Origin of the sequence: Vibrio olivae, assembly GCF_042428525.1 — a bacterium.
GTDB classification, from domain to species: domain Bacteria; phylum Pseudomonadota; class Gammaproteobacteria; order Enterobacterales; family Vibrionaceae; genus Vibrio; species Vibrio olivae.
The window spans coordinates 86,535-144,205 of sequence record NZ_JBHMEP010000006.1; the positions used below are offsets into that span (position 1 = coordinate 86,535).

Consider the following 57,671-nt stretch of genomic DNA (forward strand, 5'->3'; position numbering starts at 1 on the left):
CACAGATTATTTATGGCGAATTTGCTGCATAAATAGTGATTGTGCTTCACTCCATTTATGGCATCATGCCTATTCGATCTACCCTATGTTTCTCACTCTTTTGATGCATGTTGCTTGGAGGCTGTACTGCATGAATACCGCATTGTTGGGCGTTTTTATCCCAACCTTCTTTTTTGTGTCTATTACACCGGGAATGTGCATGACGCTGGCATTAAGTCTTGGTATGAGCATCGGCTACAAGCGTACATTGTGGATGATGATCGGCGAATTAATTGGCGTTGGAGCGGTCGCTATCGCGTCGGTCATCGGTATCGCTGCTGTGATGCTCAAATACCCTTGGATATTTATCGCCTTTAAAATCATCGGAGCCAGTTACCTGCTTTATCTTGGCATTCAGTTATGGCGTTCCCGAGGGAAATTGGCAATAAGTGATGGTGTCGAACAAGTAAGTACAGGCAGTGACTGGGACCTAGTTGTACAAGGTTTTGTCACTGCGATCGCCAATCCTAAAGGTTGGGCGTTTATGATCTCACTGCTTCCGCCTTTTATTGACCAAAGCCAGCCGCTGACTCCCCAACTTACGCTGTTAGTGGGTATTATTTTAGTCTCTGAATTTGTCTGCATGACGCTATACGCAACAGGTGGAAAAGGACTCAAGCGTGCATTAGGCCACGCGAAAAATGTTCGATTAATGAACCGAGTCGCGGGGACGTTAATGGTGGGTGTCGCAATTTGGCTTTTCATGAGCTAAACCCCGCTAAGACATGTTGTTTAAAAGCCAAGGTTCCACCTTGGCTTTTTTATATCTAATCCTTTGTTTTCATTCAATTAGCCAGCTTAGTATTAGGCGGTTGTTCTTGAGGGCAAATCGACATCCGATCAATATTAAATCACACAACAATAATTAGAACACATATCAAATAACGACATTTAAACAGACCAAATATTAACCAAAAATACATTAAACCTTGCAAAATTGATAAAAACATTGTTAATATCCTAAAAAATAAATTTAGAACCCTAACTATTACTGCCCAATTTTCAGGATTAACGTGCTTTCCTACTTCTAAAAAGCATAGAGAACTAAACATAAAGACATTGTTATGGAAGAAGATGTATTAAACAAATACAGTATCGAAACCACTGATTATCAGGTGGGTCAAGATAACGTTCAAAAATGGGGATTTGATGTCCACAACCCTGTTTTTGGTATTAGTGCTGGACTTATTTTGCTCTTTTTAGGCTCCCTCCTTTTTATTGATCCCAGTGTTGCTAAAGAGGCATTAAATTCCGTTAAGAACGGCATCATTGAAGACTTTGATGCGTTCTTTATGTGGTCAGCAAACCTTTTTGTGTTATTTACCTTTGCGGTTATGGTGTCACCACTTGGCAAGATACGCCTCGGTGGTAAAGATGCCGCGCCGGATCACTCTCGTGGCTCATGGCTCGCAATGCTGTTTGCCGCAGGTATGGGTATTGGTCTACTGTTTTGGGGCGTCGCGGAACCGACCGCTTACTTCACCGACTGGTGGGGCACGCCATTGAATGTGGAACCAATGACGCCGGAAGCACGTTCGCTTGCGATGGGCGCTACGATTTTCCACTGGGGTATTCATGGCTGGGCTATTTATGCCATCGTTGCTCTTGCACTCGCATTCTTTGCATTTAACAAAGGCTTGCCTTTATCAATTCGCTCCGTATTTTATCCCATTTTTGGTGATAGAGCTTGGGGTTGGTTAGGTCACATCATTGACATCATGGCAGTACTTGCGACCCTATTTGGTCTCGCAACCTCGCTTGGTCTTGGTGCTCAGCAAGCAACCAGTGGTATTAACTATGTGTTTGGTACTGATGGTGGTTTTGGCATGCAGATGGGAGTGATTGTTTTTGTTACTCTGATTGCGATTGGTTCAGTCATTCGTGGTATTGATGGTGGTGTCAAGCTACTGAGTAACATCAATATGGTGTTTGCGTTTTTGCTGCTGGTCTTTATCACCATTGTCTGTTTTGACGTTGCAGTTACTGCGGTACCACAAACTTTGCTCGATTACGTTGAAAACATCATCGGTCTTAGTAACCCTCACGGTCGTGAAGATGAAACTTGGATGCACGGTTGGACGGTCTTCTACTGGGCTTGGTGGATTTCATGGTCACCATTTGTCGGTATGTTTATCGCTCGTGTATCAAAAGGCCGTACCGTTCGTGAATTCTTGTTTGCTGTTGTGTTTGTACCAACCTTAATGACCATCATTTGGATGGGTATTTTTGGTGGAATCGCCCTTGACCAAGTCATCAACAATGTCGGTGAATTGGGAGCAAACGGCCTAACAGACATTTCGCTAACGCTGTTCCAAGTTTACGATCAGCTGCCATTTGGACATGTTATCTCAGTGGTTTCGATTGTTCTGATTCTGATTTTCTTTATCACATCATCAGACTCAGGTTCATTGGTTATCGATAGCATTACTGCCGGCGGTAAAGTGGATGCACCAGTGCCTCAGCGCATTTTCTGGGCATCAATTGAGGGTGCTATCGCCGCAATGATGCTGTGGATCGGCGGTACTGAAGCCTTACAAGCATTACAGTCGGGTGTGGTTGCCACAGCGCTACCTTTTAACTTCGTACTGCTGTTAATGTGTGTTAGCTTGATTAAAGGCCTGAGAACAGAACAGCATTTGTATGTGAAGTAAACATCACCACTTACCATACACAAAAGGCCAGCAAATTTGCTGGCCTTTTTTAGTTGTATAATAACTTATATAAAAGTGAATATGGTTCAAAAATATTGCAACGCATTTCGAAAACCCATAAATACAGGCTCATAGCCTAATATTTATTTCTCATATAAAGTGGTATACTAAATTTTGGTATAACACATTACGAATGATTGCGATAATGGAAGCGAACGAAAAACTTTATCAAAAAATTGCGGCGCAATATAAGCAGCAGATACAAAGTGGTCAATACGCTGTTGGTGACATGCTGCCTGCAGAGCGCGTGATCTCTGAACAGATGGACGTTAGCCGTACTGTTATTCGTGAAGCGATGATCATGCTAGAAGTCGAAGGCTTTGTTGAAGTTCGTAAAGGCTCTGGAATTCGCGTGATTAGCCAAAGTGGTAATAGCGATAAAAGTAGCGAGATCTTGAGTCCTTATGATGAATTCATAAAAACCTGTGGGCCGTTTGAACTGCTACAAGCTCGGCAGTTGTTTGAAAGCAGCATCGCTGAATTCGCCGCGATTCAAGCCACCAAAAAAGATTTGGTTGAGCTAATGAAAATCCAAGAAAACGCGAAAGACGATGATTACTCGCGAGATTCTCATTGGGATCAGCAGTTCCATATTCAGCTTGCACGTTGTACTCAAAACTCGGCCATCGTGCACATCGCAGAAATGCTGTGTAAGAACCGAGAAAATAACCCTTATTGGAAAAAGCTTCACGAGCACATTGCCGATAATCAAATCAGCAGCTGGTGCAGCGAACACGACCTTATCGTTCAAGCGTTAATCAAAGGTGACAGTAAAGCAGCCAAACATGCTGCCTGGATGCACATTGAAAATACGAAACAAATGCTATTCAACGCATCCAGCGATGACTATGACCGCTTCCTATTTGCAGACAGCCCATTGGTCGAACACCCATAATCAGAATAGTTGTTGCCACACAAAAAAAGCGCCAATCGGCGCTTTTTTATGATGAGACACATTTATAATGTGACCCCACTTTTGAATACCGCAATTTCCCTGAAATCATTGCGCTCATTACAGGTGGGTTCCCCACTGACATGAGCCGCAACCACCTCAACAAAATCACTTAATAGCTCTGGCATCGTCATCCCTTCGACCAACTTCCCTGCGTTGAAATCAATCCAATGCTTTTTGCGTTCTGCTAACTGAGAATTGGTTGCGATTTTCATGGTGGGCACTGGTCCGCCGTAAGGCGTTCCACGTCCGGTTGTAAATAAAACCATGTGGCAACCACAAGAAGCCAACGCCGAAGTGGCAATCGCATCATTACCCGGAGCACTCAACAAATTTAACCCGCGTTGGGTAATACGCTCGCCGTAGCGCAGCACATCCATCACTTTACTCTGCCCCGCTTTCTGCGTACAACCAAGCGATTTCTCTTCCAACGTTGAAATCCCCCCAGCTTTGTTGCCTGGTGATGGGTTTTCATAGATGGGTTGGTTGTGGTCGATATAGTAACGTTTAAAGTCATTGATCATGGATACCGTTTGTTCGAACTTCTCACTGCTCACACAGCGATTCATCAATAGTTGCTCAGCACCGAACATTTCCGGGACTTCCGTCAATACCGACGTTCCACCATGAGTAATCACATAATCAGAAAACGCGCCTAACATCGGGTTGGCGGTGATGCCTGAAAATCCATCTGATCCCCCACACTCCAAACCAAAATTGACTTCACTTAATAGGCCTGGTTGACGATGATCTTGCTGCATTTTACTGTGCAGTGCTTTGAGCATTTCTACCCCAAATTCAACTTCATCGTCATGATGTTGGCATATCATGAAGGAAACTCGGTCGGCATCGTAATCTGTAAGCGTGTCTTTAAAAGCGTTCACTTGGTTATTTTCACACCCAAGTCCCACCACAAGTACGGCTCCAGCATTAGGGTGACGAACTAAATTTTGCAGCAATAAACGTGTGTTGTAATGATCATCACCTAGCTGCGAACAACCATACTGATGAGTAAAAATGTGCACACCATCGATATCAGAAAGATCCACCTCCTGCTCTAACTGACGGGCCATCATCTTCGCCATCGCATTGACGCAACCGACGGTCGGAATAATCCACAGCTCATTACGGATGCCTATTTGACCATTGGCACGGCGGTAGATTTGCACTGGTTTATCCGCTAATGCGGTCTCTACCTGTTCAAATTCAGGAAGGTAGCGGTAATCATTCACATCACCAAGATTGGTTTTGATGTTCCCGTCAAACACGCGTTCGCCCTGCTTCACTGCCTGCGTCATATGACCAATTGGCGCGCCGTACTTAGTGACGATGTCACCCTCATTTAAGTCATACAGCGCCACTTTATGCGCCTGTGGTACTGCTTCGGCAAGTTCAAAATGGTACTTGCCGACAGACACCGACTGCCCAGCAGCAAGATCACCCAGCGCAACAGCGACATTGTCTTGCGGATTAATTTGGAAAATTGAGTTCATCGTAATCTCCCTCAACAACGCGCTAACGCTTCACGCATACCCAGTTGGCAAATATTACTGGCATCGGTAACCACTTTGTCTAACAAGCCCGGCACTGACGTTAACGACATGCCCCAATGGTCATTTTGCTCAAGAACGCCTCTCACCAGCGTCTCAAGTGACAACGAACCTTGGTTCACCTGTGGCCAATGCTCCGCGAAAAAATCAATCCACGGCTGATCATCAGCCAGTGGATACGCGCCTGAGTCACGCTCACCACGATAAAAGGTGATCAAAGCGGCTAACGCGAACGTCAAGTAACGCGGTAATTGCTGACGTTGCTGTTGATAACCAATCAGTTGAGGCAAAATGCGCGTTTTGAACTTGGTCATACTGTTGAGAGAAATGGACAACAGCGCATGCTTAATAAATGGGTTTTTAAAGCGGTACTCCACGTCTTTAGCAAAACTCGCCAGTTCATCTTGCGGTAGGGAGAGCGTTGGAATGATCTCTTCATAGATCACGTTTTGTAGATAATGGGCGATTTGCTCATCTTGCATCGATTCCCCCACGGTATCGATTCCAGCTTGAAACGCGACAGGTACCATTGCAGTATGCGCACCATTAAGAATCGCGACTTTACGCTCTTTATAAGGTTTGATGTCGTCAACAACTTTAATGTTCAGCGCATTGTCGCTGGTCAGCTGATCCAAACATAACGCGTTGTGTAACCACTGAGGGCCTTGAATCACGAATAAGTAAAAATTTTCAGCCGCAACCATAAAGGTGTCTTTATAGCCGACGCTCGCTTCAAGCGTTTCACTTTCCTCTTTTGGGTATCCAGTCACAATACGGTCAACCAATGTTGAACAGAAAGTGTTGGCATCTTCTAGCCACTGAACAAATTCCGGTGGCAATTGCCAATCATTGGCATAACGCAGCACAATGTCTTTCAGAGCATCGCCGTTATAATCGATCAGCTCGCACGGTAACAGCACCCATCCTTTATCAGCATCGCCATCAAACGCCACGAAGCGTTCCCACAATAAGCGCGTTAATTTAGCCGGAAAACTGCTTGGCGGCATATCGTCAAGCTTATCGCTGGTGACATAAGCGATGCCCGCTTCCGTTGTATTTGAAAACATAAAGCGCACATCGGGATTTTTGGCTAGCTCAATCACTTGATCAAACTCACCATACGCAGCAATCTCTTGATTGATTGAATAGATAATTTTTGACTGATTGACTTCTTGACCTTGTTCATTCAAACCACGAATAAATGTGGTATACAACCCTTGCTGAGTATTCAAACTCGGCGGAAAGTCACTAGCAATAGGGCGTACAATGGCCACACCTGCATTAAAATCGGTGTGTTGATTAAGGTGGTCAATTTGCCAATCAACGAATGCACGCAGAAAGTTACCTTCGCCAAATTGAATAATTTTTGTTGGATATTGTGGGCCAGTAAAAGCATCACGGGATAGTTGTTTCATGGTGATTACCTACAAACGGTGAACCACCGTAAAAAGGCGGCTCACGAATTAAGGGCTTAAGACGCAAACGCGTCGGTCATTAAAGGCTGAAGTAACGTTTTGCGTTGTGATAGCAAATATCAGAGACCATTCGGCTTAGGAGCTCAAAGTCCGCAGGTGCTTCACCTTGCTCGACCCAATGACCAAGCATTTGGCACAGAATACGGCGGAAATATTCATGACGCGTGTACGACAGGAAGCTTCGGCTATCGGTCAACATCCCCACAAAACGGCTGAGCAATCCCAATTGAGCCAATTGCGTCATTTGACGTTCCATGCCATCTTTTTGGTCGTTAAACCACCAGCCAGAGCCAAACTGAATTTTGCCCGCAACACCCCCACCTTGGAAGTTGCCACACATGGTCGCAATCACTTCGTTATCGCGCGGGTTCAAACAGTAAAGAATGGTTTTTGGCAGTTCGTCTGTTTTATCCAACGCACTCATTAAGTTGGCCAGCGGCGCTGCGACGAGTCCGTCATTGATTGAGTCAAACCCAGTATCCGGCCCCAAAATATCAAACATACGCTGGTTGTTGTTTCGTAAAGCGCCAATGTGATATTGCTGCACCCAGCCACGTTTAGCGTATTGACGACCAAGATAAACCAGTACCGCCGTTTTAAACTGCGCGGCTTCTATCGTATTGACAGGCTCGCCCGCAAGACGCTTAGCCAGAATGCGATCCAATTCCGCCTCGCTTGCCTCTGCATACTCAACCGTATCCAGTGCGTGGTCTGCAATACAGCAGCCATGATCAGCAAAATGCTGCAACCGTTGTTCGAGTGCTTGAGTCAAATCCCCAAAGCGGCTTATATCAACGTTAGAAACGTCACTGAGTTGTTCGATATACGCTTTGAAAGTATCCAAATGAATATTAAATGCCTTATCAGGACGCCAACTTGGCAACATCTTGACATCAAAATTCGCATCATCCGCCACTAAGCGATGCTCTGCTAAATTGTCGATGGGATCATCGGTCGTACCGACCATTTCCACATTCATCTTCTGCATAATCGCTCGAGCGCTGAATTCGGGAGAAGCCAGCATTTCATTGCATTGATCCCACACGCGTTCAGCGTTGGTTTCATTAAGATTGATGTCAGTGATACCAAACGGACGGCGCAATTCAAGATGCGTCCAGTGATAAATAGGGTTACCGATGGTAAAAGGCACAGTACGTGCGAAAGCGAGGAATTTCTCTTTATCACTCGCATCGCCAGTGCAAAAACGTTCTTCAACGCCATTACTGCGCATCGCGCGCCATTTGTAATGGTCTCCACGCAGCCATATGTCGGTTAAGTTAGTGAATTGGTAGTCGTCTGAGACTTGCTGAGGAGGCAAATGGCAGTGATAGTCGATGATCGGCAGATCCGCAGCAACCTCATGATAAAGACGTTTGGCAAGCTCGTTATGTAATAGGAAATCTTGGGAAAGGAAAGCACTCATATCACTTCTCTAGTTGTTATACCAATTTGAAAAATGATTACACCAAAAATTTAAGAAGTAAATATGAGCCTGCCATCAATTGTTCAATTAATGGCTATTTCATGATCTAAAATGGCCATTTAAAGCAGATTTGAACTAAAAATGTCAGTGAGTTCAAAGTTTTTTATATTGATTAAATGAATAGCAACAAATTTGATCTACCACTTAGTTTTTATGTCATACCAATTTTAGCATAAAGGGGAATAAACACTCTCCATCGTGTCTAAACGGTAAGGGATAACAATAATAGAACCTGCCCTCCACCATCAATGTGGAAGATTAACGACGGATTAATGGATAACGGCTCAACACTTCCAGGCACTTGAGCTCTCTGTGAGAAGCAACCTTGCTGGAACCAGTATTAACAAAGAGATGGATACAATGTCGACCATTAAGACAATTAACGAAGGTGTGAACAAAGTACTTTGCTACACACTGACCCTATTTATGGTGGTGATGATCGCAGCTGTCGTTTGGCAGGTCTTTACACGTTTTGTTCTTCAAGACCCTTCAAACTTTACTGATGAATTATCTCGCTATCTACTTATGTGGATAGGGATTCTCGGCGGTGCTTACACGTTTGCCATTAAGCGCCACCTCGCACTCGAACTTTTAGCCCCCAAACTCCAACGACGAGGCCAACTTATTCTCGGTATGGTCATCAACGCCATCATCGTCATCTTTTCTTCTGTCGCCTTCATTTACGGTGGGTACGTTCTCGTATCGAGCACCTTAAATCATGGTCAGATATCACCTGGGATCATTATATTTGGTCATCACTTGCTGATTGGGTATGTCTATCTTGTGGTTCCAATCGCAGGATCGTTGATCAGTTATTTCGGCTTGGTGGATATCATCACCGCCGCATTCGAACTCAAAAAAAAAGAAGTTGAAATTCCCGCAGAAGGTAGTCTGTCATGACATTAATGGATCTTTTATTTTCGCAAGACTTCTTGCTTAATGCGCCCGACGCATTTTACGACATGTTTCCAGTACTTGTGCTGTTCGGTGTTTTAGGTGTCTTGTTATTGGTTGGTGTGCCTATCGCATTCTCGATTGGTATCGCTGCAATGCTAACCGTCTTTATCGATTTCCCAATCGATAAAGCCACCATTTTAATTTCTCAAAAACTCGCCAATGGCCTCGATAACTTCGGCTTGCTGGCTCTGCCATTCTTCATTGTGGCGGGTAACTTAATGAACCGCGGAGGCTTGGCAACGCGACTTATCAACTTTGCCATGCTCTTTGGTGGCCGCCTACCCGGTTCGTTATCTCATGTTAACGTGATGGCCAACATGCTGTTTGGCTCGTTGTCGGGGTCGGCTGCGGCATCCGCCGCGGCGGTGGGCGGTATCATGAAACCGCTGCAGAAGAAACATAAATACCCAATGGACTTCTCAACTGCCGTCAACGTGGCGTCTTGTCCATCGGGCTTGCTCATTCCGCCATCAAACATTCTGATTCTGTTTGCCTTGGTCAGCAGCACATCAGTGCAATACCTCTTTATTGCAGGCTACATTCCCGGCATTTTGATGGGACTTGGCATCATGATCGGTATTTTTCTGCTTGGTAAACGCTACAACATTCCAACTGAAAAAATCGTATTTAAAGAAAAAGCCAGCAAAGTGGTTTTAGATGCGCTGCCAAGTTTAAGTCTTGTCGTTATCATCATGGGCGGTATTTTGGCGGGCGTGTTCACAGCAACCGAAGCCTCTGCAATCGCGGTGGTCTATGCCCTACTTCTTGGCGTGCTGTACCGTGAACTTAAGATGAAAGACATGTTCCCCGTGCTGATTGAAAGCGTGGTAACAACATCAATTGTACTGCTGATGGTGGCAACGTCTTCAGCCATGTCTTGGGCCATGGCCAACGCCGACATTCCAACTTTCATTTCTGATTTCGTGATGGAAACGTCCACCAACCCAATCATGGTCATTCTACTTATGAATGTGATTCTGTTGGTAGTGGGTACCTTTATGGACATGACGCCTGCGGTACTCATTTTTACTCCGATTTTCCTACCGATTGCCACCCAGCTCGGTATTGACCCGGTTCACTTTGGCATCATCTTAGTGTTCAACCTCTGCATCGGTATTTGTACACCACCAGTCGGTACTGCCCTATTCGTTGGTTGTAGTGTATCAGATACCAAACTTGGCCAAGTAGTACCGAAACTACTGCCTCTGTTTGTGATCATGGTGTTGACCTTATTACTGGTCACCCTGTTCCCTGCACTTTCTTTATGGCTACCTGGATTGGCTGGCTATAAATATTAAAACCCTACAAAGGACATGATAATGAAAAAAATGAACAAACTGCTGTTAGCATGCGCTGTCTCTACCATGGCAGCGGGCAACGTATACGCTGCCACGTTGAAACTGGCACACGCACTGCCTACTGAGCATCCCGTTCACGCATCTCTAGACTGGTTTGCGAACCAAGTAAAAGCGAAAGCCAAGTTGCGCGTTAAAGTGTATCCAAACGGTACACTGGGTAACGAAACTAACTTGCTGCAAATGGTTCAAAACGGCACCATCGCGTTTACCAAAGTTAGTGCGGCGCCTCTGACTGCATTCGCACCAGACTACAAACTGTTGTCATTACCATACCTATACAAAGATCGTGACCAATACAACGAAGTACTCGAAGGTCCTATCGGTCAAGAAATCCTTGAGTCTTCTCATGACTCTGGTTTCGTCGGTCTTGCATTTTTGGATGCCGGTGCACGTAGTTTCTACACCGACAAAGCAATCAAAACCCCTGCAGATTTGAAAGGGTTGAAGATCCGTGTTCAAAACTCTGCTCTTGCCATCGACACCATCAAAGCGCTTGGCGCAACTCCAGTGCCACTGCCTTACGGTGAGCTCTACTCAGCATTGCAACAAGGCGTGGTTGATGGCGCGGAAAACAACATCCCGTCTTACTTCTCATCTCGTCACTACGAAGTGAAGAAAGTCTACTCTTACGATAAGCACACCATGGTACCGGATGTACTGGTTGTATCTGCTAGCGTTTGGGATTCTCTCACCGACGAGCAACGCAGCATCATCCGTGACGTTGCGAAAGAAACCGTGAAACAACAAGAAACCAACTGGAAAAACTACGTTGATAAGTCAATCAAAGAACTGAAAGGCTACAACGTCAGCTTCGTGGACAGTGACATCGCGCAGTTCCAAGAAGCCGTGAAACCCGTGTACGAAAAATTCCGTAAAGAAAATCCTGATCTCGTTCCTATGCTTGATCAAATTCAAGGAATGTAACCCTTGAGCGATGAGAAGTGCCGAACACAGGCGCTTCTCATCTTATTGTGACTGAAACTCTCTAGCCTTCGGATGTATACATGAGACTGAATCTCTCGACTCTTGAAAGCGCAAATGCGCACATCAAGCCTTCAGCGCAAAGCCTAAATGCCGATGTTGGTATTGTTCACTTGGGTTTTGGCGCATTTCATCGTGCTCATCAAGCTTTGATCACCGATACCGTTATGCGTGAGCATGGCGGCGATTGGAAAATCGTTGGAGTGAGTTGGGGACGCAGTGGTGTAGAAACGCAACTAGCGCCGCAAGATAACCTATATTCCGTCGGTGTGGGTTATAACGATGACTTATCAATTCAAGTGATTGGTGCCATCAAAGAAATTCTTACGGTTAAGCAAACCCGTGAAATTCTCGACTATATGTGCAGCGAGAAGGTGAAAATCGTCAGTTTAACCGTCACAGAAAAAGGCTACTGCCACCAGCCATCAACGGGCGATCTTGACTTAGCTCATCCATTAATTCAGCACGACTTGACCCACCTCGATGCGCCTCAATCGGCGATTGGTTTTATCGTTTCTGCGCTAAACCAACGTAAACAGCAAGGCATCGCGCCGTTCACTCCGATGAGTTGTGACAACCTGCCTGAAAACGGTCAGGTACTCGAGAAAGTGGTGCTTCAATTTGCCAAAGCGTTTGATGATGACCTCCATCAGTGGATCAAAGCCAACGTGACTTTCCCATGCACCATGGTCGATCGCATCGTGCCGCGTACAACAGACGCTGATGTCGCAAGAATTGAGCAGACACTGGGCGTGACCGATCAGGGCTGTGTGATGACCGAACCCTTCCTGCAATGGGTCATCGAAGATAAATTCGTTAATGGTCGCCCCCAGTGGGAAGCGACCTCGATAGACAATATTCAAATCACCCACAACGTGGTGCCGTTTGAGGAAATGAAATTACGTCTGCTCAATGGCACACACTCGGCGATGGCTTACCTTGGCTATTTAGCGGGGTATCAAACCGTTGCCGACACGATTCATGATTCTGACTTCCATACCTTTATTCGCTATTTAATGGATGTCGAAATTACGCCTTCGATTCGTATCAAAGAAGTGGATCTTAACCACTACAAAGATCAGCTTATCGAGCGCTACCAAAACCGCGGCTTACAGCATCGGACTTGGCAAATTGCCATGGATGGGTCACAAAAGATTCCTCAGCGTATGCTGCAAACCCTCGCTTTTGCCATTGAGCAGCAGTATTCAACACCTGGTATCTATCTCACTTTAGCGGCATGGATTCGTTACACCAGTGGTCAAGACGAGCAAGGACAAGCCATTGATGTGCAAGATCCACTGGCAGAGCAATTTGCTGACATTTGGCACAGCGCTGGCAGCAATTACGCCCAGGTTGTTGAGCAGTTTTTAGCAATGGATAACGTTTTCCCAGCACAACTTGCCGCAAAGCCTGAAGTCAAACAGCAGCTCACAGAAGCACTTGAACACATAATAAAACACGGAGCAAAAGCCAGCATTGAGCAATTGCTTCGCAGTAACCACCCCGCGTCACCCAGTGATTCATTGGCTGACGATTAAGTAGGACTCCGTACAAATGAAAATGACATTTCGCTGGTATGGCGAGGGCAATGACCAAGTTACCCTCGGTCACATCAAACAAATTCCAGGCGTTGAAGGGATCGTATGGTCACTTCACGACATGCCTGCAGGCGAGCTTTGGAGCGAAGAGCGCATTCTCAAAGAGAAACAAACCATCGAAGCGGCGGGCTTTAATATCGATGTGGTTGAAAGTGTCAATGTGCACGAAGACATAAAGCTCGGCTTACCAAGCCGCGACAAGTACATCGAAAACTACAAAGAAACCCTGCGTCGCCTTGCGAAAGTCGGCGTGAAAGTGGTGTGTTATAACTTTATGCCGGTTTTTGACTGGACACGCACGAGTCTCTACAAAGAAACCGAAGACGGGTCGAATGCGCTATTTTTTGAGAAAAGCAAAATCGAAAACATTGACCCTACCGAGCTTATCGAAACACTGTCTAAAAACGTAGATGTCACCATGCCAGGCTGGGAGCCCGAACGTTTAGACAAACTCAAAGAGACGTTTAAGCAGTATGAAGGTTTTACCGCTGAGCGCTTGTGGGAAAACTTGCAATATTTCCTAGATCAAGTCATTCCCGTGTGCGAAGAATGCAACATTAAAATGGGCATCCACCCTGATGACCCGGCGTTTCCTATTTTTGGTCTGCCACGCATTATCATCAACAAAGAAAACATCGGTCGCTTTTTAAATCTGAATACTAGCCCAGCCAATGGCTTGAGCCTGTGCACTGGGTCACTAGGTTCTGCCAACAATGACATTCCAAGCATTATTGATGAGTACCACGACCGTATCCACTTTATGCACATTCGTAACGTTAAACGTTATGACAATGGTGATTTTATCGAAACGTCACACCGTGCATGTGACGGTTCGGTCGATACGGTGAATGTGATTAAAACACTCCACAAACATAACTATCAAGGCTATGTACGACCTGACCACGGCCGTCATATCTGGGGTGAAGAAAAATGGGCGCGTCCAGGTTATGGCTTGTATGACCGCGCTCTGGGCATCATGTACATACTGGGGGTGTGGGATAATCTAAACCATCAGTAATATCGAGCATCACACGTAAGCGAGCCCATAACTTAACCATTCGTCACTCGCCTGCGTTAGGGACGGTGTGTTCCCAAGGATGGGGAATCTCACTCAAAAAAATGGTAACTCTGAGAGTTACCATTTTTTCATTAAGCGCCCGACCAAATTAGGATGATACGACCAACAGTGATCAAACATCGACATTAACTGTGGATTACCGTATTTCGACAAACTGATCGCGTGAAAACGATTACTGGCCCTTTTCAACGCACTCACGGCCTGTTCCATTTCCTCTGATTGCTTAGGTGCAATAAAGTCCGAAAGGACGACTAAATCGGCATTGCGATAGCGATCGCTGTGCATTACGTCAATCGCACGCTTGAGTGCCGGCTCAAGTTCTGTCCCGCCATGAAATCGATACGAGAGAAAATCACTGGCTTCACGCAAGCCGTCTTGGCGTGTTAGCTCATAGGTAATCTGCTCGGTTGAAAACAGCATCACGTAGCAGTCTCGGTCGCCGGCCAATGCGATTTGCATTAACGCATAAGCCATTGCTTTCGCGCACTGCTCTGGGAAGCCACTCATTGAACCTGACGCGTCAACGCATAAAATGAACGGCCCTTTTTCAATATCGGCTTGCTTATGCTCAGGCTCGTAGGATTTCACTTTACGCAGTGTCCGAGACTTGCCTTGCATGCGATAGTTCATTAAACGTTTGTCTACAAGGTGTTTGTAAAACACCACTTCCAGCTCAGGATAAGCTAAAAACATGGTCTCGTTCGGCAGAAGCTTATTAAGATCATCGTTCTCATGCACACCCACAATATCGTCAGTGGCGTGGTCCGACTTTTCTTCCACCATTTGCAACGCTTCATTCGGTGCTCGGTTGAGGTCAGGGTCATTCACATCACTTGCCATTCGCCCTAACTGCTCAGCAATCTCCTGCACCGTTTTGTGCTTTTGCAAAAAACTGGCGTGTTTTTTCATCACCGCAACATCGCCTTTGCTCAGCTTGGCTGACGCCATATCCCACAACCGACCAACACTGGTTTCATCGCCATTTTCGGTGACTTTGTCCATGGTTTTCATGGTTTCCATGCGTTGATAGAGGTCGCGTAGCACTTTCTCTTTGTTTGACTCAAGTTCATTAAGCTGTGCTTGGCGGATCGCTTCAGATAAGCTTTGATACCACTGGTCACAAAAATAATGAGGAAACATTGGGTTATTCACCCCTTTATTTCGCTCCAGTAAGCGGCGAGCCTGCATGTAAAACGCTGAATGCCACTCAAGCTGTTTGATGATGTCGGGAATTTGTTTGAAGAAGGTCGCTTCATCCCAGTAAATCACCTGTTGATACAGCCCTAATTCATGCTGAAAGCGTTCTGTCTCACACACTCGAGTTATGCGGTTTTTGACATTGCCACGCCATTTCGCCAAGTGATTCTTAACCGATGCTCGCATCCCGCGATTTTCAGCCATCATCATCACTTGCGACCGCGCCATTAAGTCATTAACCGCAGAGTCAATGATCCCTGAATCCGCAATCATCAAAGCCAGATTTAAACCATCCGCACCAAGCATAAACCTTCCTCAGGAGAAAAATTGCGTCAAATTCTTGAAACGAAACAAGGCGCGTTCCGATTCAGTTTTGACAGAATCTAATGTGGTTTGGAGTGTCTGTAAACTGGACTCCATGGCCAACGGCATATCTGCATCAATGAAGTTGTGGGGTAATGCCGCGTGGAATTGATGACGCACATGACGAATCTGATGCTCAGCCTCGCTAAGTTGATCAGTGGCCTGCTGCGCTTTGTCTAACCATTTTTGGTACAAATCAGTGTCCAGCCCTTGATGCGTGACCAAAGCCAGCAGTACGGCGCGATTAGCAATATCTTTCACCACGAGGCGACCTGACGAATCGGTATCAAAATGCAAACGACACATGCTGGTATTTTGGTTCACGTAACCATAAGCGTCACCGTGGCCTTCACGAATCACTCGTTCAAGCTCATTTTTTGCCACATATATCCAGCGGCTATCTCCTTTTTCCGATTCAGACACAGACATATTACTTTGCAGCAGCACCAATTTCAGCAAACCGCTTGCGGTGCCCACTTGATAACTTTTCGCCGCAGACAAATCATAGTGAGTCACTTGCTTTTTCAATATTCCATTGCTGGTCTCGGTGGAGAGCGTCATGGCATAGTGTTCATCAAGCGCAAATTGCACCTCCTCCATCTCTTCACGGCAGAGGATAATTTGGCGCTCCACATCTTGCTGGTCAAATGCTCGCTCGAGTGCAAAGCGGCGAATCACGTCTCTTACCACATCGCGCGATTCAGGGCTATTCCATAAACAGTCTTGAAGCAGTAATAAATCCAGCGGATTGATTTCATCACGGCCATTGAAGAAAGCACTCGCTTTTAACAGTTTGACCGCTTTTTTCCATCGGCGGTCAGAGACATACATATCCACATGACCCGCTTGCTTTTCGGCCTCTTCCAACATGGTTTTGAGTTCGAACAGCTTCTCAAACACGTTGTCACCAAGACGCAGCGTGTCTAGCTGCTGTTGCCAGCTGCGATACTCTTGGTCGGTGATCGCCAATCCTTCAGGGATTTTCGCCTCTTCATTGGTTCCGACCGTTAGCATGGATTTAAAGTTTTGCTTATTCTGAATTCGATTCACGAAAACACGTACCAGCATGCGGTCATACAATGCCTCTAAGCCGCTGTCCTCATCCGGTAATTCGTTTGACGCCGATACCAACAGACGCATCGGAACACGTTCTATCTCACTGCCATTTTTGAAGGTTTTTTCGTTAACCACAGTGAGCAGCGTATTGAGAATCGCGGGTCCCGCTTTCCAGATTTCATCTAAAAAGACCACTTGCGCGGTCGGTAAGTAGCCATCCGTTAGGCGTACATAGCGACCATTATCTTTGAGCTCTTGAATACTTAATGGCCCAAAAACCTCTTCTGGCGTTGAGAATCGCGTCATTAAGTATTCAAAATAGGACGAGTTATCAAACGCTTGAATCAAGCGCTTTGCGATAAGACTTTTAGCGATACCGGGCGGGCCAAGCAAAAACACGCTCTCGCCAGCCAACGCAGCAAGCAAACACAGTTTAATGGTGTCTTCACGTTCATAAACCCCGTCAGCTAAAGCTCGAGCCAGCTTATTGATGCGTTCAGAGAGTAACGCTTTTTGCGAATGGGAGGCGGGGTTTGGATTCATCATGAATGCGCTCCTAAGAAGGCGATAGCGTATTTAAAACCGTTTATACAGTTGTTATTATTTTGTTACAAGTGATTTTCTATCAGAAAACACCACCTGCCAGAAGGTGTAGTTTAACACGGCGTACAGCAATCTATGTTTTCACAAATGAAATCATACATTTCTATTACGGTTAACCGAGTTATTCATAAACTCACTTATGATGCTTTCCATTACCTGAGTAAATCGCTAAGGTAGAGAGAGAACACGTCAGTTATCGAATATTAATGAATATATTAAGCTCTAAAACCATTCACAGTTGGAAACGGATCTCGTTAGTCGAAGAACACGTTGAACTTCCAAATGGTCAAAATATCACGCATACCACTATCGTTCATCCCGGCGCTGCAGTGATTCTGCCTATTACTCAAAGCGGCGACATTCTTCTCATCAATCAATATCGTCCATCACTCAAAAAATGGTTACTTGAATTGCCCGCAGGAACGATTGAGGAAAACGAAACGCCCGAAGTTTGTGCCCAGCGTGAACTCGAGGAAGAAACCGGGTATCAGGCTGGCCGATTTACTTCATTGGGACAGGTCACCCCACTTGCCGGCTTTTGTGATGAAATCCAACATCTGTTTGTCGCCAACGATTTAGCACTGCGTAACCAGCGTCAGTGTGATGACGATGAGGTGATCGAAGTGCTCACACTCAGTGTTGAAGAGCTCGAACAAAAAATCATTGATGGTGAGATCAGTGACACGAAAACCATTGCCTGTTTAGGTAAAGCGCGCTTGTGCGGTTATATCTGACACAGTCATCGATAATACTTATCTAACCATTACATCGTCTTAGGCGTCCTCGTGTTCCGCGCCAGTTAGCCAGAACACTCAAAAGTGGCATTCGTGCCACGCAAATAACATTATTAATACTAAAAACATTATTAATACTAAAAACAATTGCACCAGCAAAGTCAGCAATCACAACCCGAGGAGAACTACATGGATTTTCGTTCTGATACCGTAACCCAACCCACTCAAGCAATGCGTGACGCAATGGCTAATGCCATTGTTGGAGACGATGTCTACGGTGATGACCCGACCGTCAACGAACTTGAGCAATGGGCAGCGGAAAGACACGGCTTTGAAGCCGCGCTATTTACCTCTTCGGGTACCCAAGCCAATTTGCTTGGCCTGATGGCACATTGTGAGCGTGGTGATGAATACCTGTGCGGCCAACAGGCACACAACTATATGTTTGAAGCCGGTGGCGCGGCGGTATTAGGTTCAATCCAACCTCAACCTATTGAAAATAACCCTGACGGTACGCTTGATTTTGATAAGCTAGCGGCGGCGATCAAGCCCAATGATTTTCACTTTGCTCGCACCAAATTGTTGAGCTTAGAAAACACCATTAATGGCAAAGTGCTGCCCCTTCACTATATGGCGCAAGCGCGTGAATTTACCAATCAACACGGGCTGTCTTTACACCTCGATGGTGCGCGCGTTTACAATGCGGCGATAGCACTTAATGTCGATATTCGGGAGATAGCCCAATACTTTGATTCGATGACGGTCTGCTTATCGAAAGGGCTTGCGGCGCCAATTGGTTCTTTGCTACTTGGCTCGGCCGATTATATTCAAAAAGCACGTCGTCTCAGAAAGATGGTCGGCGGTGCGATGCGCCAGGCAGGGATTTTGGCGGCCGCAGGGAAGCTTGCCCTTACGGAACAAGTCATGGCGTTAGAAGCGGATCGCCGCAACGCCAAGCGTCTCGCAGAAGGCCTTGCTGAATTGCCAGGGTTCAACGTCAATCCGGACTTTGTCCAAACCAACATCGTCTTCGTCAAATTAGCAGAGAATATCGATGTTCACTTTATTGCAAAAGCACTGAGTGACGCTGATATCACCATTTCGCCAAGTAACCCACTGCGTTTAGTCACGCATAAAGACATCTCAAATGATGACATTGAGCTGTTTCTTACCAAAATAGCGACTCTGATTTAACCTTTTGGTTGCTATTGAATTAAAACTTGATCTCACCACATTGAGCTTCCCCTAAGGGGAAGCTTTATGCTCTTGCGACTTAGTTGATACGCGTCAGGAGCCAACATGCGTTATTTCTTCACTTTACTGCTGTGTGTACTTGCTTTGCCGACGTTTGCTCAGGGCAACCCCGAGCAAGGAAAAATTAAGTCGCCAAGTTGTGTTTTCTGCCACGGTAAAAACGGCCACGCCGTCGATGCCCAATACCCCAATTTAGCAGGGCAAAATGCCGAGTATCTTTATCGAGCAATGAAGGCTTACCAACAAGGTCAGCGTGAATCACAATTTGCCAAAATGATGCAAACGCAACTCAGTAAATTAAGCGATCAAGACCTTAAAGATGTGGCTGCCTTTTACGCTAATCAGTCGGCCAGTGATTGACAAGCATCAGCCGGTCGGCGCTGCGCATAATGGGTACTAATCTGACTAAAAGTGGCTTGTGTATAGTCTTGCGCATCACCCGACTTATTTAAGTTATACACGCCAGCTTTAAAGTACATATACTCCCCACCTCTATCGTACCCACTATCCGTCATATCGATTGTTTGCTCTCGTGGCGCTTTGCCTTCTCTTAGCAATTGAAACGTCAATAGATTGCCTTCCACGATGATCTTATAACTAAACGTTTCATTCAGCGCGATACCATCTTTTGGCTCCGGCGCATGATCTTTTCGACTTCCAACTACATCAAACCAACGCGTGTGACCACGAGTATTTTCGTGAGCTAGATACAGCGAACCTCGTTGGTGATTGGGTAGTTTACGATAATGGACTCGAATCGGCTCACTGTGGGTTGCATGAATTTGCCCAATGACCACTCGTCCAACTTGCTTGCGTTTTCCGGTGGTCGTGACATGGTTCACCGCTAACGTCGCCTCTAACCGACCATCCACGCCCCCAGCTTGCTGTATGTCCTCTTTGGGGGCCGATGAGAAAACCCAATTATTCAGTGTCACACCCTGTGTTTTGATGTGTTTATTGCCACAGCGTAACATGCTGCGCAGTTCTGAGCGTGTGTAGGTTGTGTTTGGCGTTCTCGCCCCGCTTACTGGCGAGCGAAATATCAAACTTCCATCAGGCTGTTTGACAAAATAAGGCGGATACTCAAACCCTTTAGCCAAGTCATACTCTTTAATCATATCCGCTTTACCGGAACGATCATCATCCACCGGCAAGGTAATCGCCCACTGATTGAGCGAAATGTCACCTGCATGGGCGAAAGCCACATTGAGCAGTAGCCCAGTTGCAAAGTATTTGAGTTTGACATGAACGTGTTTCTTCATAGAAATTGGTGACCTAGCCAGCGAAAACACCAATATCGCACACTCAAAAGCCAAGGAATGCTAGTTCGCACAAAAATCTGAATCCGCTTGACGATTTTGTCACGAAGCCGTGACATGGGTTAATTTTTTGTTCCACTCAAACGCTCAACCTCATTGGCCTTGCCCCAACTAAACCATACTTAAGGATGAGAATTGTCGTCTTCAAAATCCATGCAGCCCTCACTTGTTCACCCTCTTCAATCTCATTACCACTCTCAATCGGTCATACCTTGGTTGATATTCCACCTAGGTTGAGAAAAGAACTAAATTGGCAGCAAAACCCTTAAACGCACATTGAGCTTCTTTATTATCGATAGAAGCTTGTTGACCGCGAGAGGCTTTATTATGTGCATCCATTTTTAGCTCCCTGTGTAAATTTCAATCGCGCTCCGTACGAATTCTTCGACCATTTCGTTATTCCATCGACTCATTACAACTTTCAAGGAAACCATCATGAGTAGCATTATTATCGGTTCTAGCAACACCAACGGCAGTGGTTCTGCAGCCAACTTAACGCCAGACAATGGGCAACTCATTACCTTAGAGCCCAGTGAATACAACAATGACTATTACTGGGAATACTATTACAGCGATGACCTCGTTTACGCGGATCTTTATGGCACACAGCGCGGAGAAACGCTCTATGTAGAAAATCTCGCTGAATGGAATACCGAGGGGGTCAAAGAGATTTCGATTGAATCAGGCACTGACTACGACACCTATAACTACCTTGATGACATTATCATCGATGGGTTCGTTGACGTGAATATTCGCTTAGATGACCATACCGACATTGGCGCTGATCATCTCTACGTTGATATTGACTCGGCCAAGCGCGCGACCATCGATACCAGAGAGTTAGTCTTTCACCATGAGGATGGCACCGTCAGTGATATGAACAACTACATTTCGATTTCAGTGACCAGCAATAGTGCCAGTTGGAGTAACCTATTTTCGATCAAGACTGGAGCGGGCGAAGATACTGTCGATCTCTATGAACGCAGTTCCGACAGTGGCTCACAATGGACAGAGTTTGATATCGAACTAGGCGATGGTACTGATCACTTCTACTTTGATATTTCGGCCGCAGCGAGCAGTCGCCAAACGCGAGATGTCGATGGCGGTGAAGGTACTGATTACCTGTATCTATATCGAAATATGGAAGATGTTGATTTTACCAATTTCGAGGTTGTCGCTGCCTACTACCCGACGCGAAACTATGACATTACCCTTGATGAATCGTTACTCGCCAATAATCATGGTGCCGATGAGGGACTCATCGTCGCAAACTTAGACGTTAGCTTTAGCGACGATTATGACGATCTTCAAGTGTCAGAACTGACAGAGCAACAAGCGTTGTATATTACCAATACCATGGAGGACTTCTATCTAAGCCGCGTTGATGTTGAAGATTTTCAGGCAGTGACGCTCACTTACGGAGATGATACCTACACCATGTTTACCAACGAAACCGAACTCGCTTGGTTTAATTAAATCGTTTGTCATCCAACCCTCTGAAGCCGCTTTAAAAGCGGCTTTGAATAAAGCCAGCTTTGGTTGTAACCACTGTCTCAGCACTCGAAACATAGCAGAAGTATGATTGTCATTGGGCTCTGTTTCGAATTTTGCGTAAGATGGCGATAACAAACCCCCATTCCTACATCAGGAGCACTCAATGTTAGTTACCTTTCGTTGCCACAGTTATTCTAGCGTTACCATGTTTGGTGATATTGCACTTCAATTAATTAAGATGATGGGGCATAGCGAAACGGTCCCCGGCTCTCTTGCCGCAAAAGACGTCCCTGACGCGTTAGATTCATTGATGGCCTCACTTGCGAAACAAGCGGTCCAAGAGTCCTCATCCAATAACGATGAGAACAGCGATGACGACGAGCAGACTGAGCCCAATGTTGGGCTTAACCACCGTGCTTATCCACTCATTGAGCTGCTTAAATCCGCGATAAAGAATGATGATGATGTGATGTGGGAAGAATAAGTCACATGTAGTGCCACTCGGCGTGATGCTACTGTGCCTTCAGTATTCAACACCGAAAAACTAAAAAGGCAGCGAGCCTAGGTTGCACGCTGCCTTTTCATTATTCACCCGCTGAAAGAAAGGGTATGAAAATTAATTCTGGTGGTTTTAATATATAAACTCTTACTCAATAATCGCCATCACTTAACTCAGTGTCTGCTCTGCGACACGCTCATTCTCTGCCTGAGCTTCTTGTTCAGCATCTTCTTTGTTAAATCCATCATGCAAACGGAAATAACGTTTGTAGATGACCCCACTAATGACCATGATAATCGCGGGTAAGCCAATCATCATGAACTCTAATCCCATAATCGTACTCGCTGACTGTTCAACGTTTGGTTCATAACCAATAACCGATAAGCCAATACCCACAATGAAACCACCTGCCGCGCCAGCAAATTTAACCAGCATCGTTTGCACTGAGAAAATAACACTTTCACTGCGACGTCCTGTTTTGTATTCACCGTAGTCAACAACGTCAGCCAACATAACGGTTTGCAAAGCGTTAGCAATACCAACACCAAACTTCGTTGCTGCACCAGCCATTCCAATCATCACGGCGTTTGCCGGGGCGATATAGCCCATAACAAACAGCAACACACAAGATAAGATAGGGAAACCACAAGCGATTGGCCATAAGTATTTCCGTGGTAATGCGGTGGCAATACGAGGGAATAAAAAGACGCCAGCGACTTCGGCCGCACCGGCCACCATCATATAAACCGGGAAGAGATCCGCATCGCCCAACGCGTAAGAAAAGTAATAAATCGCAAAGCCGCCAACTAATAAATTGGCAATTTGGAAAGCCAGTACAGTCCCGATCAACGCTTTTAGCTGGTCATTTTTACCAATAATCGTCAGTACATCTTTGAAATTGAATTTCTCCGCAGATTGAGTATTTGCGGGGGCCACTTTTTCTTTCACATTACGAGCGATTAGAAACGCGCTCATGACGAACAATACTGCAATCAAAATCGCGACATTGAAAAAGCCATCCCCCTGATTCCCATCGCCCAACTCGCCGACAATATGCAGACCATAGGTACCCGTAACGAACCAGGCTAGGCTAGCGAATAAACGTGGCCAAACAACCAGTTTCTCACGCTCTTGGCGAGAACTCGACAATGCAGGAATCATAGACCAATAAGGTATATCCATAATGGTATACGTTAAGCCCCAAAGGATATAAGCCGCTGCAGCGTAGATGTATAACGCCGTACCTTCGAACATATGTGTACTAAACAGACCTATCAGCACGACAGCGTTCAATAGCGTGCCAATGACAATCCAAGGACGAAATTTACCAAATTTTGAACGGGTATTATCAACGATCACCCCCATCATCGGGTCTGTTACCGCATCGATAATACGAGCCGCTAAAAAGATAGTACCAACGAAAGCAGCAGATAACCCCGCAACGTCAGTAAAATAGAACATTAAGAAAATATAAATCGGTGCACACGCAAAATCTTTACCAAGCGCACCGACCCCGTAGGACAGTTTGGTTTGTAGAGTAATTTTTTCAGACATAACAGTTCCTTAGTGTTGTACGTCATGGATTCCCCTAACTCGAATTCATAACGTCAACGTCTTTTATTTTATATTTCGCTGTCAATGTACTCATACGCTTTATAGCTTACTGTGATCCACAACCACTTTATGGAAACGTTTACAGGGCAATAATAAAAATGAGAGATAAAACACCCTTTCTGCTAACTTTCGATACAAACAAACACAAAATAAACTTTAATATCAATCAGTTAAGAAAATAAACTCGATAATAAACCCGGAATTCTCATCTAAGAAACAACGAAAAAAACCGCGCAAACCTGTAGTTTGCACGGTAAGGGAAACGCCAGGAAAATAGCGTTTATGAGAGAAGTAAGTTGCCGCTAGTCGATTCGTTCAAGTTTTAGCAATATTGCCGTTTCGGGATCGAGAATAGGCATTGTCAATCCAACCTCTTCACACCAAGCACCAGAGAGTTCACATCCAGATTCCGTCCATGGGGGTTGGTAGTTGACGATATCATCATAATTTCCAGGTTTATCTAACATTGTGATGCGATATACCGCTTTGGGGTCTAAACCTGGTAGGCGTAGATGACCACTTAACGCACAAGTTGGCATCGCAAGCTGAGCGACCATCACAACCGCTTGTGACTGATCGCTTGAAACAACACTGTGTATTTGGTGCGCTTTATCATCAGTCGGGACATGCCATGTACGCCCGCTGTGGAGTAACGGACGTAACATTTTGTGTAGTTTAATGTAGCGCTCAAATCCCTGTTTTTCGGTAAGCTCTTCTTTAACAGGATCGAGTTCAATCCCCATATGACCAAACAGAGCAGTAAGCCCACGAAATTCAATGCTATGTTGGCGCCGCGTACTATGACAATGACTGGCTCCAATGTGGCTCCCGATAACTTCAGGCGGAAAAAAGTAGCTCATACCCCGTTGGATAGTTTGACGCTCAAGCGCATCATTATTATCAGAAGCCCAGAACCTATGTGTGCGTTTAAGAACCTCAAAATCAATACGCCCGCCACCAGCTGCACAAGATTCTATCTCTACTTCAGGGTGTTTTTTACGGACTTTATCGACAAGTTGATAGTAACGTCGAATTTGATGATGCCCAGCAGCCTGTCCCAAATGCCCTGGCTGGACGACTTCGCGATTCATATCCCACTTAATATAGGCAATGCGGTAAGTCGATAGAAAGTAATCTAATCTCTCAAATAAGAAGTTAAACGCGTCATCATTTTGTAAGTTAATGACGTATTGATTGCGTCCTGTCGGTTGTTCGTAATCGTTTACAGCCAACAGCCAGTCAGGATGGGCTCGAAACAAATCGGAGTCCTTATTGATCATTTCAGGCTCAAACCATAAACCAAACTCCATTCCTAAGTTATTCACGTGTTCGACTATCGGTTGTAGCCCTTTCGGGTACTTGGTTTCACATAGAAACCAATCCCCTAACCCGGCCTTGTCACCATTGCGCCCTCTAAACCATCCATCATCAATGATGAATCGTTCAACCCCCATTTCGGCAGACTGAGTGGCCATCGACATGATGTAGTCAGGATCATGATCAAAATAAATCCCTTCCCATGTATTTAAGTGAATTGGGCGCGGTTTATCTTTAAACTCTCTAGGTAAAATGGTTTCGCGAACATGACAATGGAAGTGATGGCTCATGCCATTCAAGCCGCTGTCACTGTAACTTGCATACAACCAAGGTGTGGTAATACTTTCGCCTTGATTGAGCGCAATTTCACCAGGAAAATAAATCACTTCAGCTTGCGTGTAGCGGCGACCATCAGCTTTAACATCGACACGCAATCGATGATTACCACTCCAAGCAAAATGAAAACCCCAGACATCCCCCTGCATTTCATCAAAATGAGCCGTCCCTGCGACCAGAGCAGGATAGTGCTCATGTGAAGTACGTCCACGACGGTTCTCTTGCTGATAACCACCATGCAGTAGAGGCTGGCGGACGGTTTGAAACTCATGAACCCAGCGCCCGTAGTAAGTGAGCAGCTCATTCGCGCGAGCAGGTAATGGTAAGGTATTCGCTAGACGGTTAACTTGGTAAACATCGCTTTTGTTGTTCGTCAGGGTATGTCGCGTTTTTAGCACATCATTCGAATCAAGCAGAAGCTCGGTTTTCAGCACAAGCCCCGCTATCTTGTCTTCGCTTTCAATGACGACACCGGCTTTTTGATGTTCAATGTTAGAAATAAAGAACACCGGAGCCCAGTCTTGCCCCCCGCGATGACCTTCTACCCCAGGGTTACTGAATATACCTCGCCCTAGCTCTGGGCTTAACGTCATCGATATATCAGTGTCTAGTCGGCCATACGGCACAGGACGATGTAAAGCCATACGATGGCTTTTCAGATCACCAGACACCTTCTTTCCCCAATGGAGAATTTCTGCATATTCTCCAAGCTCGACAATCAATTGTGTTTGCTGACCAACTAGCTCAATCAATGTTTTATCTGTCATCCTGCCTTACCTTGAAACTGGAAATTAAGATGCATCATAAACAAAAAAATAAAAGAATCTGTGAGCCAAACCAAATCATGATAACGTTTACAATTAAATATTAGAGATGCCGTTGTTACTCAAGTCAATCACTTTTCTTCTCTGCTACGTAAGACTCAGATAAAGAAATCTAAGTTTTCGTTTCATTCTGTCGATATCGAAAAACATAGGTCAACCATAAATAAAACACTGATTTTAAATGCTTTTAAAGTGAAATTAGCGCTACCCAAAAACAATAAAACCGTGAATAACGCTACCGAACACTCAGATACTAGCGACATCACTTGAAGTCCCAAATCGACGGTCGTATTCTTGCCTCTTCGGGTTTTTAATGACGTGTCTCACTTGGGTCCTAACTCAAAATCCCAGTTCGACAATACTGCAATATCCCGCTCGCAATAGGTCGGCGAACCATTTGCCGTATAGTCATCTTTGTCCCACATGCCCAGTTGCATTCAATTGGGCTGTCTTTTCTTTTGTTGCCTAACTAATAAATCTATACATTTCAAAAGCTAATAAACTTTTCCGTTCGTACAAATCCATACCTCCATATTTATGAGATGAAAATCACACAATATAGTAATAAATCGCTTATTACTAAAAAAATGCCAACCTCATCATGAAAACGTTTCCAGTGTTTATTTACACTGCCCACCGAGTTAGGACTCAAATAAAAATAAATCCATAAATGGAATGGAGACACTTCATGAAACAAAAGACGCTTGTTAGAGCTCTAGGGTTAACCCTCGCCCTTGCTCCGCTTGCTAGTATAGCGGCAGTGGAGAACTTAACTTACTTTGGCTATGCCAAATGGGGCAACATATACACCGATAACGACGAACACAATGATGGGAAAGGCGAACGCAATGATGTCATTCGAGCAACCCAAGGTTACGGAAATTACCGTTTAGGTAACGAGATGAACTGGTGGGAAGCGGGAATAAAAGCCGATGTATGGCAACAAGGTGACGCCTACTTTGATACGACGATTTATCTCGGTAGTGGCCAGAGTTGGGGCGATATTGGTACCGTACAAATGTGGGCAGCTGGTCATGGGTTGCTTGACACTCAGAACGGCGCGATAGTTTGGGCCGGAGAGCGATTTTACCGTCGCCATGAAGTCCATATGATCGACATAAAATACTGGGACACCTCAAGTACCGGACTCGGTATTGAGAACTGGGATCTCGGCTTTGCGAAAGGTCACTTAGCGTGGATGTCCCCTGATTCGAGTGCAGACGGGCGGACTCTCCACAACATTGATGCGCGTCTAAGTGATATCGAGCTCAGCGAAAGCGCAGATCTGACCGTTGGTCTTAATTACATCTTTACCCAAAACTCAAGCTACGACGACAGTAATATCACCACCTCTGGTGCAATGCTTTCCGCTCTTTATCGTCAAGCTTGGGAGTATGGTTCAAACACTTTTGCTTTCCAATATGGTACTGACGCACTTGCGGGTGGTTTAATGAGTGCAGAAGGCGGCTCCAACCGTAAATACAGCACGGGCGTTGAACACGATGGTTACAGCTGGCGTATCTTCAACTCTGGTGACCTCAATGTGAATGAAGACTTCCAAGTGATGTATTCCATTGCCTACCAGGATAAGAATTTGGACAACCAAGAAGGCGAGAAATGGTTTAGCGTCGGCGCACGCCCTCAGTATAGTTGGACTGAATATATGGCGACGGCACTTGAAGTCGGTTATGAATCGGTAGAAGCACAAAATGATGTTGGAACCAACGACATGTATAAAGTGACAGTGGCCCAAATGTTCCAAGCTGGTAAAGGCGTTTGGGCTCGGCCATCAATCCGTTTATTCGCCACTTATTCGGAAAAAACGGATGAATGGAACCGCGGAGGAGAGGTCTATGGTTCAGCGCAAAGCATCAGTAAGAAAAACGTCGACGAGATCACTTTTGGCTTTAACGTTGAAACGTGGTGGTAATTAAACCCAAAGACCATTTTTAAACCCGATGGGGTGGGCAATACGCTCACCCCGAAAAGGACAATGCAGATGAAACTAAAATCATTCGCGACTTTGTTTATGGCTCTATCCTTGAGCGCTTGCAGCGGATTACCGGAGCAATCTCTTCAGACACGCTTAGATAAAGCGGAATGTTGTTCGAGCTTAAGCGATTTACCCTTCACCGCACTATCCGTTCCATTCCATCAACAAGTACTCATGGATGCGAGGTTACCAACATTAGACAACACGGCATTATTCTCTGCCGATGCAGATTCCTCCACGCCACTACCAGTAATGAGTTATCAAGTAACGTCTAATTCGCCATTCTCGATGTTGGTTCGCTCCTATATCGACAACAACGCTCTGTTTGCAGTGAATGTGCTGGTTTATAACCAAGAATGGCAGCTTGTATCTAACTATTCTGCTCAACATTTTTCTTATCATACGGCTGGAATGCGTGGTCTCGAGCGTGTTGAAAAAATGATCACTATTAACCCTCAACTCAACGGTGCCAAATACATCTTAATATCAGCGGATTCAGCCCTCGTCGACACAGAACTGTCTCGTAAACATCCACAAGAGATCTATGCTCAATCACAGCATGTTATTGGCAATAAACAACTCCCGCTTACAGCGCAGTTTGAACCCGTTGGTGTCATTGATGTGACGGCCAGTGCCGCTGATAACAACGCAATATTGACTTTGTTGTCGGAGCTAAGCCCTACAACACAAGAGACATCAGTCACCAAACCAACATCATCCGCCTCTCCTGAAGCCCTGCACACTTGGTCACTCTATCAATCGCAAATCGATGCGGCATTAACCAATCATGATGTTAAACAAGCAGCAGCCATTGCAAGCGAAGCGGCTGAGCAGGGCTTTACTCAAGCAAAAGATTATTTGGTGCAACAGCTGGCGAACTGACCGATTACGAAAAAAGCGGCTTGGCTTTAGTCTCAAGCACCGACTTTACGCAAAATTAGGCACAAAATTTAAATAGGAACACCATGAAGGCATTTTCAGACATTCTCCAAAGACGCGACTGGGAAAATCCACAATCAGTGAATATCCATTGTCTTAAGGCTCACAGCCCTCTTTCTAGCTTCCGCGATATTGACCATGCCCGTGACGGTATTCACGCCCAACGTCATTACTTGAACGGACAATGGAAGTTTAAGTTGTTTGACGCACCAGAACGGGTTGACGCAGACTTCATCAATACCCAATTCGACGATAGCCAATGGGATGACATCACCGTTCCCTCTAATTGGCAGCTAGAAGGTTACGACAAACCCATTTACGCTAATGTAAAATACCCCTTTGAAGTAAACCCACCGTTTGTTCCCAGCGAAAATCCTACCGGTTGCTATCGAACATCCATCTCACTCTCACAAGAGGATTTGGCCAATACACAACGCATCATTTTTGACGGTGTTAATTCCGCGTTCCACCTGTGGTGTAACGGTTGTTGGGTAGGCTACAGCCAAGATAGCCGTTTACCTTCTGAATTCGATCTTACCCCTTACTTAGTGGCTGGGAATAATTCTCTGGCGGTTATGGTGGTTCGTTGGTGTGATGGCAGCTATCTAGAAGACCAAGACATGTGGTGGCTCAGCGGTATTTTTCGTGATGTAACATTGCTCTCCAAACCTCAACATTGTATTGAAGACGTGTTCATCACACCGGACCTAGATGCTTGCTACCGCGATGGATCGTTAGCGATTGTTACCCACATCTCGGCCCCTGAAACTTACCAAGTGCAAGTACAGCTTTTTCATGGTGAACACTCAGTGACCGAGCCATCTATCGCGCGCCCCAACAATCGACGAATTGATGAACGTGGTAGCTGGAATGATGTCGTGTTTCAAACACTAAACATCCGTGAACCCCATAAGTGGAGCGCCGAAACACCGCACCTTTACCGACTCGTCGTCTCTTTACTTGATGAAAACGGCCTTCATCTAGAAAGCGAAGCCTATCAAGTCGGTTTTCGTAAGATCGAAATGATAGACGGTCAGTTGAAGCTCAATGGGAAGCCGTTGCTTATTCGGGGTGTGAACCGTCATGAGCATCATCCAGAACTGGGCCATGTAATGACAGAAGAAGGAATGCTGCGTGACATTTGTTTGATGAAACAATACAACTTTAACGCGGTTCGCACCTCGCACTACCCAAATCATCCTCGCTGGTATGAGTTATGTGATCAATACGGCTTATACGTATGTGATGAAGCAAACATCGAAACGCATGGTATGCAGCCGATGAACCGTCTATCAAGTGATCCCCAATGGGCACACGCTTACATGAGCCGTTATACGCAAATGGTTATGCGCGATAAAAACCATCCCTCGATTATTATCTGGTCTCTGGGTAATGAATCTGGGCATGGCAGCACGCATAACGCCATGTACGCTTGGTCAAAAGATTACGACCCATCACGCCCGGTACAATATGAAGGCGGCGGTGCTAATACCACAGCAACCGACATCATCGCCCCGATGTACGCACGAGTAGACACGGTCATTGAAGACGAAGCCGTCCCCAAATGGCCAATCAAAAAATGGGTGTCACTCCCTAATGAAACCCGTCCATTAATCTTATGTGAATACGCACATGCAATGGGAAATAGCCTTGGTAGTTTCAATGATTATTGGGAAGCTTTTCGCGAGTACCCTCGATTACAAGGTGGTTTTATTTGGGACTGGGTTGATCAAGGTTTAAGTCAATGGGACGAAAACGGACAACACTATTGGGCGTATGGTGGTGACTTTGGTGACCAAATTAATGATCGCCAGTTCTGTATCAACGGTTTGATTTTTCCCGATCGCTCCGTACACCCAACATTGGAAGAAGTAAAATACAGCCAGCGGATGATTACCGTCTGCCTTCAAGAACAAAACAAGGACAGATGCACACTTCGCGTCACCAATGAACATCTTTTCCGGGCAACAGACAACGAGCAATTGAAGTGGTCTTTGCTCGAAGACGGGAACACTATCCTATCAGGCTCCATTCCATTAAATGTGGAAGCAGACAGCCAGTCTCTGGTCGATATTGAACTTAATTTCTCAGCAAAAAGCGAAGCACTGTATTATCTCAATACTGACATTACATTGATGACTGCGACGCCTTGGGCACCAGAGGGTCACAATATTGCCTCTGAGCAGATAAAGCTGAGAAACGATGCTGGTCTGGTCATCCCCAAATTGATAACCCAACCCGCCCCAATCTCAAAAAAACAAGGCGACTCAATTGTGGTCTCAAGCCTAGATGACAAACATCAATGGTGTTGGGATCGTCAAACTGGATTAATGACAAACTGGCGTATTGACGGTATCGCACAAATACTGGCATCCCCTCAGGATAACTTTTTCCGAGCCCCTCTCGATAATGACATCGGCGTCAGTGAAATAGATAACATTGATCCAAATGCTTGGGTCTGCCGGTGGGATATCGCAGGTATTGGTCAGTGGGAGCGTCAATGTGTAGACTGCCACTACGAAACACTGACCCATGAAGTGAACGTAGTCTCTACTTTTGCTTACCACTTCAATAACCAAATACAAGCCATTACGACTTGGACCTACACACTGCGTAATACCGGACAAACCGTGCTGTCTGTGAACGTAAAGTTGGCAGACGGTTTACCCCCAATGCCACGTATCGGTCTCGAAGTGCAATTACCGTTGAATGAAGAAGACAAACTGATCCAATGGCACGGCTTAGGTCCATTTGAAAATTACCCAGACCGATTATCCGCAGCACGCGTTGGCATACACTCACAACCATTAGAGCAAATGTATACTCCGTATATATTTCCGACAGATAATGGATTACGTTGTGAGACACGATGGTTAAAAGTTAATTCCTTGATGATATCTGGCGACTTCCAATTTAGCGTTAGTCAGTATTCACAACAGCAATTAGCCCAAGCAAAACATAGCAATGATTTGGTGGCGGAAGACAAACTTTACGTGCATATTGACCATAAGCACATGGGAGTGGGTGGCGATGATTCATGGAGCCCGAGTGTCCATCAAGAATTTCAACTTATAGAACGCCATTATAACTATCAAATAACGTTACAGCCTGCTGAATAACGCTTGATAAAGACCGGTTACACCATCAAAATCCCCAAGATCTCTTGGGGATTTTTCATTTAAATAAACTTTACATACAAAACCTTGAAAGATCGCGAGTATTGTTACTTCACTCGTTGAGTTCTCGCCATCTTCATAGTTAAATAACAATAAACCAAGTCTACGAGTTTCCTATGGCCACGATCAAAGACGTTGCAAAACAAGCAGGTGTGTCTATTGCGACCGCATCACGTGTGATTAATAACGCCCCTCATACCAGTCAAGCCGCTGTTGTTGCTGTTAAGGAAGCCATGGAAAAACTCGGCTATCGCCCAAATGCCAACGCACGCGCTTTGGTTAGTAAATCGTCAAATACGATTGGCGTCTTGGTCAATGACGTGTCCGCCCCCTTTTTTGGAACGATGGTAAAAGCAATTGATACCATTGCCAGTGAACAAGAAAAGCAACTGCTTATTGGAAGCGGTTATCACAATGCCACTAAAGAGCGTAATGCGATCAATTTGCTCATTAATAGCCGTTGTGAATCCTTAGTGATACACAGCAAAGGAATGAGTGACTCTGAGCTCTGTGACCTTGCGAACGAAATTCCAGGAATGGTGTTAATCAATCGTGTAGTTCCGGGAATGGCCTCTCGTTGCATAGCGTTAGATAACAAGAAGGGGTCTTACATCGCGACGGAGCATTTAATCCGTAATGGTCATAAACATATCGGTTATATTTGCTCTAGTCACAATATTGAAGATGCAATAGACCGACGAGAAGGTTATCTAGATGCGCTCCGTGATCATGGCATTGAGATTCGAGAAGAGTACATTGAATACGGAGAGCCAGATGAAACGGGTGGCGAGCAAGCTATCGTGAACTTATTGGCCAAGAACATACCACTCACTGCAGTAGCCACTTATAATGATTATATGGCTGCGGGCAGTATGGCCCTTTTACAGGAGAACGGGCTACGAATCCCTGACGATATGTCTGTCATTGGTTTCGACGATGGCCATATAGCCCGTTATATTTATCCCCGCCTGACAACGATTCGCTACCCCATCCAAGCCATGGCAAATGAAGCCGTAAAACTATCACTGCAGCTCGTTCATGATGAGAATGCAGCTCAAAACGAGCGAAAGCTATTCATGCCAATTTTGATCAAGCGTTCTTCCGTTAGTTGTTTGAGGTAACGGACCCTAGCATAAACACCGACTACGCTTTTGTGGACTGATAACGAAACCTATTCTAAAAACACTATTTTCACCTATTAGAATAAAAATATTGTTTTAATTTAAGTAAGCCCTCTCTTTCGAGTTTTTCTAGATTTAAGCGCTGAGGATTACCAGGGGTATCGTCAGGTAAATAGAATCTCCCATTACGCTCTTGGGGAATATTTAACGCATAGTCACTGACAGGTTGGCTAATCGGTTCATGAAACTCAATTAATTCATCATCATTGAATAACGTACCAAATAAAGCGCACAAGTAAACGCGCCCGCCCGACATAAACCTCAGCCCTTTTTCACGGGCAAGGTCACGTATGGCGATAAGGTCATCAATTCGTGTCATTCGCCCAACAGAAGGTTGTAAAACATCAACGCCCTTTTCGGCATATATTTCAAACTCATAGCTAATACGCATCGATTCACCAAACGCAATCGGAACATTAACCCCAGTCTCTTTTAATTGACGAATACCATTCATATCATTGGCGTGAATCGGCTCTTCCAACCAAGCAAGATGATAAGGCTCTGTTAACTCAGCAAACTTCGCAGCCGTTGCCACATCCCATTTTTGGTTCGCATCAACAGCAATCTCAATATCAGGACCAACTGCGGCGCGAACTTTATCAATACGGCGCAGATCTCGTTCCATCTCTGCACTGCCAACTTTAAATTTAACGGTTTTATACCCTTCGCTAACATAACGCTGCATGTCATCAACGAGTTCTGAGTCCTCAAGTAAAATTGAACCGCCACCTTTATACGCATTTGCCCAATCTTTCGTCGCACCTAAAAATCGGTGTAATGGCATATTTTTACGCTGAGAGAGTAAATCCAGCATCAAGGTATCCATCTTGCCAAGACACACGGCCTTTTCACTTTGGCTGCCACTATTTCTTACTTTCCAATATAAGAACTCACGCCACTCATTAAAGGTGCGAGTTTCACCGGTTAAAATCAGCGGCAAAATCGTATTGATAAATGTTCGGTCAATGGCTAAGTAATGGGCTACAAACCCCTCAGAGTCGTAAAGCTCTATACAACCTGTCTCCGGCGCAAACTTGCCAAGCCCACCAGTCCCATCTTGAAAAACTCGAGGCAAGGAGATCGGGTCAAACTCATAGTAAATGGCTTTACGAAAGCTCAGTTTTTCATCAAATTGGTAACGAAACATTGTTATCCTCATATACTTTCTTCTAAAGAAAAAACCAACTTGTAATACAAGATAAATTTGCTTGATGAATAAAATGTAACAGATAACAAGTGGTATAAATGCTGAAAAGATCGAATAAAAACGAAGTTTTTCATTATTTTATTGAAAAAAACAACGAACCATGGTGTGAATCACATTTTATTCGAATAGAAAGATTGCGCCATCATTTAACTTGTATTACAAATTATAAAGTAAATTCATGAGGAGTGACAGCCAATGAGCCCCCAAAAAAACGGCCGTTTGTCGACACAGGTTGTTCAGCAAATTGTTAACGATATCGATAACGGGACCTATCAACCCGGCGATAAACTACCAACAGAATATCAATTGATAGAACGATTTGGCGTTAGCCGAACGGTGATACGAGAAGTTATCGCTAACTTACGCGCCAACAACTTAATCGAGACTCGTCAAGGTAAAGGCGCATTTGTCATGCAAAAGCCCTCTCTTGAACTTTTTCAGTTGAAACATTCTGGCGCCTCTGAGGCGGATGAGCTTGGCTATATCTTAGATTTGCGTATTGCGATTGAAGCTGAAACAGCACTTATGGCAGCAAAATATCGTACTGATGAAGATCTAACGCGAATTAAGGCTACGCTGGATGAAATGGCTCGCCTGGTTGATGAAGAAAAAAATACCCGTCAAGTGGATCTCAACTTTCACTATGCAATAGCGATTGCCTCCAAAAACCCGCACTTTCTTGGGCTACTTAAATATATTGACAGCAGCTTGATGGCAAAAGAGCAGATCACCCCAGCGTCTCGAAAGTTACAGGCTTTAAAGGAACACGAACAAATTTGTCATGCTATCGAACAACGGGATCCAGAGGCCGCAAGGGCAGCGATGAGGCTCCACCTTTCTAGCACTCGACAGCGACTGACCACAAGGCTCAACGATCGTTAATCTAATCACCGTCGCTCGTAAAGAAAATTAAAGATTATCCACAAATGAACACATAACAATTACGTGCGGTAAAGCACTTTGACCACATGCCAACCAAATTTGGTTTTGACTAAATGTGGCGTTAGAACTTCACCATTGAAGCAGACTTTATCAAATTGAGGCACCATCTGACCGCGGCGAAATTCTCCTAAGTCACCCCCTTTCTTACCCGATGGACAAGTTGAATATTTCTTAGCCAGGGTTTGAAATTTCGCGCCGCGCTTAAGCTGCTGAATGATGTCTTCAGCTTGGGATTTATGCTTAACCAAAATATGCAATGCGGCTGCTGTATTTGCCATGATCATTCTCGACTCAGTTTTGTATGGCGCGGATTGTACCCCAACTCCGAATTCGGTTCATCTGCGAATGCATAGGTAAATACATCTGGCCTGACCTGTAAGGTAAAAATGGTGAATCGAATTTATTGTTTCCTGCAAGGAGGACGCATTTTCTTTAAAGATTCTCTGCTTTTTCTTGCAGATAAATACCAAGTCGTTACTATTTAACTCATTAGTTTAGGTCAAAGAATTATCGCTATGGCAAAAACCACTAGTAAAGCAAACCAATCTCAGGGCATGTTAATTTTCACTTTAAACATGCAAAAACAAAAGTTTGCTATCGGTACATTGAAGGTACGCGAAATTGTACCTTACATGCCCACCACGCAAATTCCCTATTCACACCACCATGTGATTGGTGCTTGTACGTTTCGTGGTATCACGGTTCCTGTGATTGATATGGCAGCCGCGATCGGTTTTCGTCCCATTCAGCCTGAAGAGTATAAAGACAGTTATCTTATCGTCACTGACTGCCTGCGTACTGTGGTGGCCTTTATGGTACGTTCCATCGAGAAAATCATCGAATGTAACTGGCGAGAGATTGAATCGGCACCCAAAAGTGCAGGAAGCAACGTGTTCGTGACTGGCGTGACACGTTATGAAAATGAAATCATCCAGATGTTGGATGTCGAATTATTACTTTCGAAAATTTATCCTCAATACGAATCAGCCAAAGTTCCAATGCTAACCGATGTCGAGCGTGAGCGACTCAAAGCACTGAATATTCTGCTTGTAGATGACTCTTCAATTGCACGTCGTCAGTTGTCTGAAGCGTTAGATAGCATCAATGTGCCTCATCAGATCTGTAATAACGGGATGGATGCTCTCGAACTGATGCGCTCGCAAGCATCTCAGGGTCGACGAGTCGATTTACTGGTCAGCGATATTGAAATGCCTGGGCTCGATGGTTATGAGTTGTCATTCGAAGTACAAAACGATCAAGACCTCAAAAACGCCTATATTATTTTGCATACATCCCTCTCCAGTGAGATGTGTTTAGATCAAGCTCATCAAGTGGGTGCTCACGAAGCGCTATCTAAGTTTAATGCGGGGGAATTGATAGAGGCGATGCTACGCGGCGCGGCCAAAATTGAGAAAGAAGCGCACGCATAGCGCATTGATACCCAAAGACGATTAGCCCACAGATGAAAAGGAGCCGACCGGCTCCTTTTTTGTTTCTCACTTTATTGGATAAGCCCCAACGCGCGCTGCTCAGTTTTGGTTAACTGACTTACCACCAGCTTATAGGACTGCTCGCACAAGTCTTGAATCAAGCTATCTTCGACATCACCATTATAATAGATCGTGATCCAATGCCTTTTGTTCATGTGATATCCGGGAGTAATGTCGGTAAACTGCTCGGTCAGTACTTCCCCATCGTGAGGCTGCGCTTTGAGCGTCACATAATCCCGCCCATGGCGGCGTGACAGAAGAGCGAACATTTTAGCTCTAACTTTATACACGGTTGCTTCAGGGCCAAAAGGCTCACCCGCTTCAGCCCCAAGCATTTGGTCTAAAAAAAGCCTTAACTCATCGTGTCTCATGTCAACTTCTCGCTATTCAAATTGATTTAGCCATTGTTTCATCAATTGATTCAACTCTCTGAGCTGCTCAGGAGCCAAACCTTGCGTCAGTTGATTTTGCGTCTCCACATGAACGTGAATCAGCTCATCAATGAGACTCAAACCTTGCTCTGTCAGTTTCACTTCCACACTACGACGGTCTTGCTCACTGTGTGTACGTGTGATCAGATTCTTCGTCTCTAGTTTATCGATGCGATTAGTCATCGCGCCTGACGTTAGCATCATAGAATCCATCAGCTTAGAGGGAGTCAGTTGATAATCGCCACCACTGCGACGTAGCGTTGCTAGTACATCGAACTCACCTTGTGTTAATCCATATGATTTATGTAACGCCGAAACTTGAGTTTCTAAGTATTTGTAGATTCTCATAAAGCGCCCCATTAGCGCCATGCTGTCTGTATCTAGCTGTGGAATTTCCTTATCCCATTGGCTGATCACGCGATCAATTGCGTCCATTGATTTCCTTGATTATATTGGCTGACTTAAAAATATCTTAACATAAAGATACTTTACAAACCTAATTTACCCGCGTAAAGTTGCGCACAGTTATCTCAACGTAAAGATAGTTTATATGAACATATTATTCGCGATGATTCCCGCCTTCTTTTGGGGAACCACTTATGCAGTAGCGCAGTACACACTACCGGACTGGCCCCCGCTACTGCTTGGCGCGCTTAGAGCGTTGCCCGCTGGAGTCATTTTGCTGTGCTTACGACCATCGTTTCCGACAAAAACCGATATCAACAAACTCGTATCACTGGGTTTAGTCAATATCGCGGCTTTTTTCAGCCTGATTTTCGTTATGGCGATGACGCTACCCTCTGCCATTTCAGGTGTGGGGATGATTTCTGTCCCCGTCTTTGCAATGCTTTTTCATTGGCTGATGAAAGGCAAAGCGCCTTCAGTAATTCAAGGCGTATCTGGCGCTTTACTGGTTGTTTTAGCGTGGCGGTTATTTGACCCAGGAAAAATCGCACTATCAGCGATCGGCCTTGCCGCTATGTTTATTGCCATCATGTGTATCGTTATCGGGAGTGGGCTAACAAAATCGCTTGGCAATCGTATCCACTGGTGGACAGTACTGACATGGCAACTCATTTTTGGTGGCGTAATTCTCGCTGTAATCTCATTGGTTCATGCACTGATTACGCCAGAACCCTATTTACACGCGGTTCAAAACCTAGATTTAACCAACATGGTCGGCCTAGTTTGGATTGTGATAATGAACACAGCACTCGGTTACGGCTTGTATGTATGGCTATTACAGCGTATGACGGTGGTCGACTTCACATTTGGTGGGATCGCTAATCCAGTTGCAGGGATAATGGCAGGGTTGGTATTGCTTGGAGAAACCTACACTCATGAGCAATATCTATTGATGGCTGGCATGATCATAATGTCATTGATGCCTCAAATTGTTTCTAGTATTAAAGTACGTTGGCGACTTCATCATGCCAACTCCTACTAGTACACCGATAACCAACTAAAATTGTCGATAAAGGCGAGCTGCTAGCAGATTCGCCTTTTTTGTGTCTCAACATTGTTCATTTCTCAATCTCTCCTAGTCGATATTTTGATAGTCACTTTTCTATTTACGACATCACTTTTCCATTTACGTCTAATCATTAAACTTTGATAAATTAAAGCTCAAAAATCATACAAACCACCCTCTCAAAACATAGACCCGTAAAATATTTTTATTAAAACAAAGCACTGATAATTAAGAATTAATGCAATAACACCCCTAAAATAAACCTCAAATCCACCAAAAACTCATTTGAGATCAAATTATTTTCCCTGTAACCTTATTTTTAATTAATCGTTCAATAAAAAAAGGTGGAAGCGTTAATGCCGAAGGTAGGGATGCCAAAAATTCGTAAACCACAATTAGTCAAAGCCACGATGGCAGTGATAGGAAAAGTGGGACTTCATAGCGCAAGTATTGCCTTGATCAGCCGTGAGGCAGGTGTGTCGACAGGCATCATCAATCATTACTTTGGTGGCAAGCAAGGTCTTCTAGAAGAAACCATGCGTGTCATACTTCGACAGCACTCTCACACCGTAAAAACCGCTCTAAAAGCACTTCCTGCTGATGCTCACCAGCAGAGAATTAACGCCATCATTAATGCCAACTTTGCAGGGTTTCAAACTCAAAGCGAAGTCACCAAAACTTGGTTAGCGTTTTGGTCTTATTCAATGCATGACGACCAATTGAAGCGTCTACAGCGCGTCAATGAAAAACGTTTGATTTCACACCTACGTTTAGAGTTGAAATCACTTTTACCAATGGATAAAGCAAATTTGGTTGCTGTAGGCATTGCAGCACTGATTGACGGTATGTGGTTGAGAGGCGCATTAACGCCTGATGGCATTAACGCGCAAGCTGCGCAGATCATCATTAACGATTACCTCGAATTACAACTAAAAAAACACCAAAATTAATAACTTAAGTCAGGCCTTAAAATGGAAAAACACGCTTTATACATTAACGGTCAATACTCAGAAGCCTCTTCTGGCGAGACCTTTAACACTCTAAATCCAGCCACTGGAGAGATCATTGCAGAGGTAGACCAAGCCTCGAGTAATGACATTGAACGCGCGATAGAAGCGGCCAAAGCAGGCTTCAAAGTCTGGTCAGCCATGACAGCGATTGAACGCAGCCGCATTCTGCACAAAGCCGTCGCCATTTTGCGTGAGCGCAATGGTGAATTAGCCGCGCTTGAAGTGATGGATACCGGTAAACCGTTACAAGAAGCTTTGGAAGTAGACATTGTGACGGGTGCCGATGTTATCGAATACTACGCAGGCTTAGCCCCAGCAATGCAGGGTGAGCAGCAGCCACTAGGAGAGAGTCAATTTTTCTACACTCGACGCGAGCCTCTTGGCATTTGTGCTGGTATCGGTGCCTGGAACTACCCGATCCAAATCGCGATGTGGAAATCTGCACCAGCACTCGCCGCTGGGAATGTCATGATTTTTAAACCTTCCGAAGAAACACCGCTTAGCGCCCTAAAACTGGCAGAAATTTTCACGGAAGCTGGCCTGCCTGACGGTGTTTTTAATGTGGTTCAGGGGGATTACCGTGTTGGTCAAATGCTGACCGCTCATCCTGATATCGCAAAAGTCTCATTCACGGGCGAATCTGGTACAGGCAAAAAGGTCATGTCAGACAGCGCAAAAACTCTCAAGTCTGTCACCATGGAGCTCGGCGGCAAGTCGCCTTTGATCATTTTTGATGACGCTAAATTGGACCAAGCAGTGTCAGCTGCGATGGTCGCCAACTTCTACACCCAAGGCGAAGTGTGTACCAACGGCACCCGCGTTTTTGTCCACGAAGGCATTTACGACCAATTTCTCCAACAGCTAAAAACACGCACTGAAAAGCTCGTTGTAGGCGACCCGATGGATCTGCACACACAAGTTGGTGCTCTGATTTCTAAAGAGCATTTAGGTAAAGTTCTAACTGCCATCGAAGGCGCAAAGCAAAGCGGCGCAACGCTGCTGACCGGCGGCTATCAAGTCACGGACAACGGCTTAGATAAAGGCAACTTTGTGGTTCCTACCGTGTTTGTTGATTGTGAAGATGACATGGCCCATGTCCAGCAAGAGATTTTTGGCCCGGTGATGTCAGTATTAAAATTTTCAGATGAAGATGAAGTTATCAAGCGAGCAAACCAAACGGATTATGGTTTAGCTGGCGGCGTGTTTACGCAAAACCTATCACGCGCGCATCGCGTTATTCACCAAATTCAAGCTGGAATTTGCTGGGTGAATACATGGGGTGACTCTCCTGCAGAAATGCCTGTTGGAGGTTATAAACATTCCGGCGTTGGGCGAGAAAATGGTCCAGAAACGCTGCTTCATTATACGCAGACTAAAAGTGTTTATGTCGAGCTGGGTGATTTCGAGAGTCCTTACGCGTAATTTCTAGGAGGGAACCAAGATGAAACAACACTACGATTATATTATCGTCGGTGCGGGATCCGCTGGTTGTGTATTAGCGGATCGCCTCACAGAGTCGGGGCAATTTGACGTCCTTTTACTGGAAGCGGGCGGTAGCGATAAGAGTATTTTTATCCAAATGCCGACCGCACTCTCCTACCCGATGAACACCGAAAAATATGCATGGCAATTTGAAACCCAACAGGAAGTCGGTCTTGACGGCAGACGCTTACATTGCCCTCGCGGCAAGGTGCTTGGTGGCAGTTCATCGATAAATGGCATGGTCTATGTTCGTGGTCACGCCTGCGATTTTGACGAATGGGAAGAGCATGGTGCTCACGGATGGAATTATCAAAATTGCCTGCCTTATTTTCAACGTGCTGAGACTTGGATTGGTGGCGAAGATCAATACCGTGGCGGCCAAGGCCCCGTAGGGACCTGCAACGGGAATGACATGAAGCTCAACCCACTTTATCAAGCCTTTATTGAGGCGGGGAAAGAAGCCGGGTACCCAGAAACCAAAGATTATAACGGTTATCAGCAGGAAGGCTTTGGCCCAATGCACATGACGGTTGAAAAAGGAGTACGTGCTTCTACGTCAAACGCCTATTTACGCCGCGCGTTGAAGCGCCCTAACTTAACTCTGCAAAAAGGCATTGTTGCACGTAAATTCATCATTGAAGACAACGTTGCGGTTGGGGTGGAATTTGAACACTCAGGCCAAGTAAAACAAGCGTTTGCCTCAAAAGAAGTGATTTCGAGCGCTGGCTCAATTGGCTCGCCACAACTGCTACAGTTATCGGGAGTTGGGCCAGCCGATGTGCTTGCAAGCGCAGGTGTTAACGTCATCGAAAACCTTCCCGGTGTCGGTGCAAACTTGCAAGATCACCTTGAAGTCTACTTTCAATACTACTGTAAAGAGCCGATTACTTTGAACAGTAAGCTCGGTCTGATTAGTAAAGGGCTTATCGGTACTGAGTGGATTTTGACTCGCAAAGGCCTTGGAGCGACCAATCATTTTGAGTCTTGCGCCTTTATTCGCTCTCGTGAAGGTCTGAAATGGCCAAATATTCAATATCACTTCTTACCCGCAGCCATGCGCTACGATGGTCAAGCGGCGTTTGATGGCCATGGTTTTCAAGTACACGTTGGACCAAATAAACCACAAAGTCGTGGTCATGTCGCGATCACCAGTGCCGATCCACATGCCAAACCGGAAATTGTATTCAATTACATTTCGACCGAACAAGACCGCCAAGATTGGCGCGATTGCATTCGTTTAACGCGTGAGATTCTTTCTCAGCCGGCGCTTGATGGCTTTCGAGGCGATGAAATTCAACCAGGATTCGAAATCACAAGTGACGACGCAATTGATGAATGGGTAAAACAGAATGTCGAAAGCGCTTATCACCCATCATGCACCTGTAAAATTGGAGACGATAACGACCCAATGGCGGTATTGGATACCGAATGTCGCGTGCGCGGCATTGATAACCTGCGTGTCGTTGACTCTTCTATTTTCCCAACGATTCCCAACGGCAACCTCAACGCGCCAACCATTATGGTTGCAGAGCGTGCTGCTGACATGATTTTGGGCAACCCACTACTAGAGAGCAAAGATGTTCCGGTGTGGATTGCCCCTGACTGGCAAACAAAACAACGTATAACACCGCCAGTTCGAGACGCGAAAAACGTCTCATAACCTAAGAAAAGTAAACTCAGTACAAGGAATTTAAATATGTCTATTAATAAAACGTTACTTACCCTTAGTCTTAGCTCTCTGGCAACTTTTAATGCTGTGGCGGACCAATGTGATGTGGTGAATTTTTCGGATGTCGGCTGGACTGACATTACCGCGACCACCGCAGTAACCAGCGAGCTTTTAAAAGGGCTTGGTTACCACACCAAAACTGACTTGCTGTCAGTTCCAGTAACGTATTCTTCAATGGCTAATGGTGATATCGATGTTTTCCTAGGTAACTGGATGCCAACCATGGAAGGCGATATTAAAAAGTATCGTGAAGCGGGCACAGTAGAAACCGTTCGCGCGAACCTTGAAGGTGCTAAGTACACCCTTGCTGTACCAAAGTATGTTTATGACGCAGGGGTAAAAAGCTTCGACGATATCGCGAAAAACGCCGATAAATTCGGTGACCGTATCTACGGTATTGAACCGGGTAACGATGGTAACCGACTCATTCAAGAAATGATCGACCAAGACGCATTTGGCCTTAAAGGTTTCCGTCTAGTGGAATCAAGTGAAGCTGGTATGGTTTCGCAAGTAACGCGCGCTGTGCGCCGCAACCAATGGATTGTTTACCTTGGCTGGGCACCACACCCAATGAACAGCAATGTGGACATGGAATATCTTAGCGGTGGTGACGACTTCTTTGGCCCAAACTATGGCGGTGCAAACGTCTATACCAATGTGCGTAAAGACTACCTAACTCAGTGTCCAAATGTAGGTAACCTTCTGAAAGACCTTCAATTTAGCCTATCAATGGAAAACGAGCTTATGGGCAAGATTCTAAACGACAATGTCCAGCCTGCCAAAGCCGCTCAAAACTGGTTGAAAGCACATCCTGAGCAAGTTGAAGCGTGGCTGAAAAACGTGAAAACCGCCGACGGTCAACCGGGAGCTCCTGCGGTTATGACCTACCTGAAAGACAAAAAAGCGTAAGTAAAACCAAGGACTGGCGAGCGATTGCTCGCCAGGTAAGGCCAAATTGTGAATTTTATTACTGATTACAAAATCCCACTGGGTCATTGGATGGAACTGGTTGTTGATTGGCTAACCATCAACGCCGCCGTATTGTTTGATTCCATCTCAATCTTTTTAGAAACCGTGATTATGTTTCTGGTTGACGTCTTTAAGTGGATGCCACCAGCGTTACCTATCGCGCTCACCGCTGCAATTGCTTGGTATATCCATCGCAAGGTGTCGTTGGTTGTTTTCATCGTGGCGGCTTTGTTACTCATATTAAATCTCGGCTACTGGCAAGAGATGTTGGAAACGTTTGTCTTGGTGTTCGCGGCCACCTCGATTTCCGTATTAATTGGCGTACCTCTCGGTATTATGGCGGCGCATCGTCCGTGGCTTTATACGGTACTGCGCCCTATCCTTGACCTGATGCAAACGGTTCCAACCTTTGTTTACCTGATCCCAACCCTCGTCTTGTTTGGTTTGGGTATTGTTCCGGGATTAATCTCCACGATCATCTTCTCTATCGCGGCGCCGATTCGTCTGACCTATTTAGGGGTAACTCGTGTACCTGAAGAATTAGTCGAAGCAGGTAAAGCATTTGGTGCAAGTCGCATGAAGTTGCTGTTTAAAGTCGAGCTTCCAGCGGCAATGCCAAGCATTATGGCAGGTGTCACTCAGTGCATCATGCTGTCGCTATCCATGGTCGTCATCGCAGCACTTGTCGGCGCGGATGGCTTAGGAAAACCGGTCGTACGAGCACTCAACACCGTTAATATTTCACAAGGGTTTGAAGCCGGTCTTGCTATCGTGCTGGTTGCCATCATTTTAGACCGCCTGTGCAAAACACCTAACCAAGCAAAAGAGGGTTAAGCGATGAATGCCATTACAATAGAAAATCTTGATGTCGTATTTGGTCAATCGCCACAAAAGGCACTCGCTCTGCTCGATCAAGGCTTAACTCGCCAAGAAATCATCGATCAAACCAGCCAAGTGGTTGGTGTGAACAACGTAAGCCTATCGATCAAAGAAGGTGAGATCTGTGTATTGATGGGGCTATCGGGCTCGGGTAAATCAAGCCTACTTCGCGCCGTTAATGGTTTGAACACCATCTCTCGTGGCTCACTAAAAATCAAAGACGCCGACGAAAACATCGATCTCGCGTCCTGTGACGAAAATACCTTGCGCCGTTTGCGGACTCACCGTGTTTCTATGGTGTTTCAAAAATTTGCGTTAATGCCATGGCTAAGTGTTGTAGATAACGTGGCTTTCGGACTCGATATGCAAGGAGTCAGTAAGTCAGAACGCCGGGAACGCGCTCGTAAACAGCTTGAAATGGTGGGGCTTGCCGAATGGGAAGACAAATTCCCTCATGAACTGTCCGGCGGTATGCAGCAACGCGTTGGTTTAGCGCGCGCCTTTGCCATGGATACCGACATCCTTCTCATGGATGAACCCTTTTCCGCGCTTGATCCATTGATTCGAGCGCAGCTTCAAGATGAATTGCTTGAACTGCAAAGTAAGCTCAATAAGACCATTTTATTTGTCAGCCATGACTTGGATGAGGCGCTCAAACTGGGTAACAACATCGCGATTATGGAATCGGGTAAATTGATTCAACACGGTAAACCCGAAGAGATTGTGTTGACGCCAGAAACCAAGTATGTAAAAGACTTTGTTGCTCATACTAACCCTCTCAATGTGTTAAAGGGTCGCTCACTGATGCAGCCAATTGATCAACTCAAAGCAGAGCAGCAGAAACTGTGTATCTGTGAACATGATGAAATTTGGGTGACAACAGCCAACGACAACTTGGAAGTCTTCAGTGAAAAGCCGCTTGAGGTTGTGCATTGGAGTACCGCCAACCTTGACCTCGAAAACATCGGCTCAAGCATGCTGATTATTGCTAGCCCAGACATCGATATGCGTGAAGCGATTGAACTTAAACACCGTTCCCAGCACCCTGTTTTGCTTATGGAGCATAATCAGGTCGTCGGTGTTCTAAACGACAGTGAGTTTTATAATGCACTGCTTGGTAACTATCAAACCGTCAATGCCGCGTAACGTTTATCAGTAGATTAAGCCAGCAATATGCTGGCTTTTTTTACGTCGATTTTCTTTCTCTAAGCTTCGGTTAACATAAAGAAGGTATTTTTCTATCATACTTTAGTTAAAGTCTTACTGACGGACCTGTTTTCTCATCTTAAATGGCTATAGTTAATCAATAACATATTATTAACATAACGTTAGGATGGAATATGGCGGCTTGGTTAACAAAATACGGATTGGCTTTGGTGATCACTGCGACTGCAGCGACTTTTGCCACAATGCAATTTGGACAAAATACCGCGATTTTATTGGTGGTAACAAACTTGCTGATATGGTCGCTGCAATTTATTAAACGCCCCACACCACCATTGCCTTTAGAGTCCAGTCACAATCAGACCGTCACACAACAGCTCTCGCCAGAGATAACCAAAAATGCAGTCAGCGCTGCAGAAGTCTCTTTTGCCATAGACCAACTGCAATCTCAGGTCAGCAAGCAAGTGGCATCGATTCAAGATGTCACCAACACCTCGCAAGCGATCACTCACACCCTAGAAACCACCTCAAATTCAGCAGAGCAAGCACTAAGCGCCGCCCAGTACATGCAAGGCTCAAGTCTTGAGGGCCTGACAGAGCTTGAATCAGCGGTAAATGGCATGCAGCAAATTACCACTCAAACTTCGGCCTCCGTTGAACAAATCACCATACTTGATGACCAAGTGGCCAAAATAAAAAATGTTGCTCAGGTTATAGAAGACATTGCATCACAGACCAACCTTCTCGCATTAAACGCCGCCATAGAGGCGGCGCGGGCTGGCGAATCAGGAAGAGGGTTTGCCGTGGTCGCCGATGAAGTCCGCGGTTTAGCCGAGCGGACTTCACAAAGCACTGATGAGGTCGCACAAATTGTTCAGCTCATCTTTAACGAGACTCGAGAAGTGACGTCAACCATTCAAGCGTTATCGACTGAAGTAGAACAAGGTTCCGCCAAGGTTACCAGTGTCGGCGAACGCCTGCAGTCAATCGCCACCCAAGCAAAGGATGTGGAGCAGCAAGTTTCAGAAATTACTCATGGTGTGGAATCCAATGAACAAGGCCTACGTCAGATTGCCACGGCAATAGGCAGCGTTGAACACGAACTTTCTGCCAGCGATACGGAGCTGATGAAACTGCAAAAAGAAGCGGAAAACCTAATGGAAATGGCCGAGCATACCAATGCTCTTCTGGTCGAACACGACGAACAAAGTGTTCATTGGCCGTTTTATCAGCTGGCCAGTCAATTAGCACAGCAGATTGGCACTCAATTTGAGCAAGACATCCAATCAGGCCAAATTACCGAATCTGAGTTGTTTAGTCGCCAATATCAACGTTTAGGGGAGGCCACCCCACCGAAGTATCAGTCACAGTTTGATCGATACTGTGATTCTGTATTACCTCAGCTGCAAGAGCCTGTCTTAGCTGAGCGAGCAGAAATAATCTATGCCATTGCCACTGATGACAAAGGCTATGTACCAACCCATAACAATCAATTTTGCCAAACACTCACCGGCGATACACAACACGATATGATTCACAACCGAACAAAACGAATCTTTTCTGACCGTGTGGGTCAGCGTTGTGGTCAACACACTCAATCCATGCTGTTACAAACTTATAAGCGTGATACAGGCGAAGTGATGCATGACCTTTCTGTGCCAATTTACATTAACCAGCGTCACTGGGGCGGTTTAAGAATGGGCTATAAACCACCCATGTGATCAATAACACTTGCTCGCACATTCTGTCGATACCACTTAGAACAAGGTGATCATCAACAAAAAAGCCAGTCATGATAAGTGACTGGCTTTTCTGTTATTTGGTGGCGATTACTCTCGTTCAAACGCACCTAAATCAGGGGCGTTACCCAGAAAATTAAGCCCTTGAGAACTCCCCGCATCAATCTGCGCAGCACTGGGCGTTAAACGCAATAATGGAATAAAGGGTAACTGCCCGTCGGGAAGACGTTCAGCCGTCGCAAAATCAGTATCTAAACTGATAAAATCTGCACCCGATACCGAAGGGCCACTATCCCAGGAATTGAAACTGGCATTTGCGTTCGCGATATCAACGTTACCTGATAAGGAAATATTGTTTCTGAAATAGTTTTGCTGCCCGGTTTGTAAATCTCCGCCAAAACCATAATTAATCCCGTTGCGATAAGCGGTGTTATTAATGACCGTCATCCCACCCTGATTGTTATTTTGATCAAACCCTTTTGCCACATTATCAAACGCTACTGAACCGGTGATTTGATTGTTTTGCACGGCGTGGTTGCCTCCCAACTTAAACCCATTGCCGTTACCACTGAACTGCGAATCGTTCCAATAATTGATGCCATTGCGAAACGCCCAACTGTCACTGATTTCAACTGGCTGTGGACTGTCGTAAGTATCAAAGCCATCGTCAGAGTTCTCCCATGCACGACACCCAATAAACCGATTTCCAGGCCCTTGGGTTTGCTTGGGACCAAACCCATCCGCCATGCTACCGTTTTTCTTCACGTCATAATTTCGATAGGCATCCGAATTGATGACAGTGGTATAAGCGCCCCCTTTGTTGACTTCAAACCCGGTATTACGATTGTGGTGAAACGCGCTATTTTCAAACGTATTGTGCTCTCCGGTCACATATACCCCTTGATATCCCGCTCTTGTCACTTCGATTCCTTTAAAATACCAATAGTTTCCCGTCAAATAGATGCCATAAGAATCTTGAACCCAAGCATCCTCAGGAAACGAAAAGTCAAAGACAGCACGACCGCAATTTGCCGCCACAACATAGATTGGTGCACCTTGTTGACCTGAGCGACTGATGTTCAATGTATTTTTGTCTCCAGGCTGATAGGGAATGGTATAGGTACCCGATTGAAGAAGAACCATCTGACCAGCTTGTACCCGGTTAATTGCAGTGATTAAATCCAGCGGCGTATTAAAACTGCTTCCATCGTTACTGGCACTGCCATTTGGAGTTACATAATAAATGCGGCTAGCACTCAACCCGCTCGTCGCGCCATTATCACAACCGGATACGAAGCTGTTGGCCCATTGCGGATGAGGCGCAATGGCACCACAATTGGCGACTTTCACCCCGCCCCCTGCGATATTTAGGTAATCAATATTTGCCAAACCAGATGGTGATACTGCTCGAAGCCGAACCGTATGCGTACCTGGTGTCAGATATAATGAAATCGTCTTTTGCGCCCAAATATCCCACCCACCTGTCGCATTTTGCATTAAAGTCTGTGCGTGTTGGTCAATGGCCAAATTGGCTTCACGCGCATTACTGCTGCCGTTCGCGTACTTAAACGTGAATTGGTAGGTTCCACTGGATTGCACTTCAACTCGCCATACAACTTGAGTATGACTTTGGTTGACAACATTCACATAACCGTCACCGCTAAAACCGGCGTTACTGGTCTCCTGAATATCGCCATCGGCACTACAAAAGCCTGGCTGGTTTTCTTGAATGGTTAGATTGGATACAAAATCATCTGCCCAAGTCGACACACTGCAAATCGACAGAAAAACGCCAATACTACTCAAGACGAAACGTTTTATCTTCATTTTAGCCTCATTCATTGTTAGTAAAATACACTCATTTTCTACAATCCTCAGCGCTGACTTGGCATCTGCGTATCACGCCTTCCATGCCGACAATTGCATTCCAAAACTGCGTTTTAAAATGTAATCAATTTTGTGATGGCTTGATGATGAATTTTGTCAGGCTATGAATTTGAGCGCTTTTATCCGCTTGAATATCGACAAGTTTATCGATTGCCAAAGCCCGATAAATGCAGGCAGAGTACTCACTCAAAGCGTTACAACTTATGGGTGAGTGACGAAGCACCACCCAATGAGCGGTCAAAAACCACACAAAAAATCGTCATTAATTTACCAAACGCCGTTCTCATTCAAGGTTTTCAATAAAATCAGAAGCAAATACTTGCACAATCCGCTAAGCTTTAGAGTAATTAATTGGTGCAACTTAGTGCTTATCCATGACTCACGATGAATTTAAAAAGGCCGCAGAAAACCTAAAGAAAGCCATACCTTTAATGTTGAAAAATAAGGTGGCCACCACTCCAGAAAATTATGCACTTTGGTACACCTACGTAGAACATGCTATTCCAGAACTGAATGACAATATTGACCGCATCATTGAAGATTTTGGTCTTTGCCCTCCAGCGAAAACCCGTTGGCTCTACCAAACTTACGTCGCAGATCGAGAACTCACTGATATCGCTCACTTTCGTGAAAACGTTGAGATTTTAGCGAATGAAGTTTCCAGTGCGATGAGTGACACCATTAGCGATACATCGACCTTTTCACAGATGATCGATAACAGCTTAGCCTCACTGGAAAATGTCAACTCGCAGAATATTTCGATTGAAGAAGTGATGAAAGTTATCCGTCAACTCGTTGATGGTTCTAATGATATTCGGTTATCAACACAGCAGCTAGGTGAACAACTCACTATCGCCAGCACAGAAATCACTCGCCTCAAGGAACAACTTGCCGCGGTTCAAAAAGATGTCTTGTTTGACAGCTTGTCGGGTTTATACAACCGTCGTTCATTTGATGAAGATATTTCCGTGTTATGTAACGCCAAACAACCAATGTGTCTCGTGCTGCTGGATATTGATCATTTCAAATCGTATAACGATGACTATGGGCATCTGTTTGGTGACACCATTCTTAAAGGTATTGCAAAGCGTCTGCAATCGAGTTGCCGAGAAGGTATATCCGCCTATCGATTTGGCGGTGAAGAGTTTGCCTTTATTGTTCCCAATAAATCACTACGTATTGCTCGTCAATTTGCAGAAACCAATCGACGAGCCATGGCGAAATTATCGATTCGAGATAAGCGAACGGATACCGCAGTGGGCAACATCACCGCTTCATTTGGTGTTGCTGAGTGGGAAATGGGGGATACACCTGAACAATTGATAAATCGAGCGGACAGGCTCCTGTATGAAGCTAAGCAGCTTGGCCGCAACCGAGTGATGCCGCTTTAGGCTCTCAACCCGCCACTAACCTACAGCGTTAATGGCGGTAATCAACTCTTTTTCCACTTTAGACGCACCTTCTAACGGCACTTGGCATGTGCCAGCCGCTTTATGTCCACCGCCACCGTAGCGCAACATCAACTCGCCAATATTCGTCCGAGAGCTGCGGTCAAAAATAGATTTGCCAACCGCAAAAACAATATTTTGTCGCTGAAATCCCCAAAGTTTATGGATGGAGATATTACATTGTGGGAACAATGCGTAAATCATAAAGCGATTGCCCGCATAGATGGTCTCTTCTTGTGTAAGATCGAGGAAAACCAAGTTTTGATAAACCGTTGAACAACGAAGCAATTGCTCTTTAAATTGGTTCTCGTGTTCTCGGTATAACTGGATTCTCTCTTTCACATCCGGATGCGCTAAAATGTCTTCAATCGTGTGATCTTTACAATAATCAATGAGGTCCATCATTAAGTTATAATTGGAGATTCGAAACTGACGAAAACGCCCTAACCCCGTTCGTGCATCCATCAAGAAGTTCAGTAAATTCCAGCCGGTTGAATCGAGAATCTCATCTCGAGTAAATTGCGCTGAATCGCCCTTGTCCACCGCTTCCATCATTTCACACCATGCTTGAGGAAACGCCTCTAAACCACCGTAATAATTCCAAACAACACGCGCAGCTGATGGCGCGTTGGGATCAATAATGTGATTGTCCTGTTTATCTTCGTTGCGAATGGTCTCGGACAAATGGTGATCAAACACAAGATGAGCGTTAGCGACGTAGGGTAAGTTGGTCACGATATCATTATCAGTAATAGCGATTTTCCCATCTTGCATATCTTTAGGATGCACAAATGTTATCTCTTCGATAAGGTTGAGCTGTTTAAGCAATACCGCACAGACTAAACCATCAAAGTCACTGCGAGTTACGAGGCGATACTTGTTTTGAATCATGAACTTAACCTACCTTTATTCGATTACTGACTGATTCAAAAAACACAATTTAATCTTCCGCCGTCACAAAATCGAGACGCCTATGTGTAATCAGTCAAAGCATTTTGGAACGAAGCTCTGACTTAATTTTAGACAGCGAATCTCTTTTAACAAACCTAAGACAATATTTTTCTGTCGCTCCCCTATACTCTTGTTACTAAAAGCAAAGTTAAGTTGGAGATAGGAAATGAATAAAGCGCTTATGCTAATGGGCATCGCTGCGTTAACCGCGCTCACTGGCTGTACCACCCAAGAACCTGACAAATATAATGTGGAAGAATGGGCGACAACAACAAATCCTGCCTCTATTTATTGTGTTCAACGCGGCGCTCAGCTAGAAACAGTTACCGAAAACAATGCTCGCGTAACCTATTGCGTCTTCTCTGATGACACGCAAGATAAAGATCGACGCGTTGAGCAGTGGGAATACTATCGAAAGCACCATGAAGATCCAAATCAGCAAACGAAAGTAAAAGCGAATTAGCTCATCAATAAAGCAATATTGAGTAGGGAGTCGTAAACTCCTTACTCCTCCCACCTTACTCACCGTAAAATCAACAGTGTGATCGTGCGCACACTAAATTCATGGCCGCAAGTCCCAAAATCTCAATTTAAAGTTTAAATGAACAATGTTTTATTCCTGACATTCCCCTGACATTTCATCAGAAAGTAGGAATAAAATGCGAGCGTAATCACATAAAGTAGGAAAAAAGCGACATAGATCGCTCGCTCAACCTAACACTTGAGGTGTTCATCATGAAAACAAACAGTCCGGTAGTAGAAGAGAATAATTCTGTCTCGGCGTCGAAAAATTCAACGCCTTCCGTAGTAACAGCCGATACAAAAAAAACCATTTATAGACAACTTCTTAATGCTCTTATGATTGTCGCTATCGGCATCCTTGTTAACTTGAGTATTCGTGTCGACTACACCCTATTCGGAGTCAGCTTAGGTGAGCAATCCCTGACCGAAACCCTGCAACTCGTCATGCTTGCGGGCAGCGCTGTGTGCTTCTTTAGCCTAGGGCGTCGTATGTCTCAAGTTAAACATGCGTCTTACTTAATTGCCGCGTTTTTTGTGGTACTCATGATTCGGGAAATGGACGTTTGGTTCGATATGATCGCTCACGGCTCTTGGGTCTACCCAGCTCTATTGGTGACTTTTGCTGCCCTTTATAATGCTTATAAAGGTGGAAAACAGAGCATTAATGAGATGGGGCAAATCCTGAAATCACGCCATATGAATATGTTGATCGGAGGCGTAATGCTATTGCTAGTGTTTTCTCGGTTATATGGCATGGGTTCATTTTGGCAAAGCGTCATGAGCGATAGCTACATTCGTGATGTTAAAAATATCTCCGAAGAAACAATGGAGCTATTGTGCTACTGCTTAATTGCTTTGGGTGCGGCGAAAACTCGCTTTGAAATGCTTACTGAGCAACCTAAGTAAGTAATCGCTCCAAACTCAAGTCACTAAAAAGCTGGTGTTTTTAACGCCAGCTTTTTTGATCGATTAAACATACCGCACTGCAATAGGGAAATATATTGCACCAAAACGTGCATAAATCACAAAAAGAAACCTATTGATACTTTCTCGGTTCACAATCTCTTATCGTTTTTTTGAGGTATTTAATCGAATATGGCTTGATAGCCATTGAGCTGAACACACTTTCACTCCCCCAACATTCAAGCGTCCCCATCACTCAATCTTAAGTCTCACGTTTGGCATAGGAAATGCTTACTCTATGAATCAGTTTATTAACTAATTCACCAAGTTCATAACACAAGGATGGGTTTGAATGAGAAACGAGCAGTTAATTGACCTTTCATCAAGTAGCGAGCAACAGGTCAAACAACATGTTTTGAATAACATCAGACAAGGGGTTTATGCGGATAAAGCTCTGCCATCATATCGTCAAATGGCGAGTATGATGCGAGTGAGTCGCCAAACGGTCATGAGTGTTTATCAGTCACTTGTCGACGAAGGCGTGATTTATTGCCAGCAAAAAAAGGGGTATTTCGCTAAACAAAGCGGTGACTCAACTCCCTTACCAAGCCAATACGCGACCCAAAGAGCGCCATCCCCTGCAGTTCAACAGCAATTTTGGCAGCAGAGGTTCAATACTCAGCACCGTGAGCACGAAAAAGCTTACAAGCCTCTCAATTGGCGTAACTACCCTTATCCTTTTATCGGTCATCGCCCAGCGCCTTCAATGTTTCCTTTTACCCAATGGCGTGAGTGTGAACGCTTGGCACAGAAAAGTGGTATTGCTCGTGACTGGAACTCTGAATCCATCGATACTGATGACACACAACTCATCAAACAGCTACAAACGCAAGTCTTAGCAAAGCGTGGAATTCATGCCAGCAACGACGAAATACTGCTGACCATTGGCAATCAAAATTCACTGTACCTATTGGCCAATTTACTGCTCTCCCCCAATACCACAATTGGAATGGAGGAACCTGGGTATATCAGTGCTCGAACAATATTTGCCCAGCACTTTGCTAAGCTCGAACCGCTTGCACTTGATACACAAGGCATCGCACTGAGTCCCACACTGAGTCAATGCGACTACATTTACACCATGCCAGACAATCAAATTCCCACCAATATCACCATGACAGCAAAGCGTAAAGAGGCCTTGTTGGAAGCGGCTGAGCAGAGGGATTTCGTATTAATTGAAGATGATCATCAAAGTGAACTTAACCACCTTGGTCACTCAGCAAACCTCAAAAGCTTGGATAAGCATGGACGTGTCATTTACTTGGGCAGTTTGTCGAAAACCTTAGCACCCGCAATGCAGATGGGGTACATCGTGGCAAGCAAACATGTGATCTGTGAACTCAAAAAGATCCGCCGAATGATGTATCGCCATCCATCAGCGACCAGCCAACGTACCTGCGCACTCTTTCTCTCAATGGGTTATTACGACAATTATCTGAAAAAGCTACGAAATAGTGATAAACAAAAATGGAGCGAGATGCGCCGTGCGATTGAACAATACCTTCCTTACACCGTCGATTACGAAACGATTGGTGGCCGATCATTTTGGCTGCGCTTACCTGATCATCTCGACTGCAGTACGTTAACAAGCCAAGCTGAGAAGTTAGGCATCCTAGTCGAACCAGGCGATGCGTATTTTTCGTCACAGAATCCTCAGAGCAGTCGCTATATTCGACTTTCTTATTCCGCTATCGATTTAGAGGATATTGCTTCTGGTATTCAAAAACTGGCGAAACTCATTCAGTCTTTGTAGCGTCAGGTAGGGTGAAGAGAAGATTATTGTTTGCTCTGCTGCTTGTGGCTAGCTCTTTTGGTCAGGGTCACAAGCAAGACGTAACTTTTCTAACGGTCTCTGAAAACGCTGGAGAGCGAAAGCCAGTGCATCAACAGCAATGGGAATATCAATAGCCTCCAGTGACTGATGCACGCGATTCACGTCCTTACTAGCAAACTTAAGCTCAGGATTCTCGGCAATCAACATCAGCATCGCTTGGACGGTCTGTTTTGCTTCTTCAAGCATAAACTGGCCTAAGTGAGCATTTTGGTTATCTATATTCCCGTGCAGTACGCCCTCTAGATAAACTCGAAATGGCGTGAGCTGTTCCACACACAAAAATAATGTCGCTTGGTTAGAGTGATACCCATAAACGACAGACAGATGATCTTGGCGTCGTAGCGACACTTGCGCTTGAATCGAATGCGCGGCCAACTCCATTTGTAAAAACCTAACTAGACCTTGCTCGGGTAAGTAACGCTGAATCGACAAAATTCGCTCTAGATGATAATCGTTCGATAATAAAGTGATGTGAAGCGGCAGCGCGTCCGGCTTTACGTCTGGATGCTGTGTTAGGACTTTGGCAGCAAAATAAAAGTTTTCAACGCTGCTGGTTGAATTATCTTCCAGGCACCACCGATTCAGAGGCCAGTACATATCTCGCACGACAAGCTGCTCATTAAATAAATCAGCCATAGCCTGAGCTTCACTGATGTGTTGCTCATGAGTCAGCCCCCCACAAAACATAATTAGAGTATGCTCTGGATTGAACTGATTTAGGTGCTGCAATAGCCATTCGACGCGAGCCTTGCCTTGTTGGGTAAGTCTGTTATTTATCAGACGCTTACCAAGAACCATTATAATATTGTTTATTTTAGCCAAATCGCTTCTCACTATTTGTTCACACCAATTAATGGAATAACTGTACAACACTATTCTAAATGTATACTGTACGCCAGCAGAAGATGCTGACGTGTAACAGTTCAAAACAACACGTTAACATTAAACTATAGTTAATTATAAAGAACAGCACGAAAAGTGCCGATGACTCGGCAGTGTGAGGAAGTTGTTATGTTGTCAATCTTTGACATTTTTAAAATTGGAGTCGGCCCGTCAAGCTCTCATACTAATGGACCGATGATTGCCGGTTTTCAATTTACTCAGAGACTGAATTGCATTTTACATCAAGTAGACAGAATTCAGGTTGATCTCTATGGCTCGTTATCCCTAACAGGTCGTGGTCACCATACTGATCGCGCGGTCATACTCGGTTTACTTGGAAATCGTCCAGATACAATCAAAATGGGCAGTGCTAAAGCCGCGCTAGCCTCCACACTTGAACAAGAATGTTTAAATTTAGCTGGTGAGCGAGACATTCGCTTTCAATATCAGCATGACATTCGTTTTCATAATGATAACTTGCCGTTACATGAAAATGGCATGACGATCTCTGCTTTTGATAGTCACGGTCATCAAATCGAGTTTGAAACCTATTATTCAATCGGTGGCGGTTTCATTGCGACCGCTGATGA

47 protein-coding genes (1 of these 47 only partly in view) are annotated in these 57,671 nt (G+C 45.1%); 32 read left to right on the top strand and 15 right to left on the bottom strand.

The genetic code is table 11. The annotated features are described in order from the left end of the window. The first annotated feature begins 130 nt into the window (after positions 1 to 130). From ACFFUV_RS16725 to ACFFUV_RS16735, 3 genes are all read left to right on the top strand, one after another. On the top strand, positions 131 to 751 hold the full coding sequence (locus ACFFUV_RS16725) for a LysE family translocator (RefSeq protein ID WP_390194880.1): 621 nt from the start codon (positions 131 to 133) through the stop codon (positions 749 to 751). Positions 752 to 1,103: 352 nt separating this feature from the next. Beyond that, a complete protein-coding gene (locus tag ACFFUV_RS16730; RefSeq protein ID WP_390194882.1) occupies positions 1,104 to 2,690 on the top strand; it encodes a BCCT family transporter in 1,587 nt (528 codons plus the stop codon). Positions 2,691 to 2,895: 205 nt separating this feature from the next. Further along, complete coding sequence (locus tag ACFFUV_RS16735) at positions 2,896 to 3,645, top strand: GntR family transcriptional regulator (RefSeq protein WP_390194884.1); 750 nt, start codon at positions 2,896 to 2,898, stop codon at positions 3,643 to 3,645. 62 nt (positions 3,646 to 3,707) lie between these two features. On the opposite strand, the gene ACFFUV_RS16740 is transcribed toward ACFFUV_RS16735, so the two are convergent. The 3 genes from ACFFUV_RS16740 to uxaC form a co-directional block, all read right to left on the bottom strand. Then, positions 3,708 to 5,195, bottom strand: a complete 1,488-nt coding sequence (locus ACFFUV_RS16740; RefSeq protein ID WP_390194887.1) for a UxaA family hydrolase — start codon at positions 5,193 to 5,195, stop codon at positions 3,708 to 3,710. Positions 5,196 to 5,206: 11 nt separating this feature from the next. Then, positions 5,207 to 6,667, bottom strand: a complete 1,461-nt coding sequence (locus tag ACFFUV_RS16745) for a tagaturonate reductase (RefSeq protein WP_390194889.1) — start codon at positions 6,665 to 6,667, stop codon at positions 5,207 to 5,209. A 79-nt stretch (positions 6,668 to 6,746) separates the two neighbouring features. Further along, positions 6,747 to 8,150 (bottom strand): glucuronate isomerase, encoded by a 1,404-nt coding sequence (gene uxaC / locus ACFFUV_RS16750; RefSeq protein ID WP_390194891.1) that lies wholly within the window; start codon positions 8,148 to 8,150, stop codon positions 6,747 to 6,749. Between the two features lie 420 nt (positions 8,151 to 8,570). Here uxaC and ACFFUV_RS16755 point away from each other — a divergent pair, with 420 nt between their 5' ends. The 5 genes from ACFFUV_RS16755 (at position 8,571) to uxuA (ending at position 14,122) form a co-directional block, all read left to right on the top strand. Next, a complete protein-coding gene (locus ACFFUV_RS16755) occupies positions 8,571 to 9,110 on the top strand; it encodes a TRAP transporter small permease (RefSeq protein WP_390194894.1) in 540 nt (179 codons plus the stop codon). Positions 9,111 to 9,172: 62 nt separating this feature from the next. Continuing rightward, entirely contained in the window at positions 9,173 to 10,465 is a 1,293-nt protein-coding gene (locus ACFFUV_RS16760; protein WP_390195148.1) for a TRAP transporter large permease, read from the top strand. 21 nt (positions 10,466 to 10,486) lie between these two features. Continuing rightward, positions 10,487 to 11,449 carry a TRAP transporter substrate-binding protein gene (locus ACFFUV_RS16765; protein WP_390194896.1) on the top strand — a complete coding sequence of 321 codons (963 nt, stop codon included), beginning with the start codon at positions 10,487 to 10,489 and terminating at the stop codon, positions 11,447 to 11,449. An 80-nt stretch (positions 11,450 to 11,529) separates the two neighbouring features. After that, on the top strand, positions 11,530 to 13,044 hold the full coding sequence (locus tag ACFFUV_RS16770; protein WP_390194898.1) for a mannitol dehydrogenase family protein: 1,515 nt from the start codon (positions 11,530 to 11,532) through the stop codon (positions 13,042 to 13,044). Between the two features lie 16 nt (positions 13,045 to 13,060). Next, positions 13,061 to 14,122 (top strand): mannonate dehydratase, encoded by a 1,062-nt coding sequence (uxuA, locus tag ACFFUV_RS16775; protein WP_390194900.1) that lies wholly within the window; start codon positions 13,061 to 13,063, stop codon positions 14,120 to 14,122. Between the two features lie 117 nt (positions 14,123 to 14,239). Here the strand turns inward: uxuA and viaA are convergent, their stop codons facing one another. Continuing rightward, the gene (viaA, locus tag ACFFUV_RS16780) at positions 14,240 to 15,685 is read right to left on the bottom strand and encodes an ATPase RavA stimulator ViaA (protein ID WP_390194902.1); all 1,446 of its coding nucleotides are present in this window, start codon (positions 15,683 to 15,685) and stop codon (positions 14,240 to 14,242) included. 9 nt (positions 15,686 to 15,694) lie between these two features. Then, positions 15,695 to 17,344 (bottom strand): ATPase RavA domain-containing protein, encoded by a 1,650-nt coding sequence (locus tag ACFFUV_RS16785; protein WP_390194905.1) that lies wholly within the window; start codon positions 17,342 to 17,344, stop codon positions 15,695 to 15,697. Between the two features lie 263 nt (positions 17,345 to 17,607). Here ACFFUV_RS16785 and ACFFUV_RS16790 point away from each other — a divergent pair, with 263 nt between their 5' ends. The 3 genes from ACFFUV_RS16790 to ACFFUV_RS16800 all read left to right on the top strand — a co-directional run bounded on the left by ACFFUV_RS16790 (position 17,608) and on the right by ACFFUV_RS16800 (position 19,749). Then, complete coding sequence (locus ACFFUV_RS16790; protein WP_390194909.1) at positions 17,608 to 18,135, top strand: NUDIX hydrolase; 528 nt, start codon at positions 17,608 to 17,610, stop codon at positions 18,133 to 18,135. 189 nt (positions 18,136 to 18,324) lie between these two features. Next, positions 18,325 to 19,329, top strand: coding sequence for a low-specificity L-threonine aldolase (ltaE, locus tag ACFFUV_RS16795; protein ID WP_390194912.1), 1,005 nt, complete (start codon positions 18,325 to 18,327; stop codon positions 19,327 to 19,329). Between the two features lie 105 nt (positions 19,330 to 19,434). Then, on the top strand, positions 19,435 to 19,749 hold the full coding sequence (locus ACFFUV_RS16800) for a c-type cytochrome (protein WP_390194914.1): 315 nt from the start codon (positions 19,435 to 19,437) through the stop codon (positions 19,747 to 19,749). Here the strand turns inward: ACFFUV_RS16800 and ACFFUV_RS16805 are convergent. Continuing rightward, on the bottom strand, positions 19,731 to 20,651 hold the full coding sequence (locus tag ACFFUV_RS16805) for a polysaccharide lyase family 7 protein (protein ID WP_390194916.1): 921 nt from the start codon (positions 20,649 to 20,651) through the stop codon (positions 19,731 to 19,733). The two genes, ACFFUV_RS16800 and ACFFUV_RS16805, sit on opposite strands and share 19 nt — an antisense overlap. Before the next feature lie 492 nt (positions 20,652 to 21,143). On the opposite strand from ACFFUV_RS16805, the gene ACFFUV_RS16810 reads away from it, so the two are divergent. Then, positions 21,144 to 22,184, top strand: coding sequence for a hypothetical protein (locus ACFFUV_RS16810; protein ID WP_390194918.1), 1,041 nt, complete (start codon positions 21,144 to 21,146; stop codon positions 22,182 to 22,184). Positions 22,185 to 22,365: 181 nt separating this feature from the next. After that, on the top strand, positions 22,366 to 22,686 hold the full coding sequence (locus tag ACFFUV_RS16815; RefSeq protein ID WP_390194920.1) for a DUF1840 domain-containing protein: 321 nt from the start codon (positions 22,366 to 22,368) through the stop codon (positions 22,684 to 22,686). Between the two features lie 183 nt (positions 22,687 to 22,869). Here ACFFUV_RS16815 and melB read toward each other — a convergent pair whose 3' ends face one another. Next, positions 22,870 to 24,255: a melibiose:sodium transporter MelB gene (melB, locus tag ACFFUV_RS16820; protein ID WP_390194922.1), complete on the bottom strand. Its 1,386-nt coding sequence runs from the start codon at positions 24,253 to 24,255 to the stop codon at positions 22,870 to 22,872. 362 nt (positions 24,256 to 24,617) lie between these two features. Beyond that, positions 24,618 to 26,735, bottom strand: a complete 2,118-nt coding sequence (locus ACFFUV_RS16825) for an alpha-galactosidase (RefSeq protein WP_390194925.1) — start codon at positions 26,733 to 26,735, stop codon at positions 24,618 to 24,620. Positions 26,736 to 27,480: 745 nt separating this feature from the next. On the opposite strand from ACFFUV_RS16825, the gene ACFFUV_RS16830 reads away from it, so the two are divergent. From ACFFUV_RS16830 to ACFFUV_RS16845, 4 genes are all read left to right on the top strand, one after another. Further along, a complete protein-coding gene (locus ACFFUV_RS16830) occupies positions 27,481 to 28,722 on the top strand; it encodes a carbohydrate porin (protein WP_390194927.1) in 1,242 nt (413 codons plus the stop codon). A 69-nt stretch (positions 28,723 to 28,791) separates the two neighbouring features. Then, on the top strand, positions 28,792 to 29,667 hold the full coding sequence (locus ACFFUV_RS16835) for a MalM family protein (RefSeq protein WP_390194930.1): 876 nt from the start codon (positions 28,792 to 28,794) through the stop codon (positions 29,665 to 29,667). Positions 29,668 to 29,750: 83 nt separating this feature from the next. After that, positions 29,751 to 32,843 carry a beta-galactosidase gene (locus ACFFUV_RS16840; protein WP_390194932.1) on the top strand — a complete coding sequence of 1,031 codons (3,093 nt, stop codon included), beginning with the start codon at positions 29,751 to 29,753 and terminating at the stop codon, positions 32,841 to 32,843. A gap of 173 nt (positions 32,844 to 33,016) precedes the next feature. After that, a complete protein-coding gene (locus tag ACFFUV_RS16845) occupies positions 33,017 to 34,021 on the top strand; it encodes a substrate-binding domain-containing protein (protein WP_390194934.1) in 1,005 nt (334 codons plus the stop codon). Between the two features lie 70 nt (positions 34,022 to 34,091). Here ACFFUV_RS16845 and ACFFUV_RS16850 read toward each other — a convergent pair whose 3' ends face one another. After that, positions 34,092 to 35,228 carry an enolase C-terminal domain-like protein gene (locus ACFFUV_RS16850; RefSeq protein ID WP_390194936.1) on the bottom strand — a complete coding sequence of 379 codons (1,137 nt, stop codon included), beginning with the start codon at positions 35,226 to 35,228 and terminating at the stop codon, positions 34,092 to 34,094. Positions 35,229 to 35,483: 255 nt separating this feature from the next. Between ACFFUV_RS16850 and ACFFUV_RS16855 the strand changes: the two genes are divergently transcribed. After that, entirely contained in the window at positions 35,484 to 36,170 is a 687-nt protein-coding gene (locus ACFFUV_RS16855; protein ID WP_390194938.1) for a FadR/GntR family transcriptional regulator, read from the top strand. A gap of 59 nt (positions 36,171 to 36,229) precedes the next feature. Here the strand turns inward: ACFFUV_RS16855 and ppiC are convergent, their stop codons facing one another. Continuing rightward, positions 36,230 to 36,508, bottom strand: coding sequence for a peptidylprolyl isomerase PpiC (ppiC, locus tag ACFFUV_RS16860; RefSeq protein ID WP_390194940.1), 279 nt, complete (start codon positions 36,506 to 36,508; stop codon positions 36,230 to 36,232). 237 nt (positions 36,509 to 36,745) lie between these two features. Here ppiC and ACFFUV_RS16865 point away from each other — a divergent pair, with 237 nt between their 5' ends. Then, positions 36,746 to 37,660 (top strand): chemotaxis protein, encoded by a 915-nt coding sequence (locus ACFFUV_RS16865; protein ID WP_390194942.1) that lies wholly within the window; start codon positions 36,746 to 36,748, stop codon positions 37,658 to 37,660. A gap of 71 nt (positions 37,661 to 37,731) precedes the next feature. Here the strand turns inward: ACFFUV_RS16865 and ACFFUV_RS16870 are convergent, their stop codons facing one another. Together ACFFUV_RS16870 and ACFFUV_RS16875 are read right to left on the bottom strand one after the other, a co-directional pair. Next, positions 37,732 to 38,091 (bottom strand): MmcQ/YjbR family DNA-binding protein, encoded by a 360-nt coding sequence (locus ACFFUV_RS16870; protein WP_390194944.1) that lies wholly within the window; start codon positions 38,089 to 38,091, stop codon positions 37,732 to 37,734. A 12-nt stretch (positions 38,092 to 38,103) separates the two neighbouring features. Continuing rightward, positions 38,104 to 38,586: a MarR family winged helix-turn-helix transcriptional regulator gene (locus ACFFUV_RS16875; protein ID WP_390194946.1), complete on the bottom strand. Its 483-nt coding sequence runs from the start codon at positions 38,584 to 38,586 to the stop codon at positions 38,104 to 38,106. Positions 38,587 to 38,701: 115 nt separating this feature from the next. On the opposite strand from ACFFUV_RS16875, the gene ACFFUV_RS16880 reads away from it, so the two are divergent. The 8 genes from ACFFUV_RS16880 (at position 38,702) to ACFFUV_RS16915 (ending at position 48,576) form a co-directional block, all read left to right on the top strand. Beyond that, positions 38,702 to 39,598, top strand: a complete 897-nt coding sequence (locus tag ACFFUV_RS16880) for a DMT family transporter (protein WP_390194948.1) — start codon at positions 38,702 to 38,704, stop codon at positions 39,596 to 39,598. 380 nt (positions 39,599 to 39,978) lie between these two features. Beyond that, the gene (gene betI / locus ACFFUV_RS16885) at positions 39,979 to 40,572 is read left to right on the top strand and encodes a transcriptional regulator BetI (RefSeq protein WP_390194950.1); all 594 of its coding nucleotides are present in this window, start codon (positions 39,979 to 39,981) and stop codon (positions 40,570 to 40,572) included. Between the two features lie 21 nt (positions 40,573 to 40,593). Then, complete coding sequence (gene betB / locus ACFFUV_RS16890) at positions 40,594 to 42,054, top strand: betaine-aldehyde dehydrogenase (protein WP_390194952.1); 1,461 nt, start codon at positions 40,594 to 40,596, stop codon at positions 42,052 to 42,054. 19 nt (positions 42,055 to 42,073) lie between these two features. Further along, positions 42,074 to 43,774: a choline dehydrogenase gene (gene betA, locus ACFFUV_RS16895; RefSeq protein ID WP_390194954.1), complete on the top strand. Its 1,701-nt coding sequence runs from the start codon at positions 42,074 to 42,076 to the stop codon at positions 43,772 to 43,774. Positions 43,775 to 43,810: 36 nt separating this feature from the next. Next, positions 43,811 to 44,752: a choline ABC transporter substrate-binding protein gene (locus tag ACFFUV_RS16900; RefSeq protein ID WP_390194956.1), complete on the top strand. Its 942-nt coding sequence runs from the start codon at positions 43,811 to 43,813 to the stop codon at positions 44,750 to 44,752. A gap of 48 nt (positions 44,753 to 44,800) precedes the next feature. Beyond that, positions 44,801 to 45,646, top strand: coding sequence for a choline ABC transporter permease subunit (choW, locus tag ACFFUV_RS16905; protein ID WP_390194958.1), 846 nt, complete (start codon positions 44,801 to 44,803; stop codon positions 45,644 to 45,646). Between the two features lie 3 nt (positions 45,647 to 45,649). Further along, positions 45,650 to 46,837 (top strand): choline ABC transporter ATP-binding protein, encoded by a 1,188-nt coding sequence (choV, locus tag ACFFUV_RS16910; protein WP_390194960.1) that lies wholly within the window; start codon positions 45,650 to 45,652, stop codon positions 46,835 to 46,837. A gap of 194 nt (positions 46,838 to 47,031) precedes the next feature. Next, a complete protein-coding gene (locus ACFFUV_RS16915) occupies positions 47,032 to 48,576 on the top strand; it encodes a methyl-accepting chemotaxis protein (RefSeq protein WP_390194963.1) in 1,545 nt (514 codons plus the stop codon). Between the two features lie 108 nt (positions 48,577 to 48,684). Here ACFFUV_RS16915 and ACFFUV_RS16920 read toward each other — a convergent pair whose 3' ends face one another. Then, the gene (locus tag ACFFUV_RS16920; RefSeq protein ID WP_390194965.1) at positions 48,685 to 50,421 is read right to left on the bottom strand and encodes a right-handed parallel beta-helix repeat-containing protein; all 1,737 of its coding nucleotides are present in this window, start codon (positions 50,419 to 50,421) and stop codon (positions 48,685 to 48,687) included. Between the two features lie 434 nt (positions 50,422 to 50,855). Here ACFFUV_RS16920 and ACFFUV_RS16925 point away from each other — a divergent pair, with 434 nt between their 5' ends. Next, the gene (locus ACFFUV_RS16925; protein ID WP_390194967.1) at positions 50,856 to 51,872 is read left to right on the top strand and encodes a GGDEF domain-containing protein; all 1,017 of its coding nucleotides are present in this window, start codon (positions 50,856 to 50,858) and stop codon (positions 51,870 to 51,872) included. Positions 51,873 to 51,887: 15 nt separating this feature from the next. Here the strand turns inward: ACFFUV_RS16925 and ACFFUV_RS16930 are convergent, their stop codons facing one another. After that, a complete protein-coding gene (locus ACFFUV_RS16930; protein ID WP_390194970.1) occupies positions 51,888 to 52,820 on the bottom strand; it encodes a DHH family phosphoesterase in 933 nt (310 codons plus the stop codon). A gap of 226 nt (positions 52,821 to 53,046) precedes the next feature. Here ACFFUV_RS16930 and ACFFUV_RS16935 point away from each other — a divergent pair, with 226 nt between their 5' ends. The 3 genes from ACFFUV_RS16935 (at position 53,047) to ACFFUV_RS16945 (ending at position 56,118) form a co-directional block, all read left to right on the top strand. Then, entirely contained in the window at positions 53,047 to 53,343 is a 297-nt protein-coding gene (locus tag ACFFUV_RS16935) for a putative hemolysin (RefSeq protein WP_390194973.1), read from the top strand. A gap of 272 nt (positions 53,344 to 53,615) precedes the next feature. Beyond that, positions 53,616 to 54,308: a hypothetical protein gene (locus ACFFUV_RS16940; protein WP_390194976.1), complete on the top strand. Its 693-nt coding sequence runs from the start codon at positions 53,616 to 53,618 to the stop codon at positions 54,306 to 54,308. A 349-nt stretch (positions 54,309 to 54,657) separates the two neighbouring features. After that, a complete protein-coding gene (locus ACFFUV_RS16945) occupies positions 54,658 to 56,118 on the top strand; it encodes an aminotransferase-like domain-containing protein (RefSeq protein WP_390194979.1) in 1,461 nt (486 codons plus the stop codon). Between the two features lie 48 nt (positions 56,119 to 56,166). On the opposite strand, the gene ACFFUV_RS16950 is transcribed toward ACFFUV_RS16945, so the two are convergent. Continuing rightward, positions 56,167 to 57,021 (bottom strand): YdcF family protein, encoded by an 855-nt coding sequence (locus tag ACFFUV_RS16950; RefSeq protein WP_390194981.1) that lies wholly within the window; start codon positions 57,019 to 57,021, stop codon positions 56,167 to 56,169. 189 nt (positions 57,022 to 57,210) lie between these two features. Here ACFFUV_RS16950 and ACFFUV_RS16955 point away from each other — a divergent pair, with 189 nt between their 5' ends. Further along, positions 57,211 to 57,671, top strand: partial view of an L-serine ammonia-lyase gene (locus ACFFUV_RS16955; protein WP_390194983.1) — the 5' end (the start) only. Its footprint extends 910 nt past the window's final position; the window shows 461 of its 1,371 coding nt (coding positions 1-461); it begins with the start codon at positions 57,211 to 57,213; the stop codon falls past the right edge of the window.

What these genes read in the sequence shown, in the direction of transcription:
- ACFFUV_RS16725 (WP_390194880.1), top strand. Translation starts at nt 131, where the DNA reads ATGAATACCGCATTGTTGGGCGTTTTTATCCCAACCTTCTTTTTTGTG.
- ACFFUV_RS16730 (WP_390194882.1), top strand. Translation starts at nt 1,104, where the DNA reads ATGGAAGAAGATGTATTAAACAAATACAGTATCGAAACCACTGATTAT.
- ACFFUV_RS16735 (WP_390194884.1), top strand. Translation starts at nt 2,896, where the DNA reads ATGGAAGCGAACGAAAAACTTTATCAAAAAATTGCGGCGCAATATAAG.
- ACFFUV_RS16740 (WP_390194887.1), bottom strand. Translation starts at nt 5,195, where the DNA reads ATGAACTCAATTTTCCAAATTAATCCGCAAGACAATGTCGCTGTTGCG.
- ACFFUV_RS16745 (WP_390194889.1), bottom strand. Translation starts at nt 6,667, where the DNA reads ATGAAACAACTATCCCGTGATGCTTTTACTGGCCCACAATATCCAACA.
- uxaC (WP_390194891.1), bottom strand. Translation starts at nt 8,150, where the DNA reads ATGAGTGCTTTCCTTTCCCAAGATTTCCTATTACATAACGAGCTTGCC.
- ACFFUV_RS16755 (WP_390194894.1), top strand. Translation starts at nt 8,571, where the DNA reads ATGTCGACCATTAAGACAATTAACGAAGGTGTGAACAAAGTACTTTGC.
- ACFFUV_RS16760 (WP_390195148.1), top strand. Translation starts at nt 9,173, where the DNA reads ATGTTTCCAGTACTTGTGCTGTTCGGTGTTTTAGGTGTCTTGTTATTG.
- ACFFUV_RS16765 (WP_390194896.1), top strand. Translation starts at nt 10,487, where the DNA reads ATGAAAAAAATGAACAAACTGCTGTTAGCATGCGCTGTCTCTACCATG.
- ACFFUV_RS16770 (WP_390194898.1), top strand. Translation starts at nt 11,530, where the DNA reads ATGAGACTGAATCTCTCGACTCTTGAAAGCGCAAATGCGCACATCAAG.
- uxuA (WP_390194900.1), top strand. Translation starts at nt 13,061, where the DNA reads ATGAAAATGACATTTCGCTGGTATGGCGAGGGCAATGACCAAGTTACC.
- viaA (WP_390194902.1), bottom strand. Translation starts at nt 15,685, where the DNA reads ATGCTTGGTGCGGATGGTTTAAATCTGGCTTTGATGATTGCGGATTCA.
- ACFFUV_RS16785 (WP_390194905.1), bottom strand. Translation starts at nt 17,344, where the DNA reads ATGATGAATCCAAACCCCGCCTCCCATTCGCAAAAAGCGTTACTCTCT.
- ACFFUV_RS16790 (WP_390194909.1), top strand. Translation starts at nt 17,608, where the DNA reads ATGAATATATTAAGCTCTAAAACCATTCACAGTTGGAAACGGATCTCG.
- ltaE (WP_390194912.1), top strand. Translation starts at nt 18,325, where the DNA reads ATGGATTTTCGTTCTGATACCGTAACCCAACCCACTCAAGCAATGCGT.
- ACFFUV_RS16800 (WP_390194914.1), top strand. Translation starts at nt 19,435, where the DNA reads ATGCGTTATTTCTTCACTTTACTGCTGTGTGTACTTGCTTTGCCGACG.
- ACFFUV_RS16805 (WP_390194916.1), bottom strand. Translation starts at nt 20,651, where the DNA reads ATGAAGAAACACGTTCATGTCAAACTCAAATACTTTGCAACTGGGCTA.
- ACFFUV_RS16810 (WP_390194918.1), top strand. Translation starts at nt 21,144, where the DNA reads ATGAGTAGCATTATTATCGGTTCTAGCAACACCAACGGCAGTGGTTCT.
- ACFFUV_RS16815 (WP_390194920.1), top strand. Translation starts at nt 22,366, where the DNA reads ATGTTAGTTACCTTTCGTTGCCACAGTTATTCTAGCGTTACCATGTTT.
- melB (WP_390194922.1), bottom strand. Translation starts at nt 24,255, where the DNA reads ATGTCTGAAAAAATTACTCTACAAACCAAACTGTCCTACGGGGTCGGT.
- ACFFUV_RS16825 (WP_390194925.1), bottom strand. Translation starts at nt 26,735, where the DNA reads ATGACAGATAAAACATTGATTGAGCTAGTTGGTCAGCAAACACAATTG.
- ACFFUV_RS16830 (WP_390194927.1), top strand. Translation starts at nt 27,481, where the DNA reads ATGAAACAAAAGACGCTTGTTAGAGCTCTAGGGTTAACCCTCGCCCTT.
- ACFFUV_RS16835 (WP_390194930.1), top strand. Translation starts at nt 28,792, where the DNA reads ATGAAACTAAAATCATTCGCGACTTTGTTTATGGCTCTATCCTTGAGC.
- ACFFUV_RS16840 (WP_390194932.1), top strand. Translation starts at nt 29,751, where the DNA reads ATGAAGGCATTTTCAGACATTCTCCAAAGACGCGACTGGGAAAATCCA.
- ACFFUV_RS16845 (WP_390194934.1), top strand. Translation starts at nt 33,017, where the DNA reads ATGGCCACGATCAAAGACGTTGCAAAACAAGCAGGTGTGTCTATTGCG.
- ACFFUV_RS16850 (WP_390194936.1), bottom strand. Translation starts at nt 35,228, where the DNA reads ATGTTTCGTTACCAATTTGATGAAAAACTGAGCTTTCGTAAAGCCATT.
- ACFFUV_RS16855 (WP_390194938.1), top strand. Translation starts at nt 35,484, where the DNA reads ATGAGCCCCCAAAAAAACGGCCGTTTGTCGACACAGGTTGTTCAGCAA.
- ppiC (WP_390194940.1), bottom strand. Translation starts at nt 36,508, where the DNA reads ATGGCAAATACAGCAGCCGCATTGCATATTTTGGTTAAGCATAAATCC.
- ACFFUV_RS16865 (WP_390194942.1), top strand. Translation starts at nt 36,746, where the DNA reads ATGGCAAAAACCACTAGTAAAGCAAACCAATCTCAGGGCATGTTAATT.
- ACFFUV_RS16870 (WP_390194944.1), bottom strand. Translation starts at nt 38,091, where the DNA reads ATGAGACACGATGAGTTAAGGCTTTTTTTAGACCAAATGCTTGGGGCT.
- ACFFUV_RS16875 (WP_390194946.1), bottom strand. Translation starts at nt 38,586, where the DNA reads ATGGACGCAATTGATCGCGTGATCAGCCAATGGGATAAGGAAATTCCA.
- ACFFUV_RS16880 (WP_390194948.1), top strand. Translation starts at nt 38,702, where the DNA reads ATGAACATATTATTCGCGATGATTCCCGCCTTCTTTTGGGGAACCACT.
- betI (WP_390194950.1), top strand. Translation starts at nt 39,979, where the DNA reads ATGCCGAAGGTAGGGATGCCAAAAATTCGTAAACCACAATTAGTCAAA.
- betB (WP_390194952.1), top strand. Translation starts at nt 40,594, where the DNA reads ATGGAAAAACACGCTTTATACATTAACGGTCAATACTCAGAAGCCTCT.
- betA (WP_390194954.1), top strand. Translation starts at nt 42,074, where the DNA reads ATGAAACAACACTACGATTATATTATCGTCGGTGCGGGATCCGCTGGT.
- ACFFUV_RS16900 (WP_390194956.1), top strand. Translation starts at nt 43,811, where the DNA reads ATGTCTATTAATAAAACGTTACTTACCCTTAGTCTTAGCTCTCTGGCA.
- choV (WP_390194960.1), top strand. Translation starts at nt 45,650, where the DNA reads ATGAATGCCATTACAATAGAAAATCTTGATGTCGTATTTGGTCAATCG.
- ACFFUV_RS16915 (WP_390194963.1), top strand. Translation starts at nt 47,032, where the DNA reads ATGGCGGCTTGGTTAACAAAATACGGATTGGCTTTGGTGATCACTGCG.
- ACFFUV_RS16920 (WP_390194965.1), bottom strand. Translation starts at nt 50,421, where the DNA reads ATGAAGATAAAACGTTTCGTCTTGAGTAGTATTGGCGTTTTTCTGTCG.
- ACFFUV_RS16925 (WP_390194967.1), top strand. Translation starts at nt 50,856, where the DNA reads ATGACTCACGATGAATTTAAAAAGGCCGCAGAAAACCTAAAGAAAGCC.
- ACFFUV_RS16930 (WP_390194970.1), bottom strand. Translation starts at nt 52,820, where the DNA reads ATGATTCAAAACAAGTATCGCCTCGTAACTCGCAGTGACTTTGATGGT.
- ACFFUV_RS16935 (WP_390194973.1), top strand. Translation starts at nt 53,047, where the DNA reads ATGAATAAAGCGCTTATGCTAATGGGCATCGCTGCGTTAACCGCGCTC.
- ACFFUV_RS16940 (WP_390194976.1), top strand. Translation starts at nt 53,616, where the DNA reads ATGAAAACAAACAGTCCGGTAGTAGAAGAGAATAATTCTGTCTCGGCG.
- ACFFUV_RS16945 (WP_390194979.1), top strand. Translation starts at nt 54,658, where the DNA reads ATGAGAAACGAGCAGTTAATTGACCTTTCATCAAGTAGCGAGCAACAG.